This window comes from Bradyrhizobium sp. UFLA05-112 (genome assembly GCF_053572325.1).
Genome location: NZ_JBANBK010000024.1, coordinates 57,672 through 101,626, shown reverse-complemented (window position 1 = coordinate 101,626; position 43,955 = coordinate 57,672). Strand labels below are relative to the sequence as shown.

Sequence of the window (43,955 nt, the reverse complement as noted above, 5' to 3'; positions counted from 1 at the left end):
TGGTCGGCTTCACCGATGGCGCCCGCGAGAGCGCGCACGACTGGCGCGATCTGCTGCTCGATCTGAAGCGGCGCGGGTTCGACGTACCTCCGCAGCTCGTGATCGCCGATGGCGCACTCGGGTTCTGGAAGGCCGCCGGTGAGGTCTGGCCGAAAACGCGCGAGCAGCGCTGCTGGGTGCACAAGGCCGCCAACGTTCTCGCCAAGCTGCCGAAGAGCCAGCACCCGAAGGCCAAACGCGCGTTGCAGGAGATCTGGATCGCCGAAACGAAGGCCGCCGCCGAGCTGGCGTTCGACGCCTTCATCGAGAGCTACACGCCCAAATACGAGAAGGCGGCCGACTGCCTCAGTAAGGATCGATACGCGCTGCTGGCCTTCTACGACTTCCCGGCCGAGCATTGGAAGCACCTGCGGACCACTCCAATCCACTCGAACGCGTCAACGGCGAGATCAAGCGACGAACCGAAGTGGTCGGCATCTTCCCCAATGAGGACGCCATCACCCGTCTGGTCGGCGCCATCCTGCTCGAACAGAATGACGAGTGGGCGGTCCAGCGCGGCCGCTACATGACACTGGAAACGATCGCCCCGTTGGGCGATGATCCCCCCGTCAGCTTCCCGGCAATCGCCAGCTGATCGATCCGGCTCATGCCGGCGAACGTGGTGGCCTAAGCTCAGCTACACCACGCCACGGGACACGATCCATGCCAGCGCGGGGAGACGTTTGAAATCATTATTTATCTGAGGCGCTACGTCCTACTTGGATGGCTTGACGAAGAACGAGATGCAGCCCTGGTGATTGTTGTAGAACCACTGAAAGCTCTGCGGCACCGGCAGAGCTGCTTCATTGACATAGAAGATGAGCTCTCCCGGCACCTTCGGAGATACGTACTCGGAAATCTTTCTGAAAGCCGGATTCGGGTCGGGCTCGAGGAAATCGACCTGATCACCGAATTGGCCGTAGCGTGCGATCGGCTGGAACCACGGCTCGCCATAGTAGCGTCGTAGCGGCAGCTTGAGCACGTGTAGAGCCATTTGATACCAACTAAGCCGTGTCGCATCCGCCGGATCGCCGAAGGTGCTGTAGCCACGGCCATCCGTCGTGACGCCTGCACCGCCCAGCGGGACACCCGGCTGCGTACAGGCCGCGTGATCATCCTTGTAGTTCGGGTGTTGCTTTTTGAGCTCGCCAGGGTCTGGTGTGGTCCAGATGAAATACCGGTCCAGCCGTCCGATCTTGTAGCCGGTCGCATGACATACTTTGCTGGCATCGAACGAGATCAGGACGCCACCGTCAGGAATGTCTGTGGGCGCTGCAGATTTTTCGCAAATGAGGCCGGCCTGATCGACTGCCGTCAAGAGAAACTTCGCGGCGACCGTGACTGTCAGATAGGCTAAGATCGCCGCGGAAATTGCTGGGCCAACGTAGTATTTCCAGATCGATTGCACAAACAGCAGGCCGCTCTTCGGATTGCGCTCCGGCTTGATCGACACGGGAGTCAGTTTCTCGTCAAAAGCCTTCTTCCAGAGCCCCTGCATCTCTCCGGTAACGCTGGAAGCAACACGACTGCTTCCATACAGCAGGGCGGTCAGCACGAGGGCCAACACGCAGAATGTGAAGGGGTAATCCGCGTATGAGCTAAGCCAGCCGGAGGCCCAGCCTGGAACGAAGCCGCTGGCCGTCCGAATGATGTCCGAAACGATGCCAAGCGGGTTCGCATCTGCATTGATCGAATTGCCGCGTCCAGCCAGTGGAAAAATGATCGCAAAGGCGGTCGCCGCGAGAGTTGAGAAGTACAGGGCAGCGCGTAAGTACACTCTCGGCCAAACCCCTTTTCGCTCGGCGCTGACGCGCGCAGCGGCCTGGCTAGCGGTCTCGTAGAGGCCGTTTCCCGGCTTGGTTGGAAGTCTCTTGACTTCGAAGGTGCAGTAGTCGGCATTCTCTGGATGCGGGACCGGCTTTGCCATCACGATATCGTATTCGTGCGGAATCCCGATCGGCGCATAGACATGCGCGTTATTCTTGATACGACGTAGCGCGGTCTCGTGGATCTTGGGTCTTTCGATGTAAACCTCGTCCCCCGTAGTTCTGGAAAACCGCTGGTCGCACAACCGTGAAAGCCGACGAGGGCCATAACGATAGTAGGCGCCAAAGCCCGAGCGTGGATCGTAGAGCCTGCCGTCCTTGTCCTGCGCCTGTCTCACCTCGGCCAACGCAGCCGGGTTCTCGGTCTTGAATTTGAGGCCACACGCTCGAGCCTCCTCCATGATCCAGCAAAGAGGGATTTGGGCCAGCGAGTCGTCGGGATAACCTCCGCCCACATTCGCATGGACGCCGCAGAACCAGACCTGCACGATCCGCTCGCTGGCGGTAAAGCCCGGTTTTTCCGTCTCTGCCGGCGCCATCCATTCCGGATCGCGCTCGTTCCAGAGAATGGGATGAAAGGTCGTCCGCTCATCATCGAGTGAAAGTGCGTGGCAGGCGCGTTTCACCTCGTTGCCAAGCGTGTGATTGGGGAGCTCGAGCGGCCAGATCCATTGGCTCACTCCACGCGTCATCTCGTCGATCGGCAACCCGTAAGCCGCCACCGTGTCCCAGAGGCCGAGGAAACGGATCTCAACGGCATGTCGGCGAGCTGGGACCTCTGAATCCCATGCGAGGATAGGCCGACCGATGAGCTTTCGGAATCCCTGATAGAGCAAATACCAGTTGGTATGAAAGTGCTTGCGCTGGTAGTCGCGATAGGCCTGACGGGCCTGCCGATCGAGCTCCTCTTCCGAGATGCTACTCGCATCGATCAGCCCCTGGTCCAGGATCAGCCCCGTCAAGACCCTGATCGTGAAGGCGCCGCGCGAAAAGCCGAAACCAAAGATTTGGTCATCCTTGCCGCGGTGATTGCGGCAAGCAAACTTGTAGAGCTCGCGCACGTTGCGGCGAAGTCCGATGCCGAATGCGCCGCCTAACAGCGCAAGCGGCTTGAACGAAGAGGTGCCGACACCATCATCGTAGAAGGCGACTTGATCGTCGTTCGAGAGGTCAAGTGCGCAGAATAAGCGCCAGACATTCGTGCGCCAGACCTGGGCGGCCGAATTGCCCGTGCCGTCGGAAAGGAGGACGATTCGTCTCGGCATGTCGGCTTTCCTCACCGCAGGAGCAAATCCAGATTGAAGAATTGAATTTTGTTTGAACTCTCGCCTACAGCCCGGCTGCTCATTGACGATGCGACGGGGGCGTACTCCAACAGTTGCGCGCCCCCGCCGCGAGTACAGCTACTCCGCCCACTGGGCCTTCAGATCATCGACGCTACCTGCAAACTGGTCGCAGTCGAGGCGTTTGCGCCGGTCTCCGGGAATTCCCGGTACAGTCTTGCGCCCGGGCCCCTTCTCGCCGTCGGTGTACTGCCACAGCCAATACGTCTGCCAGCTCCGCTGCACGGTTAGATGGTTGCCATATTGTGCCAGCCAAAGCCTGTGCGAGCCGAAAAACGGTTCGCTCCTGTTGCCAAGTGCGGTCTTTAGCGTGTCTCCGCTGTAGAGCACCGCTTTCCGTCCGAGCTCGTTGTTGACAAGCTCCAGGAACTCACGTGCTCCCTCGAGTGTCATCTGGTTTCCATCATCGCGCTCAAAATCAAGGGCAACGAGCGTGTCCTTGTCGGGATCAGCCCAGTCAAGGAAGTTGCTCACCTGATCGCTTATCGGTGCATGGGCCGTACCCCAATGCGTTGCACCCCAAAGCAGCCCTGCACGATTTGCAAGATCACGCCGACGCTTGTACGCATCGTCCCTGCCGGACGCGCCAGTTGTCGCCTTGTGAATGACCCCACGCAGCCCCGCGGCGAATGCCTGATCGAAGCTGACGACACTGTCTCCGTGAAAGATGTCGACCACCAGCGGAACGCGGTCCAGCCCTGTATCCACAGCCGCTTTGCCAGGAGAGAGGGACGGCGACAGCTCGATCCGCTGGATGGAAGAGAAAGCGCCGGCCCACGCATAGGCACTGTCCGCCGTCCGGTACCAATGCGCGTTGCCCTGGACGGCATCGCCGATGACAAGGCCTTCGATCGAAATTGTTGTCCCGGCATTCAGCTTTCGCAGAACCGGAGATTGAAGGCTTGGCGAGCCCTGTCTCAGATTGACCCTGACATTTGCGGTGGCTTGGCCGTTAATAGGCAATTCAACAGCTGATCCCATGGCATTTATCCTACGGCGTCATCGGAAGAATTAGTGGCAACATGCTTCACTGCGGGAGCATCCGGCTGGTTGCCTGAAATCCGCGTTATGAAACCTTCGATGAAATCGGCACCGGTGTAGCCGGCTGCCGCGATCGTAAACAGCTGCTCGGGAGAAATAGTCTTGCTGGTATCCGTGATGAGAGTGATTGCGGCAAAGGCGCCGGCCACGCCCGAGCCGGTAGACAGCAGGCGAGATACGCCCGTGACGGCAAGTCAATCATCTCACACGCGCCCCCACGTGAAGGAATAAGCAAGCCAAATGCAATGCGTAAAGTATTTGAGGGTCGACCTCCTTCAGCAACTCCCAAACGGGGGGGCCCGAACATATCCACAGCCGAAAGTTGATCGACAAGATTGTAAAGCGCGCGGTAGCGCTCTCTCAACACCCTCGAAGCAAGTCTTTTGCTCGCGATACAACCCAAGCATTGGCTACGAAAGCGCAAACGAAAGATATGAAATAGGTCTAGTTAACGACCTCCTCTCAAAAGATGTTCGCGGCCGTCTTTAGCCAGGCATTCGGTGCGGGCAAGATGACATCATAGGCTTGCCGGGCCTCCCGCGGATCATGCGTAGCAGCGATGGGCAGGACGATCCGGCACCCGGAGCGGTATTGTTCGCTCGCCGCGAGAGTACTTCGCGAAAGCCAGCTAATTCGCTAAGAATCAGCAATAGTTGAAAATCAGATCGAATTGCGTGTCTCGCGCATCCTATCGCTACGTGACCACCGTAGCTGTCTCGCTGTCGTGGCTTTCGCCTATTCAACGATGCTCACTAGGCTGCTCGAAAAGCGGCGGAGCCAGCCAGCGCCAGTAGTATTGCGTAGTCCAATTGGCCGAAAGAGTGCCCACGGATTCCAATGCAAGCCTTACAGCAGTTGAATCCGGCTAGAGCGGGATAGTGCGCGTTGCCGCCGAGAGTCTAATCGCGATCGCCCCTTAGGAGCGCCTTGCGTACGCGGGGTACTGAGGCATTGCAGTGGCAGCTTTAGACGTGGGCCGATCTCTGCAAAACCAGCCTTGAAGTACAATGCCAAGCTGGAATTGCGGCTCCACATCGGCTGCCTGGGCGCCGCCAATTCAAGCTGGCCCCAGCCTTTTGCCGCCCCCAAGCGTACGGCAGCCTCAATGAGGCGCATCGCGACCCCAGACGATCGCTGGTCCGGCACCACGTAGAGTTCGGTGATAGTGGCGTAGGTCCCGCGCGCGAAAAGGGCTGCACTTTCCGACAACATAATGACGCCGACCGGGCGGTCCTCCGCGAAAGCTAGAAACCCATAGATACGTTCCTTCATGGCAAGAAGTTCAGCCACAAGCTGGGTATCTGGTTCGGCCAGTACCTGGCCGGCGCCGAGTTCGGCGACTAGGGCAGCAACCATGTGGGTCACCGTTGGGGCGTCATCGACAGACACTTCGCGCGTGGTCACCATATGTGATCCTCCTCCAAGCTCAAGCAACATGCACCTGGTGCATCGGCGGGCATCGCAACCGGCGCGAACGCAAAGGACGTTCCACGCTCGACCAGACTGACGAAGATCCGCGCCGCGAACAGCAGCATCGCGCCTTAGCGAAGTTTAGGACGCCGGATGTCCTATAGATCAGCACAAAGCCGATGGCGACCAGCGAAAGCAGAGCAGCGCGATAGTCGTTCTGACATCGTCGTCCAATGACTAAATCCTCTCAGACAATCTTCGTATGCGCGAGTCCAAGACAAACTCTTTTTGACAGAGTGGAGATAATCAGCCTTTCGTATTTTTCGAGTAGACGCGTTGATATTTGCGCGCAGAAAAACGACCAACGCGCACCGGTTGGTGACGAAATCATGCAAGTCGCTGATAACCCAACGCTCGCACTTGCATTTGACACTCGTTGGCTTATGCGCTGCGCCCAACCCGTCGTAAACTTCGCTCATCTCGCCCGTTGTAACCCGGTGCATCTCACCGTTCTCGGGTAAAAATGTCACCGACCAAGTGAAATGCGCCGATCTGGCGCTGACCATCGGAGAGTAGCTTGTAGCTCCGCACTGCACCTCGCTTACGAGATAGACGTACTCGGCAGGCTCCTTTTCGCCGTAGAGTTGCTTCCCCGTTTTGTACGTGAATTCGCTTGACGATGGGTTGAGTTGCTCGCCAAGCGGAAGTGTTTGAGCGAATTTGGGCGAGGCGCGTGGTCTGTGGTGATGCGAACAAACATCAGCCGGCTCCTGAATCAAAAATCAACCCGGACAAAAACTCTCAAAACAGAATTCAGTGTCGCTGGCACGTCTAGCAGCGTTCAGGGACTCTCAGTATGACGGTTGTAGCATTTACACGAATCGTAAGACCGTCAATCTCGCGGTTTTTGATCTAGATCCGAAGCAGTCTAGGGATAATTGGTTCAATGGCTGGCAGTCCATGGCCTGGCATTCTGCCCAGGTTCACGAACCGAGCGAGGCAAAGTCAACGATTTCCGGCGCGCTGAAGTCCCTTGAGAGAGAAATGCGTCGCCGGTCTGCAGTATGCCGCCGTATCTCGACTTCAACTGGAGTTCCGGTCGCGAGTGAGCGCGACGGGGTTCTTTGAGGTGCGTGAACAAAGGTTCAGGTCGGCGGTTGAGATCGCCTTCACATTGTGGAGACAGAAATGCATTTTCGTACACCACCAATTGCCGCGGTGGCCGTTCTTGGCTTGATACCGATCTCTGCGGAGGCCGGTTCAGAGTGTCCGGTTACGTTTCCAGTCGAGTTGGGGAGTAAACTCTAGCGGCTACTTCAATGTTTTCGGCCGGCGGTACATTTATTGCCGCTCAAGCTGGACGGGTGATTGCCGCTTCGACCAATCTCTCAAAAGCCCGCACATGGGACTCTGAAGAAGCTGAACATATCTACTTACACCTACACCGCCAAAGTGGGCAAGGGCAACGACGCGTTTGCCGTCAGCTTCACGGGAAAGGGCCCTTCGGGTTCGGGAACGTCGGTAATCACCATGAACGCGACAGTTCAGTGAGACGTGGCCGAGGCCGGTTTAATAGGACATACGGGCCAAGACTAGCGTCGGGAGTGACCTACTCCCGGCTCCGCAGGGCAAAAGCCGAAGCGCCGGCGGCCATCCCGAAGGGGCCGGCTAGCCAGGTGAGTCTTAATCACGGCGTTCGAGCATGCGAGCCTCCATCGCCAACGCCCGCATCAAAGACTCGCACAGCAGGCGGACGCGGACGAATCTGATCGAGTTCGAGTGCTATTCGTTCTGATACGACGCGCTTCTCGCTGCACGTATTGACGAACATTAGGTACTTTTGTCGATTGTCATGAAATCGAAGGTTCTTCTCGGGCTCGACATCTTTGATCACTTGAACCGCAGCGTGCGAAAACTCAGTCCGTGCAACGGATGACACGTCAGTCTCTTTCTCAATGATGGTAGCAATTCTTTCGTGAGGTCACCGAGCCGTCGACAATGCAAAGAGCAGAGAGCCGCCGCACAAGGCCATATCGAAGATCGTGTCCCGTGGCGTGGTGTAGCTGAGTGGGTGTCACCACGTTCGCCGGCATGGGCCGGATCGGTCAGCTGGCGATAGCCGGGAAGCTGACTGCGGGATCATCGCCCAAAGGCGCGATCGTTTCCAGCGTCATGTAGCGGCCGCGCTGGACGGCCCACTCGTCGTTCTGTTCGAGCAGGATGGCGCCGATCAGGCGAATGATGGCGTCCTCGTTGGGGAAGATGCCGACCACTTCGGTCCGCCGCTTGATCTCGCCGTTGACGCGTTCGAGCGGATTGGTAACCGGTATGAGATTTCTCGGTGCCGATGTTCCGCTGCGATATTCAAGATCGTAGCGTATGGTGCGACCATCGGGACAGAGGCACCGGGAGCACGAAGGTGCGGGCCGGCCGATGCATACGATGAGCCGCGAGCTCGAGTTAGTAGCTGGCCGCCTCTGCGACTCGCCCGGTTGCGCTGAGAGCGCGAATCCGTAGTTGTCGTGTCGCCCGTAGCTCCCGTCATGTGTTCTGATTGGTAGGAGGTGCGAATGCGTCCCAGCTCTTGGTTACGCCGCGCTCGACGTGCCAGGTGTCAGAACCATCCTGCCGTAAGATCTCATAAAGTTCCCGAACAGAAGGCTTATACTTCATGGTTGCAATATACGAGGCGACGTTGTCTGCGGAATTGCCGCTCAAATACTGAACGGCTGTGGCCGTTGCGTGCAGCCGGCCGGATTCGTTGGAGATGAGGCCCCACGATTCGAAGAGTCGAACCATGGTGCGCGTTGGCCGCTCGCGGAGAGAGAAATGAAGTCATAGCTCCTCCTCCGTTACCGGATGACCATCGAGATAAGTAAAGAGATCAAGCCATGAGACTGCGGCGATATAGAGATCAGCGGCATAGGAGCTATCGCGCCACTTGATGATTTGTGCAATATCGGGAGAATAGACAGGGGCGGCTTCAGCGATATCGCCGCGTGACGTCAGTGCAGACGATTGCATTGCCGCAAGGCCTTCTCAGAACGATTTTTATTAATGGCTATTGCTGAAGCTCGGCGAGCTCTGGTGCGATGTTCAGCCACCAATCAGTGACACATGCATGTCATCTAGATCAATTGCTAGTGTTGGTAGTTGACCTCTTCCAAATGTTGCATGCCGCACGATATTGTAGGAGTAGCGGCCGCGACAATCACGAGCCGCGCGATTATTGGTGAGGGGCGTTGCCCAAGACGCGGCAATGCGGAGTACTTCTTCACATGCTTAGCGCTGATACGAGCGCGACGCTTACTCTCTGGTACGATACTTGCTGTTCTCCTCGCTGGGGCCTCAAAGGCACACAGGAGGAGAAATGACCCAGCCCACGATTAGGGCCAATGATGGTAATGGCGCGCATGCGACAGCGAAATTCGACGCTGTTGTCATCGGAGCGGGCATTGCGGGCCTTTATCAACTCTACCGTCTGCGAGAGCTCGGGCTGAGCGTCAGGGCGATCGACGCGGCCTCCGGCGTCGGCGGCACTTGGTATTGGAACCGATATCCCGGTGCGCGCGTCGATTCAGAAGGCTACATCTATCAATACCTTTTCTCGGAAAATCTCTATAAAGGATGGAGCTGGAGCGAAAAGTTTCCGAGCCAGCCGGAAATCGAACGCTGGCTGAATTACGTGGCGGACGGGCTTGATCTGCGTCGAGACATTCAGTTCAACACGACGGTCAAGAGCGCTCATTTCAATGAAACGGTGGAACGATGGGTGGTCACGACCGACAATGGTGATGTGATAGACGCCCAGTTTCTCGTCACTTGTTGTGGCATGCTCTCGGCGCCCCATGTATCCTTCCCGGGGCAGGAGACCTTCAAGGGCCAGGTGTTTCATACGGCGCGATGGCCGCATCAGCTGGTCGATCTCGCTGGCAAGTGTGTGGGCGTGGTTGGTATCGGAGCGACGGGAATCCAAGTTATCCAGACGATCGCGGAAGAGGTTGGCCATCTCAAGGTGTTCGTCCGCACCCCACAATACATCATCCCTATGAAGAACCTCAAGTACGCGGCCGCGGACGTCGATGTCTACAAGTCAAAGTTCAAAGTCCTTGCGGAGCGGCTGCCGCATACCTTCACGGGCTTCGAGTATGACTTCGAATACGCCTGGGCCGATCTACCCCCTCAACAGCGTCGCAAGGTGATAGAGGATTGCTGGAACGACGGTTCTGTAAAGTTGTGGATTTCATCCTTCGTTGAGCTGTTTTTCGATGAAACGATTAACGGGGAGATATCCGAATTCGTGCGCGCGAAAATGCGCGAGCGCCTTAGGGATCCCAAGCTGTGCGACCTGCTGATCCCAAGCGAATACGGTTTCGGCACCCACCGGGTACCTTTGGAGCAGAATTTCCTCGAGGCGTTCAAGCGACCCAATGTGGAGATTGTCAGTGTCAAGACCAACCCAATCGAGCGCATCACGGCCGAAGGCATTCAGACGGCGGATGGCACGGTTCACCCGCTTGACGTTATCATCCTGGCGACCGGATTCGACGCAGGAACTGGCGCTTTGACTCGTATCGACATCCGCGGTCGCGACGGACGATCACTGAAGGAAGAATGGAGCAGAGACATTCGGACCACTATGGGGTTGCAGGTGCACGGCTATCCCAATCTCTTCACGACCGCCGTGCCGCTTGCTCCCTCGGCAGCGCTTTGCAACATGACCACCTGCCTGCAGCAGCAGGTTGAGTGGATAACCGGATGCATCAGCTATCTCCGTGACAAGAACCTGAACGTAATCGAGCCCACCAAAGAGGCGGAAGAAAAGTGGGTGGCGCATCATGATGAGACTGCCAATGAGATGTTAGTCGCCAAGACCAATTCTTGGTACTTGGGATCGAACGTCGAAGGGAAACCGCGCCGGGTGCTCTCCTACACCGGCGGGGTAGGCAGCTATCGACAAAAATGCGACGAGGTCGCCGCAAGCGGCTATCAGGGCTTTGCTATGCACTAGCTCCATACTTAAGAACGATTCGGATGCGAGCAATTGCGAGAGTTCCCGACTGATGGACTCTTATCTGGGAAAATGGAGCCGTGATGGGAGTGCTGTCAGCTCTTCGGGTCGTCGAGATTGGCAGTTCGGCGGCAACTAGCTATTGCGCGCGATTGTTGGCCGACTTCGGCGCGGATGTTCAGAAGGTCGAACCGCCGGCGGGCGATCCACTTCGCGACTGTGCGCCGCTCACTCCGATGGGGCAGAGCGTTTGGTTCGCGTTCCTGAACTTCAACAAATCAAGCACGATCATCGACCCCGCTGCCCCGAATGCGATCGCGCGGCTGACTGCGATGATCGAAAACTGCGATATACTGATTGACGGCAGGGACGTTGATGCAGCGGATTGCCCGCCCATTGACATCGCCGCGATCCGCCAGCGGCGATCCAGATTGATCTGCCTCGAAGCGAGCTGGTTCGGCCGCGAGGGTCCTTATGCAGGATTTGCCGCAACCGATGCCACCATCCGCGCGCTCGCCGGCCTCGTCAAGCTGGTCGGACCGGTCGAGGGGCCGCCGTTGCACGCACCAGATTTCCAGACCGGTATCCTCGGCGGTTTGTGGGGGTTCTCGCCGCGGCCTCTTCGGCGGTTGCACGAACGAAGGGTGAAGCAGGGGCGTCGTGGTCGGTCAGCATCTTCGAATCGAGCCTGGCTATCAGCGAATATCTCATGTTCGAGGCATCGGCGCGCGCCGAGGTCATGCGCCGGATTGGCGTTAATCGCTTCTGGCCGGTTTTTCCGGGCGGCATTTACGAGACCAGGAAAGGATGGCTCGGTGTGACGACGTTCACACCGGCACAATGGCGCGCATTCTGCGATATGCTCGGCCTGTCCGAACTGCGCGACAATCCGGCTCTGGTCCTCGGCGAAGAGCGATTGAAGCACATTGAGAGGATCGAACAACAGTTCGTGCCGAGGCTGAAAGCGCGGACAGCGCAGGAGTGGTTTGCGGAGGGACGCAAGCGGAAGATCCCGATCGTCTCCGATCTGCTGCGCGATACCAAAAAAAAGGTGCGCGGCGCAATCGTGCCTGTCGTGCTTGGCCAAGAAGAAGGCATGACCGCCGGATCGATGCAGCGGCTCACCATGACGCCGCCGCGACGAGGCGGCAAGGTTCCGGAACCGGGCGAGCAGCAAACTTTTGCGGACATCCAAAAGCAGCGATCCTTGGCTATGTCGCAGGCGTCCAGGTGCGTTGATGCCGGACGGCAGCCCTTGCGTGGGATCCGCGTCATTGACTTCACGATGGGCTGGGCAGGTCCGTTGTGCACGCGCACTCTGGCTGATCTTGGTGCAGACGTCATCGCGGTGTTGACCGACGGCCCGCTTATGTCGACGCTCAGATGTACGAAAAGACACCGGCTTTCTGCGTCATGAACCGCAACAAGCGAGGCATCACGCTCGATCTCACGCAGCCCCAAGGACTCGCTCTTGCCAAGAGTCTGCTGGCGGGAGCCGACGTCGTCGTAGACAATTATTCGGTTGACGTGCTGCCAAAGCTCGGGCTTGGCTACGAGGTGCTTCGAACGCTCAATCCTCGGCTTGTCATGTTGTCGATGTCAGCTTTTGGAGCAAACAGCCTCAATCGCGATTGTCGGGCCTACGGCTCGACCCTCGAGCAGGGCTCTGGGCTGCCGATGGTAGTCGGAAATCCGGACGGCCCTCCCGTGATGAGCCACGTGCCTTTGGGGATGCCGTCGGTGGGTTGAACGGCTGCGCAGCGGTTCTGGTCGCGCTGATTCACGCCCGCGATACCGGGCTAGGACAGTTCATTGACCTGTCGCAAATCGAATGCATGATGCCGTTTGCGGCGCCTTGGATCACCGTTCAATCGATCGGCGGCGTGCCGCCACCCAGGTATGGTACTCGACATCCGCAGTTCGTGCCGCATGGCTGCTTCCGGTGCGCAGGTGAGGACAGCTGGGTCATGGTAGCGGTGAGCGACGAGACCATGTGGCAGAGGCTTGCCATTATCATTGGACGGGCAGACTGGTCGAAAGACGCATCGCTGCAATCTGCGGAAGCGCGCCGCGGCATCGAGGATGAGATAGAGAAGGTCATCGAGGCCTGGACGCTCACCCGCGATGCCGAGCAGGCGATGTTGATGTTGCAGGCGGAAGGAATTGCGGCTGGAGTAGCCCGGCAGCCAACTGACCTGCTTACGGACCCGCATCTCCGGTCGCGTGCATTTCTGCAGAAAGTGGAACGTGCGTTCACTGGCGTGCATCCACAGCCGTCAATGCCGATTCGGGATGGTTCTCGGCCTCTTGCGATCCGCATGGCAGCGCCAACTCTGGGAGAGCACAACAGCGAGATCCTAACAGGACTTCTAGGGCTCTCCGGCACCGAGATCGCGCAATTGGCATCGAAGGGCATCATCGGGACGTCGATGGTCGCCGTGCGGCAAAAAAGCTAACAAGCGTCCTGAACATAACAGTCGACCGCAACGACGCACATTTGCCAACGTCCGCTTTTTTCGTTCGTGGTGGAGGTGCCGATCGGTGAGGGTACCCGCCGGCTTTCTCTAGCTCGCGGAGGACGAGTCGTCCGGTGTCAGATCCGCGACAAATTCGACATTGAGCTCTTCCTAGCGTCGAAGGTCTTGGTCTTCGGCTTTGGAGTTCTTGGGTCATTTGCACTCCTGGTTCGATGTGCCGCAAGCGGCAGGACGGCCGGGAGACAAGATAGTTGGATTTCGGTCGTTGCCGACATGCGATTGGTCCGAAGAATATCGGCGCAGAGCGCGCCCGTAATGCGACCACGGGGCTTTGGCTTACCCCGGTAATGCGCACTCGCCCCCTCGGACGGTTATAGCCGAGCCAAACGGATGCTGATGGCCTTTCTTGGTTTGGAGGAAGGAAAAATCGGCACGCACAATATTTGCCAGCGTCACGGCCAGCCTTACGCTGCTTCGAGCGAAGAAGCTCTGCATCCCCACGGCCTATTGGTCGGGAAATCCAATCTTCATCGTTCCGGTCGACCTCCTTCAATCCGCAGGGTCGGCAGCTGCCAGGAACCACAATGAAAGCTAATGCCAGCGCCCGCTGGCAAGTTGAGCGTCGTCAAGAGAGGGAAGAGGATTGCAGGCTTGAACAGCTCAGAGCCGACGAAGAGTGGAAGTTCAATATTCGCGAGAAGTTTTGCGGTTTCAATGGAATAGATCACGTCCTGCGAGGCCCGCTGCGTGGCGCCTTTCATCCAGACCTGAAGAAAACGGATCTGATCGGTTGCGGAGTTCGTGGAAGTGACTTTCCCGAAGAGCTCCATCGCCTGTGTTGATTCGGTTTGAATTCGTTCCTGCCAATGACAATAGATATCGAAAGCTCTTTTCGAGAACTCCGTCTGCGTCTCAATGGCTCGCTTGGCAAAGTCCTGAAATGCGCCTGTAGCAATGCCTATGTCATCGTTGAGTCCATCTTCCTTCGTCATCACCATCTCCTGTTGTTGTGATTGCTAGCGCCGGCGCTCGAATCGTCCAGGATGAGAAAGGGGGGCGATGGGATGCCCTCGTCGAAACGTGCAGCATGAGCCGCGCGGTGCGCTCTCAGGCCCGTTGCACAGCAGCATGATCGCTCAGCTCGGCGCCGCGCCAAGCACTTCTGCCGATCTGACAGAGGACACCAGAATAGCTTTCGTTGATCAATCGGGCTGGCCTCATCTGGACCCTTGGGAAGACCGTAGGAGCGCACCGGCGCCGTCACCTCTAATCCATCCCAGCAATCGCCGTGCCACTAACGAGGTTGCGCGCGTCCCTCTGTGAAGAAAAAACCTCGTGTTTTGCAGCCGGCGCTGCTGGAGACCTTCGTCAGGCTGGACATCCGTGTCTTCAACCGGACAGAGATGACGATCCTAAAATGAGGCGACCGCCTGGACCGCGATATTCGTACCGATGGGGTACTGCCCAGCTCCCGACCTTTCGGTTCTGCGAACGCCCTTGTGCGGCGCCTGTCTAGGGCAGAACTTCGCCCCCGGGCTTATCGACCTACTCATGAAGTTGCGGGGCTGTTGCGGCAGATTTGATATTGCCTGCGATGCAGTCAACTACCAACCTTGTCAATTGATGGAGAGGACGAACACATGGCTATCGTGACCGATAGACGATCAAGCGAACCACGGAACGGAGCCAAAAAGAATGAAAGAAATGCTGCTGGGCATAGTTGCCCTGATTGCGATGGCCGCTTCAGTCTCCGCCGCTGATCTGACGGTGCGGCCCCACGTCAAAGCGCTCGCAACGGTCACTCGGATCTACGATTGGACCGGCTTCTACGCCGGCATTGATGGAGGTGGAGGCTCCGCGCATCAGTGCTGGGACGTCGTCAATGCTGGCGGCTTGGTCGTCGCTCCGCCGCTCATCATGGGATGCCATAGTGCGACAGGAGGCACCGCCGGCGGTCAAATCGGCTATCGATGGCAGGCGGCGAACTGGGTGTTCGGCCTTGAGGCGCAGGGCAACTGGGCCGATTTCAAGGGCTCCAACACCAACCTCGCCTTCGCAGGCGTCAAAGATGAATCAAAAATTAATGCATTTGGCCTGTTCACGGGTCAGGTCGGCTATGCCTGGAATAACGTGCTGCTCTATATGAAGGGTGGCGCTGCAGCCGTCCGCGACAAATACCGGGTCTTCGATCTTGCGAGCGAGCTGACAATCGACAATGGCAGCGAAATTCGTTGGGGCGGTGCGGTTGGCGCGGGTGTTGAATTCGGCTTCGCTCCGAATTGGTCTATCGGCGTTGAGTACGACCACTTGTTCATGGGCCGTCGGGATGTGGACTTCTTTTTCTCAAGCGGTTTCACAGGCGCTCCAGCGAGCGCTCGTGCAGGGACCGCCCGCATCGGTCAAGACGTTGACATCGGGTTGGTTCGCGTGAACTACCACTGGAGTGACGGGGCTCGCAATATTGACCTTCGCAAGTAAGGATCGCGCAGCAGCGCCGATGCCACGTGGCGTGTCGTGGAAGCGTCAAACGACCATCTGCCGCAAGAATGGTTTGGCAGTTGCTCGGCCCTTGCTCCACTGCTTACCGTGCAGATCTTCCTGATTGGTCCGCAGTAGTGCGTGCACGCGAGATGCTTCGGCGTATCAACACTAACTATCGAGAGCGCGTACCCTATCCGTTGCCAGCACAAGTCAGATTCGGATCGGCAATCGCTGTTGCGGCTTGGAAGACAATCATAAGCTAAGCATATGCGATACCTCAGCCGTGAGGGAGAATACCATGACCGACGCTAATGCGGTCAAATCGCAACTCTCGTCCGACCGGCCGATCGCAGGTCGTCGGTTATTCTTCCTCGAGGTGAGCACCAACCGTATTCAAGCGATGAATCCAGATGGTTCCGATCGAAAAGTTATTGTTACGGATTGTCAGCTTCCTGACGGAATCGCCATCGATGTCGGCGCGGGTCACATCTATTGGACCAATATGGGCTCCGGTGTTGCCGTGAACGATGGTTCGATCGAGCGCGCCGATGTCGATGGAAGTGCTCGCAAAGTCGTCGTTCCGCGCGGCGCCACATTCACGCCGAAGCAGATTCAACTCGATCAAAAAGGTGGCAAGCTGTACTGGTCTGACCGTGAAGGTATGCGGGTTATGCGATGTAATCTCGATGGCTCTGCAATAGAGACGCTCATCGAGGCGGGCCGCGGTGACGTGGACCGGCGCGCTCCGACCAGATGGTGCATTGGCGTCACCATCGACACCGCGCGTCGCCAGATTTACTGGACGCAAAAGGGTCCGGACAATGGCGGCCTGGGCCGAATCTTCCGCGCCAACATCGACATACCGGAGGGTGAGAGCCCAGCAAACCGCTCCGATATCGAGCTATTGTTCGATGGCTTGCCGGGAACCAATTCACCTTGAATTCGATCTTGCACACCGCGTCCTCTACTGGACGGACCGCGGCGACCCTCCGCGAGGCAACACAGCCAATCGCGCAAGCGTCGACACGAAGACGGAGCCGGAAATTCTGATCACTCATCTGATGGAGGGAATCGGCATCGCACTCGACGTTCCCGGCAACCAGATGTTCATCACCGACCTCGCCGGCTCGATCTATTCCGCCGATCATGATGGAGGGAATAAACGCAATGTCCTTTGGTCCCAGGGCAATTTCACGGGCATCGCGTATGCCGAAATCGAACCCAATACGGAAACGGATTGACCAGAACAATGCCGATTTCGACCAAACGCCGTGGTTGCCGCTCACCTATCGACGCGAGCTGGACGGCACCCACCTATGACTTAAGCCCTCGAAAGGAGACGCAGTATGAAATTTGAGAGCAAGGTCATCGTCACGATCGCCCCGACGGGAGGTGTGGTGAAAAAATCGCAAAACCCACACCTGCCGACGCAGCCTAACGAAATCGCCGAGGATGTGTACCGGTGCTACGATGCGGGTGCATCTATCGTGGCGCTGCATGCGCGCAGGCCGGACGATGGCGCGACCTGTAATCCGGAAATATACCAGGACATCAATTCCCGGATCCTCGCAAAGTGCGGCATCATCATCAACAACAGCACGGGCGGGGGCATCGATGGAGACATGGTGCGATCCATAGAGCCCGGTCTCGATGAGATTATATTCGAACAGCGTCTGAAGGGCCTCGAGGCCGGTGCTGACATGGCGACATTTGACGCCCACACCGTTCTAGCCTGCTTTGGCGACCGCGAGATTGTCGTTAACACCTCGCCCAGCCGCTGCGACATCATGGCAAAACGATTCCAAAAGAAGGGCATCAAACCTGAGTGGGAATGTTTCTCACTTTCCCATCTTCTCCAAGATCCGATACGCTTGATCAATAAGGGCTTCGACAAACCTCCCTATTGGATCAACTTCGTTCTTGGTGCCGATCGCGGAATTCAGGGCGGATTGCCGTACACGCCGCAGATCCTCAATATGCTCATCGGGAATCTTCCCAAAGGAGCTATGTTTTGCGTTAGCGGCGTCGGTCGAGCACAGGTGCACGCAACAACTCACGCGGTGCTCGCAGGCGGCCACGTTCGTGTCGGCCTGGAGGACAACCTTTATCTCGAACAAGGCATACTTGCCACGAACGTGCGGCTGGTCGAGAAGACGGTTAGGATTATCCGAGAACTTGGGTACGAGCCCGCCACCGCAGTGGAAGCTCGGGCAATGCTTGGGCTCGTGCCACGCAAATAGCGCGGATAGCCGATCCGATGCTCTCGATTGCGGCAGTGATTCCCAAAGTTTTGGGCTGATTTCGCCGTGCAGCTCAAGCACCTAAGCAAGAATCGGCGTCTGGTCAGTGACCAATTGCAGGAGCAGAACGAATTGTTGGACGCCGCTGCCCCCCAGTGTCATGACGAGGCAAGGTCTGGTTTGGTCGCGAGCGCTGTCAGCAAGAACACGCGGCGGCTCGTGCCACTTTTGGGCCTGGGTTATTTCGTCAACGACCTCGACCGGACCAGCGTCGGCATCGCTGCGCTGCAGATGAACGAAGCCATCGGCTTAAGTGCCGCCCAGTTCGGCTGGGGTGCCGGGATGCTCTTCTTTAGTTACTGCCTGCTGGAAGTTCCCAGCAACATGATGATGTACCGCTTCGGTGCGCGCCGTTGGCTCGCCCGCATCATGATAACCTGGGGTCTTGCAGCCGCGGCGACGGCATTCGCCGTCGGACCATACAGCTTCTACGGGATCCGTTTCCTACTAGGAGTGTTCGAATCAGGCTTTTTCCCCGGTGTCATCTGGTACATTTCCATCTGGTTTCCAGAGCGATCGCGGACAGGCGTCCTCGCCTGGTTCATGGCAGCAACACCGCTGTCTTCGTTGATCGGCAATCCACTATCGGCTTCGCTATTGGGAATGGATGGAGTGTGGGGATTGGCCGGCTGGCAGTGGATGTTCCTGATCGAAGGTCTTCCGGCCTGTCTGCTCGGAGTCCTATGTCTCGTTCTGCTAGCCGACACGCCTGACAGGGCCTCGTGGCTGACGCCCCGAGAGCGGGACGCGCTGCTGGATGAACTCGCAAGGGAGAAGTACAGCAAGGTCAAAAAGGATCTGTTGGCGGCGATGAAGGACGTCCGCGTGCTGATGTTGACGGGCATTACCTTCGCTTTCACGATCGGCACTTATGGGATCGGTATGTGGCTCCCTCTGATCCTAAAGAGCCGCAACTTGAGCAATATGCAGGTCGGTTGGCTCTCGGCAGTGCCCTATTTATTTGTGACAATAGGCATGTTGCTCTGGGCGCGCCTTGTCGATCGTAAGGGGCAAAAAATCTATAATCTGATCGCCGCATTGATGCTCGGCGCCACCGGACTCGTCTTTTCGGTCGTACTCACCTCGCTCGTGCCGGCGCTCATATGCATGACGCTCGCTCTGATCGGAACGATCTCGGCACGAACAATCCTCTACACGATCCCGCAGAGTTTCCTTACTGGCGCCGCTGCCGCCGGAGGCATCGCATTCATCAATTCCATTGGTGCTTTTGGAGCCTTCGTTGGCCCATACATGGTCGGCTTCCTTAAGGATAGGACGGGATCCTTTGACATTGGCTTGGTCGCAATGGCAATCGTGCTAATTGTTGCAACGGGCATCGCCGGCAGCCTTAGACTGGTGGTCCTGTACCATACTGACGTTGCTCGCTGACCGAGCGCCTATAGAGGACTTTCCCGTTAAAGTGTACCGAAATGCGGTGTCTGCGGTGAAGGACCCGCTGAATGAGATCGCACGCGAATCCTGGATCGCCTACGTTGATGGGAGTGGTAAACTGATCGAGGACATATCGGTGGCAAAGAATGGCGTGCCGGCAACGAACCGCTAGGCACATGAATTCATTCTATTTGGTGGAACGCTCTTGCTATGACCGTCTGGGCTTGACCGGCTTTTGGACCGAGCGTCCTCTGACGCAACTCGATCCTGGCGACTCGCGAATTTGAAGGCGATCTCGATGCCCGCTCCCGATGCAAGCGAACGTATTGCAATCTGGAAACTTTAGATTGGGACGGAAATTCAGATGCGGCCAGCTCCTGCGTCTTGCTAATTGGTGGCGGTTTGAGCTGCAACCAATGATCCATTTCTCGCAGACTAGTTCGCACATTGGATCTACGATACGCTCAGTCGGCGCGTATCTCCAATGAATAAAGCCGAGCCTGAACAGTTCAGGCATTCAGGCTCGGCAAGACTTCGATCTCGAGATCCATACCAAATGCGTGGTTGAGCCAGAGCGAACGTCGGCGCAGAGGAGGGCGGGAAAGATCAGGGTTTTGGCATTCCTTCCTTCGCCACGTGGCAGATCAGGTCATTTGCGATTCTTTGTATTCGAGAGCTTCTCGCCTGAACCGCTCTTGGCCGTCTCTCCGACGGCGGACAGCAATTTCGATTTGTCGCCGCTTGCGAAGGTGAAAGTGTCCGCGCCTGCGCTGATGCCATTCCAGATCACCGGTTCGGCGAGTGAAAGTAGCCAGAGCCCCTGAAATCCCGATGCAGTGTTCAGCTGGCCCGTCCATACGGTTGTCGACCCGCAGCCCGCAAAATTCACCGAAAAGCTGATCGCCGTGCCACTATTAGACCGCGCAAGCCAGCCCGTCATCGCCTGAGGGGCACCTTCATCGCAGCTATTGCTCGCATTGTTGGTGTAAGTGCCGGAAATCGCACCTGTGTTGGCATTATAATTGTCAACCGCCAGAGTCGAGCCGTATTGGTTGGTCCAGGTCCAGATCGGCTGCGCCGATGCAGGCGCCGCCAGGAACAGGCCTAGGCAGGCCGCGGCCATCCAGTTCGTCAATTTCCACTTTGCTTGAGACATTTCCGACTCCATATCGCTCCAGTAGCGGAGCGGCTCAATCATAAAACTTTACGTAGGCAATTTAAACGGGTAGTAGATTGTGATAGCGCTAACAGGTTGAGTTGTGATCAACGTCTGGAATTTTAGTTCTGTGAGGCAGAATGATGGGGTTCTTCAGTTGCGAGCGGCTGACACGTAACCGGCCGGCTTTGGTTGAGCTGTCCGCAGCTCTGGGCCATCATGTACGGCAACGAGGCGGGTCGGCTCACTCTCAGTCGCCCACTAACAATCCCTAGCGCAGGCCCTTTGGGGCGGGCGTTGTGGCCACAGCGGGAGTGGGAGCTCGTCCAAGCGCGGCTCGATGGGCTTTGATAGGTGAGGTGGAACTGAAAGTCGAGGCGCTTCGATGTACATGGTCATTCTCAAGTACCTCAAAGTTCGTTCGGTTGCGGATGCTGCTCGCCGCGCCAAAAGCGGTATCGGTCAGATCCTAAGGGAAGCGCATGGTTTCAGATCTTACTACGTGTTGGATGCAGGCGAAGGTATCTGTGTCGCTGTTATGATCTTCGAGGATCGCGAAAGCGCCATTGCGGCCAATCACAAGGTGTTGGAGTTTGTTCAAGCGAGCCTGCATGACCTTGAGCTTGGAGACCCCGAAATCGTGGCCGGCGACGTTTTAGCGAATATACAATCTGATCTATAATTGTTCGTGCGCGCGGAGTGGCAACTAATTTCCGTTGAGCGCCGTCTAGCAAGAAAAGGCCCGTCTTCGTCGATGTCCATGGAAGTAGTCAGGCTTACCCGTCGAGACAGTAAAAGCTGGGCGAGGGCAACGTGATCATCCGCTGCAAGCAACCCGGACGATGGTGAACGAGCCGCGTTCGGCGCTTGAGCGCGAGTGTGTCGCGCTCTATTCGGTCGATTGGACCGCCGTCAATCCCGCCGGAGAAGCTGCTGCAGGAGCTGTTGCAGGCGCAAGGTCACGCTGGCGTCAGCCCGCCTTGCGTAGTTCGCGGGCCGCTGCAACCATGTTGATGAGCGCCGGACGGACTTCCTCCCATTGACGAGTCTTCAGACCGCAATCCGGATTGATCCAGAGCTGTGAGTCCGACAGCCGTTGGCGGGCCAGCGCGATGAGATCCTTCATCTCAGTGGCTTCGGGCACGCGCGGCGAGTGGATGTCATAGACGCCGGGGCCGATGTCGTTCGGGTATTTGAAGGCGGTGAATGCATCGAGCAGTTCCATCTTAGAACGGGAGGTTTCGATCGAGATGACATCAGCGTCCATCGCGGCGATTCCATCAATGATGGCATTGAACTCCGAATAGCACATATGGGTATGGATCTGCGTTGCGTCGGCAACACCAGAGGAGCAGATGCGGAAGCTCTCCACGGCCCAGTCGAGATAGGCCTTCCAGTCGGATCGACGGAGCGGCAAACCTTCGCGTAGCGCTGCCTCATCGATTTGGATCATGGTCGCGCCCGCCTTTTCGAGGTCGGCGACCTCGTCCCGGATCGCGAGCGCGATCTGACGGCAGGCCTCGCTGCGCGGAATGTCGTCACGGACGAACGACCAATTCAGGATCGTCACCGGCCCCGTAAGCATGGCCTTCATAGGCTTCCTGGTCAGCGATTGCGCGTAGCTCCACCATTCGACGGTCATCGCCTTCGGCCGGGAGACATCGCCGAATAAGATCGGAGGGCGAACGTAACGGGAGCCATAAGATTGCACCCAGCCGTGCTTAGTAAATAGGAACCCGGAGAGCTGCTCAGCGAAATACTGGACCATATCGTTGCGCTCGAACTCGCCGTGTACGAGCACGTCGAGTCCGATGTCTTCCTGCCATCGGACGGCGCGAGCCGTTTCATCCTTCAGGAATTGTTCATATTGCGCGTCCGTTAACTTTCCCTTGGCACGCGCGGCGCGAGCAGTGCGGACTTCTGCCGTCTGCGGGAACGACCCGATCGTGGTCGTTGGGAAAAGCGGCAGGCCGAAACGCTTGCGCTGAACCTCGGCGCGGCTCTCAAAAGCGCTATTGCGGCGGCGCATAACCGCATCAATCGCCGCCGTACGCTGGGCAACGGTCGTGTCATGGATCTTTGGCGAAGCTCGGCGGGCCGTCGCCGCAAAGTCCGATTCGGCAAACGCGGCGGCAACGACCTTTCCGTCGACCGCGAGCGCTTTTGCCAAGGTCGCGAGCTCGCCGATCTTCTGAACCGAGAAGGCAAGCCAGCTCTTTACGTCAGAATCGAGATCGGTCTCCAGCTCAAGGTCGATTGGGACATGAAGGAGTGAGCAGGACGGCGCCAGCTGCACGCGATCCTTGCCGAACGTTGCAATGACGGGCCTGAACCGCTCCACGAGTGCCGACAGGTCGGCGCGCCACACGTTGCGGCCATCGATGATGCCGAGTGAAATCACGAGGTCCGCGCGGGCGCCGGGTTCAATCTGGCTCAATTGTTGAGGAGCGCGGACCAGATCGACGTGCAATCCGGCGACTGGCAGCCCCAGAGCTGTCGCCAGATTGTCGCCAATTGCACCGAAATAAGTGGCAAGCATGATCTTGATGCCGGGCACCTCCTTGGCGAAACGCCGATAGACACGCTGCAGCGCGCTTCGTGTGGTCTCGTCCAGATCGAGCACCAAGCAGGGCTCGTCAAGCTGGACCCACTCGGCTCCACGTTTCGCCAGTTCTTGGAGGACCTCGACATAGACCGGAACGAGACTATCGAGCAGCGAAATCGGATCAAACGCCAAGTCGGCGCTCTTGCCGAGCTTAAGGAAGGTGACTGGTCCGATCAGGACAGGCCGTGTTTGATAGCCAAGGGCTTTCGCCTCCTCATATTCCTCGATCGGCTTACGGGAGGAAAGCCTGAAGGTCTGACCTTTATGGAATTCGGGCACCATGTAGTGGTAATTGGTATCGAACCACTTGGTCATTTCCTGCGCAGCGGCGCCATGGCCATGATGGGCTTGACCGTCGTGCTCCTGGTCTTGCGAGCCCCGTGCCATGGCGAAATAGGTTGTCAGCGAGACCGGACCGTCCTCCCAGCCGTACGCTTTAGGAATCGCGCCAACCATGACGCTCGTGTCGAGAACCTGGTCATAGAGTGAGAAATCATTCGATGGGATGACGGTGACGCCAAGCGAATTCTGCCGTGCCCAGTTAGCGACACGAAGGCCGGCCGCAGCTTCAAGAAGCTGCCGGTCGTTGATCTTGCCCTCCCAGTAGCCTTCGAGCGCCAGTTTGAGTTCGCGGCGTGGCCCGATACGTGGCATGCCGAGGGTTGCGACAGGAAGTGAGGGAAGAGACATAGCTTTAACCCCATTGTGGTTGGAGCAAAGGCTATGGCGGAGACGCAGGCAGGAGGGCCGCGAAAACGCCCTGCTGCTTGGCGTACCACCGGACACCCCGCCCGTGGTCGATTATGTTGTCGGGGCAGGTCTCCTGGCTCGCGAGTCATCGCCTGCATCCGGCCTTCCCGAAGCGCCTGCTTCAGTGACACGTATGGATGCGGGCTCGCCGCTTACAGTTGCGGGGGCAGCGCCGGCATTGATTCAATCCTGAACGGATCGAGGACGCACCGGCTTCCCTCTTAGCACCAGATCAAGAGAGATCTGGAGAACCTCGACAACTTCGATTATCTGCACCAGAGGGGTAACGTCAACCTCTGCGGATTACCTTTGCTGCGGCTTCTGGCCGGGCAGGTCTGTCTTAACGAAGAAAGCATCGAGCCCTTCGCATCTGTCCGGAGCAATCGTCGCGCAAAGCTTCACGCGGCAGGATCTGCTCGACGAGCTCGCGCCTAACACGTGCGAGTGCGTCGTAAAGTGCGTCTTATACCTTCATGGCGTCGACCTCCGCCGCCGTCAAGATCGCCATCGATCGAACAGTACGAAGGAAGCAAAATAGATCTCGGCCAACGAGACCTTGAGGAGCGTCGTTGTCGATTCCAACGCGGACGGTTTTCTTGTTCGTCGGCACCGAACTGCAACATCTGCATCAACGTCCCAGCGAAGTGCAAGGCATTTTGGATCGGTCAACTACCAATACTAGGAATTGATCGAACTGACAGACCCGGTCAATTTTACGAGGTCGCCTCAAGAGCACAAGAAGAGCTCGTCGCTGTTGCTGCAAATTGGAGAGTGTCACCATGGATGCAGCCGTATCGTCGGATAGCATCATTCCTCGTGCCGACATCGTCAAACGCGCAGCGCGCATCGGCGCAGAGATCCGAAACGTCAAGCTGTCGGGAGACTTGCCGGACCAGACGATCGCCGCGATCAATGAGCTGCTGCTGGAGCACAAGGTTATTTTCTTCCGCGACCAGGGTCATCTCGACGATGCTGAGCAGGAGCGCTTTACACTTCGTTTTGGAAGTCTGGCACCTCATCCAACGCTCGGTGCCATAATGGGAACGAGGTCGATCATCGAGCTTGACTCTGCCCGCGCCGGTAGCCGGGCCGACTTGTGGCACACCGATGGAACCTTCGTCGATGCCTACCCCAAAATTGCGGTGCTACGAGGCGTTGTAATACCACCCTTCGGTGGCGACACAGCCTGGTCAAACACCGTTGCGGCCTACCTCGACCTAGCACCGCCGTTGCAGCGGCTTGCAGACAAGCTTTGGGCCGTTCACAGCAACTCCTTTGACTACGCAATACTGGACCGTGTCAGCGAGCTCGACAAAAAGCACTTGGACGAAGTCTTCACTAGGACGATCTATCAGACTGAGCATCCTGTGGTGCGCGTGCACCCCGAGACCGGCGAACGCGCGCTGGTGCTCGGCGCTCTGGTGCAAAATTTCGTTGGTATCCCAAAATACGACGGCCAAAAGCTGTTTGATGTCTTTCAGTCTCATATTACGGCTCTCGAAAATACCGTCCGCTGGAGCTGGAGGGAAGGCGATATAGCGATCTGGGACAATCGGGCTACGCAGCATTACGCGGTGAACGATTACGGCGATCAGCATCGCCTCGTTCGTCGCGCCACCGTCGCCGGTGAAGTACCCGTCAGCATCGATGGTCAGAGCAGCGTAACACGCATCAAGGCAGCCAAGGAACCGAAGGTCGCCTAGCGCCTTCACAAGATTGGCCGCGATCCGGTCGATGCACACCCTACCTTTGTTCGCCAATTTGCTGCATGCAGCATTCGGATTGCTTCGTTATCGCATTTTCACGATGTCTTCGATCGGCGCGCCGCGCGTTCTCAAATAAAAAGCAGGGCCGGTTCTTGTGAGGCCATATCGGCTTTCTCGCAAGATGCCGTCGTCCCCATCAGCAATGGCGGCTTGCCGCTTTGAAAGTGCCTCCCGACAGCCGCGTCTAACCTTGAGAAGCGTGGGCGAGCGCGGTCGTTATACCCGTCCAGTAGATGGTCCACTCCAGTCTTCTTGACCTCGTGGCGACGGTGTCGGATGGGCTTTGCGCGTGCCTTTGTCGGTAGACGAGCCCAGGACCTGAACCGGCTTTTCATCCACGCGCGAGATCCCAGCGAAACGAGTAACGATTGGTCGCGGCGACAGCTTCGAGCGTTAAGGAGCGGAATCGCGCAGCAATGGCTTGCGAGCCCGGTGTCACCTACCAACCCTAGCAATTGATGCAAACGTCAAACACATGGCAATCGTGGCTCAGCAACAAGTCGTTCTTCACGCGTTAAGGAAGTCGGGATGCATTATAGATCTGGCTGCGCCGTCGGGCCTGAGGGATCTACTATCTCGTCATCTGCATCTAGAAGGTCTACTCCCAATGCGATCTCCGCCGTCTCGAGTATTCAGGCTTCAAAGATCTCAAGGCTTCGGGCCGGTCAATTGCATCGTCTTGCGGCTAGCGCGCTACAAACGACGCTTCATGAAGCCAATGCGCAGAGGTGGCTTGCTGTCGCGCTGTCCCTCGCGGCGAGTCCCATCGGCGGCTTGGCGCCGGCGCACGCTGCCAACGTGCCTAACCCCAAAAACGGCACTCCGAATCAGATTGCTCAGGGAGGACTTCAAAAGAAGGACTATCGTGCTATCAAGCCCCGAGGCTACCGGTCCGAAGGAGTGCATCCCGTCGGTAGCTCTGCACGCGTACAGAAAGTGATCGCTCTTGCGTCAAAGTCTGACAGCGCGGTTGTCCTTGCAAAGAACGCAGCAACTCAATCGAGAGCCGATCCATTTGCAAGGTTCGAGAACCTGCGCGAAAAAGGCATGTGGCTCAACATTCCTGGCCCTGCCGATACGATCGACCAAGATTACGGCGGCGTCAGATCTGCGTTGGCCGAAGTCGGGATCGGTTATGTCGGCGGGACAGTAAACACATTCGTGGCCAATCACCTGCCGAATGCAGCCAGAAGCACCATTCGCGATCAGCTATATATTGGCCAGAATCCGACATTTAATACCCTAAACTTCATGATCGTGACCTATGATCTCAGCCGCTTTGGGATTCCCGATGGCCAGATTATCGTGGGTGCCCAGCAGCAATATTGGACCTGGAAGCCTGGGGGTCCAGATAGATTTGGGATTAATACGCTTGCCTATTATCAGACGTTTTTCGACGGCAAGCTTGAACTCAAGATGGGTTATCTCAGAAACATAAATGAGTTCGTGGGAACTGTGGTCGGAGGAAACGCAGCAGTAAACGTTTTTGGGGCCTCATCGAATATCCTATACCAAGCAGGCATGAGCAACAATGCCGCGCCAACGCCAGCTATCAATCTGAAGTACAATTTTGGTGATCGCTTCTACAATAAGATCTCGTTGCAGCGTTCACTCAGTCCAGACGGCCAATCTGCCCAGATCGCCGAAAATCCGACCGGCCTAAATTGGGACACGACCAACGCGGGCGTTCTTCTACTTGACGAAACCGGTTACAAGAACCGAGCCGTGCCGGATTCGCCCGAGACTTGGTTGCGGGCAGGTGCCGGTTTCAACAATAGCAGCTACAAAGACTTGCAGTATCCGACGCAACCGAGAGCTAACGCAAATAGCGTTTATTACGTCGCGGCGGACAGGCAACTCTGGCAGTCTGATGCCCAAGGCTCGGCTGCTCGCGGGATCTATGGCGGATTTTCTGTGATGTACGCGCCGCCTGACTTAAACAAGGTCAGTCAGTACTACGAGCTCCGTCTTTATGCGAAAGGACTGTTTGACAGCCGGCCACGCGATCAGATTGCTGTGGTTGCCACAAACACCGCGTGGAGCAACTTTGCAGTGGATGCAGCCTTGGCCAAGGGACACCTTGTGCATCGCGACAGTACGGCGATTTCTGGAACATATACCGCGCATTTGGCACCCGGCATATATTCAAGCATAGGACTGACCTATATCAATAACCCGACAAGCATCACATACACCCCCCGAACGGGACATGCGTTGAATCTGTTGGTCTCCACGTCGATATTCTTCTAACCGCGAAGAGAGCGTGGACGCTCGTAGATCAATCTATGAAGAACCATCGCAAAATTGCGGAGTCCGCTATACTCGCGACGCTAAGGCGGACAAGGATCCGCAGGCTGTCAGACGGCATGCGCCATTTGTCCGGAGTTGTTCGATGTTGCTGGTCCCCTGTCGTCAGGCAAGGGAAGACGGCAAGGCTTGCATTTTGTCTGGACGAGCACAATGGCCGGTTTCGATGAAGCATCATCAATGCGGTGCTCACCGGAGCCGCTCTACGAATTGACCTTTGTCCGATCGCTGCCGTGGCGCAAATTGCTTGGGCGATGAACATTATTGATATCGATAGCCACTCGAAGAAAACGAAAGCGTTGTCGTCATGGGGCAGATACGCATCGAAGAAGACCTTCTCGGTGAGAGAGAGCTGCCCGCGGACGCACTCTACGGCATCAATACACTTCGGGCTGTGGAAAATTTTCCGCTAACGGGCCGTACCATCGCGACGCTGCCTGAGTTCGTCCCAGCAATGGCGATGATTAAGGAAGCTGCGGCGCGAGCCAATCAAGAGATCGGCGCGCTTTCAGCGGAGCGAGCCGAAGCCATCATCAAAGCGTGCCAGGAGATCCTCTTGGGAAAGCACGATGCTCACTTGATTGTCGATGTGCTCGAAGGCTCCGGTGGTACATCCTCCAACATGAATGTTAATGAAGTGGTCGCAAACGTGGCCACGCGGCTGAGCGGAAAACCAGCTGGCGACTACTCCTTCATCCATCCAAACGATCACGTCAATCTCGGTCAATCCACCAACGACGTGCTTCCGACGGCCATAAGGCTCGCGATCTTTCGTGTGTCGCAAGGTACTTCGCTTGCCTTGATGCAATTGGCCGCTGCCTTCTCGGAAAAGAAGAAGGAGTATTCCGAAATCTTGCGCCTTGGCCGCACATGTTTGCAGGATGCTGTTCCGATGTTGTTCGGTCAGACATTCGGGGCATATGAGGCGGTCCTACAGCGTCATGCGAAGCAAGTGGAGGAGTTGAGGCGCCAACTCCTGGTCCTTCCACTCGGTGGTACCGCAGTTGGCACCGGACTTAACTCTAAACCTGGCTACAAACAGGCGGTGTTCCGACACTTGTCGACCTTGATTGGTAACGAAATCAAGCCAGCTACCGATACATTCGATGCGATGCAGAATTTAGACGCGTGTGCGCGGTTATCGGCCGAACTTCGAAATTCAGCGAATTCCCTCTGGAAGATTGCAAATGACCTCATTGTGCTCTCGTCGGGTCCCGGCGGCGCTATCGGAGAAATTGCCTTGCCCGCGATCCAGGCTGGATCTTCGGTTATGCCCGGCAAGGTAAACCCAGTTATTCCTATAGCGGTTTGCCAAGCAGCATTTGCGATCTTGGGGAACGATGCTGCCATCGCGATGGCCTGCCAGCACGGCCTGCTGGAGATCAATTGCTACGACATGCTGGTTTGCGATCGCCTGATCGAGTCCATCATCCTCCTTCAACGTTCGGCGACGATCTTCCTCGAGCGGTGTGTGTGCTCGCTTACGGTAAATGAAGAGCGGTCCCGGCAGAATTTGCTGGCGTCGAGTGCGCTAGCGACAGCACTGGTACCTGAGTTCGGGTACGCCAGTGTCGCCGCGGCTGTAAGAGCGGCGATCAATGAACATCGACCTTTTCTTGAGATCGCCATCGAACGTGGACTAGTGAGGCGCGAAGACGTGGAGTCGCTCATGTACTGCGCTGCGATTGAAGCGACTAAGACGAAGAGGACTCATGAAGGCGCAGCCATAGCCTGATCGACGCGAGTCGAACGAAGGCAAGGTAGTTGGCGGCAAGTCTGTCGTAGCGCGTCGCTACCCGCCGATATTGTTTGATCCTGTTGAGGAACAACTCGACCTGGTTGCGAGCTCGGTAGAGATAAGGGCTGAAGCAGATCGGGTTGCTGCGATTGATTTTCGGCGGGATATTAGCCCATGTCCCTTTTCTCGTGGCGAGTTCTTTGATGCAGTCGGCGTCGTAGCCACGGTCGGCAAGCAAGAGTGAACCGGATTTAAGACGAGACAGAAGCTTTCCGGCAAGTCGGATGTCATGGACCTTGCCGGGTTAACCACCGCATGATGCCGTGAGAGAATATCCGTCCTTGATCTTCGTGTCTTTCACTGAGCAATATTTCGTCGCGCGGTCGAACCTGATGTGCGCGCAGATCGTTTGGCCATCGGCGCCCCGCCACGAAATGCACTGACCTCCAATGCTTGGCGACTTTCGAACGAACGCGTCGCTCTCCAGACATCCGTGCCGCGATTCCGACGAGCCGAGATCATCGCCGCTAGCCAAATTGACGATGTTTCTCGATCTTATCTGATCGGATGGCTCGAACAGAGTCTGTTGAGCTCTGGTACGAGGCTTGCTTAAAGAAGTCAAAACCATGTCCCCATATAGCGTTAGCTCAATACTCGCGCTTCCTGAGGACATGGAGTGTTTAGCGAGAGTGTTCGTATGTCCGGTGTTGCTGCCGCTTTTCTCCCGCCTTTAAGCAGTTCACAGGTCACGGTTTACGATCGTCTCAAGGATATGGTTCCGAAGCTTGCACTTCGCGGACAAGCGGGTTTCGGTGTTGCAGCTTTCATGCACGAGAAAGGTCTTCGATTTGCAAGATCCTTGCAATCAACCGCCAAATTGGCACCGACTGAGTGCAATGAGCGGGATCAGAATTTCAGACCCCATGTTGCAATCGCGCATATTCGTAGTCTCCGCCGCAGCAGCAACGGTGATGGCGACTTTCAGCCGGTTCACAAGGATGGGCCCAGCGCCCGTCACCTGACGATTTCTTTGGACGGTGCGTTGGTCAATGCCCGTGAACTTAAGGAAGAGTTGCTTGCGGAGGGGCATACCTCAGGCATCACCACAGATGCTGAGCTCTTGCTCAAATTGATAGAACGATCCTGCGAGCGCAACTATTGGCGGCACGATCTGCCCGTCGATTACGAAAACATCTTTCGTGAGATTGATGAGCGCGTCGATGGCGCCATCAGTGCGCTATGTCTGGACGGAGGGGGCAATCTCATTGCCTTCCGTAATCGATGTGGTGTGCGACCTTTGGAGGCTATGCACACGAATGATGGGTTCGTGCTCTTTGCATCCGAAAATTGCGCTTTTGCCGGGCTACAAGGCAAGACGGATGAAGTCTTGCCAGGCCACATCAAGTATGTGGATGGGAAGATGGGGCGTTGCTTTGATCGGTTAGTGAGCACTAGGCGGCATAACGCCAAGCTCTGCGCTTACGAAACGCTGTACTTGGGAAGTCCGAACACGTCGATCGAGGGCCAATCTCATTTCGAAACTCGTTACAATATCGGGGGCGCCCTCGGTGGACTTATTGCCGAGCGTGTCTCAACAGGACCAGGCTCCGCGCCAATCATCGTGTCCTCCATGCCAAATACCGGGGGGCCATACGCTGACGGTCTGTTTGCAGCTCTCGCCGCGCGAGGTGTCGTCGCCCAGCGTCGGGAGATCATCGAAACTCAGTTTTCTCAGCGAACTCTGATCGGCGTGCTTAGCGAGCGGAAGTCCAGTATTGCCCGAAAGTACCGCGCCTCGGCAAAGAACCTGGCCGAAAGCACGGTAATAATTGCCGATGAAGCCCTCATTCGCGGTGACACTAGTCGGACTGTCACAAATTTGCTCCTTGCCGCTGGCGCTAGACGTGTGCATTGGGCGATCGGCTCGCCGCCGATAGTGGCTCCAAATTACTACGGCATGGGTATCGAGACTCTAGATGAATTGGCATTCTGGCAAATATGGAAGGGATTATCGCCCGAACAGAAGAAGAAAAGCCTTAAGTTTCACAATATCGAGCCGCAAGTTCTCAAAGTCATCGAGAGCAAAATTGCGGTATCGATCAACGCAACAGATATAACCTATCTGCCCTTCTCACTTCTCGTATCCTTGTTACCGTGCGGGTATGACGGCATCGATCTTTCACCTTTTACGTTCGAGATGCCAACGCCAGCTGGGCAGAAGCGCGCAGATACAAACTTGCGCAATTTGATGGCCGATCTCCCCTATTCGGAATCGATCCCTGCTTGAGGTCAGATCATGAAACCTGCTCTCGTCTTTGACTGGAATGGCACCCTGCTCGACGATGCCGACGCGTTATTGCAAACGACTAATGCCATATTAGAACGCTTTGGCCGCGCAACGATCGATATGAACACGTTTCGGGAGCATTGCGACGTTCCACTTTCGATTCTTTATCGAAATTTGGGAATGTCGGAATCGGAAGTGGCGGCCACGGATCGCGACGGGAGTGCAATTTTTCACGACGCCTACGAACCGCTTGCGAGTAACGCCAATTTGCGCGAGGGCGCGCGCAGAATGTTGGAAATAGCACGCGAGCAAGCGGCTTCGTCTATCATAGTGAGCAACCATATCGTCGACCCGCTTCGTTCGCAAATGCAAAGGCTTGGTATCAATGAATACATTGACGAGGTGCTCGCCTTCGAAAGCCGCGCCACGCAGTACAAATCGATGACCAAAGGGGAGCGACTGCGTCTGTACATGCAGGAGAACGATTTGAAACCGCCGGCAACCTTCATCATTGGCGATATGCCCGTCGAAGCGAATATTGCACGTGATCTTGGGCTCATAAGCATAGCCATTACCGGCGGATTTGTTTCCGAGTCGCGCTTGCGGGCAGCGGAGCCGGACTACATCGTTCACAACCATCACGAGCTGTTGCCGATCTTGCAGGGGCATGGTTTTTTTCGCGATGTACAAATCAAGGTCGCCGAAAACTAATGGCGAGCCACCCCAGAGCGGAGCGAGGGAAGGGCTGCCTCTCGAAGCTGGACGCCTGTAGACCTGTGTCGCTATCAACCTCGGGAGTTTCTGGTTTATTGATAGCGGTCACGAATGGGTAACGATTTGGCCTGTCAAACTCTGCCGGCCGAACGGCGGGGGGAGTTGAGTTTGCGTCCTTAGACCATTCGGGCCGAAGACAATCCCTCTGCTCTACCGCAGGCCTTTCGCTACGGACACCCGCTCGTTGGGAAGGCGTAATTCACAAGTCGCTCCCAGATTACCCAACCTTACCCAACCTCCGTTTTGAAAAGCCGCTTGCGGCGAAAGAATGGTGGCTAGCTTTCGCGATGCTGCGGCCTTTCGGAAGAGGAGGGGCGCGTGGTTTGCGGGCCAAAGAGTCCATCGGAGGGAAACATGCCAAGGAAGCTTGCCGCTTTGCGCGGCCGTTCGGCCAATTTTGCCAAGAAAGCTCTCATCTGCACCACGCTCTTGGCCGGAGCGGCCATTGCGTTGACCCAAGCCAAGGCAGACGACATCAACTGGCGCCAGTTCGAAGGTACGTCGATCGTCTGGGCGTACGACATCCATCCGTATGCCGACGCGGTCGCGGCCCAGTTGCCGGAATTCGAGAAGCTCACGGGCATCAAAGTGACGCCGGAGCTTTATCCGGACGATGCCTATTGGAATAAGCTGACCATCCAACTCAGCACAAAATCGCCAAGCTGGGACGTCGTGGGTACCGGGATTCAACCCGCCTGGGATCTCGCGCCGGGCGAGTTGCTCGAGCCGCTCGATCGTTATCTGAACGATCCGAAACTCACCGCGGCAACCTATGACTACAAGGATTTCTTCCCTGCACTGCGGGATGCGCTGACCTGGAAAGTGAAGGAAGGTCAGATCGAGCCGGGAAGCGGCCAGGTGTGGGCCATCCCGCATGGCTTTGAGAATATTCAGCTGTTCTACCGTAAGGACGTCCTCGACAAGTACGGCATCAAGATTCCGACGACTCCGCCACAGATGTCCGCCGCTTGCGAGAAGCTGAAGGCTGCGGACCCCGCGATTATACCGTTAGGCGTTCGTGGTGTGCGGTTTTGGAGCAGTATCCATACGGCCGCCATCTCGATTGCCAGGTCCTACGGCGTGCATGATTTTACGGTCAAGGACGGCAAGCTAGACACCGGCCTAGACTCGCCCGAGTCGGTCGAGTTCCACAAGGACTACGTGGACATGATCAAGAAGTGCGCTGCTCCGTCCTTTGCCAACGACAACTGGTACCAGGTGGTCGATGGGATCAATTCCGGACGAACGGCGATGGCGATCGATTCCAATATGTTCGGCTTCTGGAACGACGTGGCCGGCAAGCCCGCCTCGGGCAAAATCGCATTCGCGCCCCCGCTGCATGCTCCGAACAGCAAGAACTTCGAATCCAACATCTGGATCTGGTCTCTTGCAATGAACGCCGCTTCCCAGAAGAAGGGTGCAGCCTGGCTGTTCATCCAGTGGGCAACGTCAAAACAGGTCGAGCTGAACGGCGCTGTTGCCGGCAAGCTCGTCAACTCTCCGCGCGCTTCCACTTGGACCGACAAGGCCTGGCTCGAATATGCGGCAAAGCCTGAGTTCAACAACTTCGTCGACACGTTCAAGAGCGTGCAAGACAGGGCGCAACTCGCCTTTACAGCCCGCGTCGGCTTTGCCGAAGCAATGAATGCTTGGGCTGTGGCCATGCAGAAGATGGTCAATGGAGCTGACGTGAAGGCAACGCTGGCCGACCTTGCTTCCGAGATCCGCTCGTCCATGTGAAGGCGCCAAAGCGGGCGGCAGGCGCAATTGTCGCCCCTTTACATGTTAGAGATTCGTGAAATGGACATTCGAGGATTCGACGGAATCGTGACGTTGCAGACTTCGGCCAGTCAACTTGCCTCGTCAAAGGACAAGCAGGTCAAGAGTGCCGAGGAGCCGCGTGTTGATTGGTGGAGCTTTGCCGCAATTGCTCCAGCCATCATTATACTTCTCGGCTTTTTGTTCCTGTTCTTCTACGGGGTCTTTCAGTCGCTAACGGACCTCAAGTTCGGTCGGCCGCTGGTCCACTTCGTCGGGCTCAACAATTACGCAGCGTTGATCAAGACGGAGGATTTCTGGAACAGTGTTCGTACGACAATTGTTTACGCCGGATCGGCGGTACTTGTGGAGGCGGCTTTCGGTCTCGCACTTGCCAAGCTGTTCGCAACTGAAGTCTTCCTTGCGCGGGTGATGCGGCCCGTCATCCTACTTCCGCTCGTCCTGCCGCCGATGAGCGTAGCGCTCATGTGGACGACAATGATGGACCCGCAAAACGGGATCATGAACTATTTGCTGTCGCTCGTCGGCATTGGCCGGTTTGCATGGATTTCAGATCCCGGCACAGCGATGTCCTCCCTGATCCTGATCGACGTATGGACTTATACGCCGTTCTTCGCGTTGATCATCTTTGCTGGCCTTCAAGGGATCAACGAGGAGGTGAGGGAGGCCGCTCGCGTCAATGGTGCGAAGGGTTGGGCAACCTTCCTGCATATCGAGCTGCCGCTGATTGCTCCATACATGCTGATCGCGGCAGTGTTTCGGCTGATCGAGTCCCTCAATCAGTTCGACATCATATTCGGGACAACCCAAGGCGGGCCCGGCAACAGCACCTCGGTACTTTCGGTGCGCGCCTACATTACCGCATTCCAAAATCTCGCCTTTGGGCGTGGTGCCGCCCTTATGGTCGTCAACTGGATGATCGTTCTGTTCGGAACTTTCGCCATGGTCAAGCTGTGGCGCTTTGTTCGGCAGCGCGTAAGCTGAGGAAGCAGCGCATGCGGTTCAATCGCTCGACGCCCACAAACCTGGTATTGAACATCCTCGTCGGCATTTGCGCATTGATCCTGGCCTTTCCACTTATTTGGATCGTAATGATGTCGTTGAAGCAGCAGGCCGAGGTCATGACCTGGCCGCCAAGCTTCCTGTTCTCGCCCACATTGGAAAACTTTCGCGTCCTATTTGATGTCGCGCAGGCAGGAGCGACCAGCTACGGCACTATCAAGGTCGATTTCCTCACGCCGATTACGAACAGCGTCATCATTGCGCTTGGCTCCGTCTTCATCTCTCTGCTCGTGGGAGTGCCTGCCGGCTACGTCCTGGCGAGGCGGGACATACCGCTCAAGGAAGACATTGCGTTCTTCATTCTCGGATTCCGTTTCGCCCCTGTCCTCCTGGTCGTCATCCCTCTCTTCAGCGTCTTCCAGACGATCGGATTGTATGACACCTATATCGGTATGATCTGGGTCTATCAGGTCGTCACATTACCAATGATCGTCTGGCTGAGCCGCTCTTATATCGAAGATATCCCAAAGGACATCGAGGAAGCGGCTGCCATGGATGGTGCCAAGCCCTTCCGGATCGTGCTGCACATCGTGCTGCCGCTCTTGAAACCGGGCCTGATCGGTGCCTCGCTGCTCATTTTCCTACTCGCCTGGCACAACTTTGCCCTTGGTCTGATCCTCTCCTCGACCAAGGCGCCCGTGACGGTCGCTCTTCTCAAATTGCTCAATCCGGGCGTGCAATTCTACCCTGTTATGGCGGCAGGCCTGGTCGTGACGATGATCATTCCCGTCATTCTGATCGTGATCGGCCAACGCCACCTCGAACGTGGCCTTACCTTCGGTGCTGTAAAATGAGTGCCAGGCCATTGATGTTCTTCGGAACGACCAATCTGGATCTCAGCTTCAACGTCGAACGCCTTCCAACGCCGGGCGAAAGCCTGATGGGTACGCTCACCCGCAACCCCGGAGGGAAGGGCGCCAACCAGGCTGTCGCTGCCGCTCGACTTGGCCTTCGGCCACATTTCTACACACGTCTCGGTGATGATGATGCCGGTCATTCCCTCTTGCAGTCATTGGGTGAGGCTGGCGTTCGCCCGGACGCGATCAAGATCTGTCCTGGAGAAGTCTCCGGTTCGGCCCTCGTTCTGGTCGGTGATGACGGCTCCAACATGATCGTCATAGACCCTGGCGCCAATCTGAACGTGGGGCCGGAGATGGTGGAGAGCGCGGCCGAATTCATCGAGCTCGATGCGATTGTTGTTGCCGAAATGGGTATGCCGATCGCGGCGCTCAACCGGCTCTTCGAGCTGAAGCGCGATAAAGGCTTCGAGCTCATCTTTAACCCGGCGCCAGTAAGGCCAGGGCTTTCATCGGCGGCGTGGAGAAGCGTCGATTTCGTCACACCAAACCAGACGGAGGCTTTTGAACTGACGGGCATCGAGGTCGACGACTTCGACAGTGCCGCATACGCGGCTTTGCGGCTTCTTGATCTCGGGCCAAGCGCCGCGCTGATCACTCTGGGGGCGCAGGGCGCCTATTATGCCGACGCGACGCGCTCTTTTGCTCTGCAGGCTTTTCCCGTCAAGGTCGTCGACACAACGGCGGCCGGAGACGCCTTTAACGGAGCATTCGCCGCATCACTGGCCCAGCGGTTGCCTCTAAGGGAAGCCGTAAGGAAGGCGCTGGCTGTCGCCGCCCTGTGTGTGACACGGCGCGGCGCTCAAAACTCCATGCCCAATGCAGAGGCGGTTGACGAGTTTCTGAAATCCCAAACGATCTTGGAGTTGGAATGACCACACGGTTCTCAGTTTCCGATAGAACGGTCCTCGTCACCGGGGCCGGGGGCGGCATCGGCTCGGCCATTGTAAATGCATTTAGGGCGGGAGGGGCGAACGTCCTTGCCGCCGATGCTAACCTGGACAATCTCGAAGACATTTTGGCAAGCTTGCCCTATGGCAACGGCGCATTGCCGATGGCCATGGATGTCTCGCGTGAGGACGATATCGCCAGGGTTCTCGATGAGGTTGCCAGACGCTTTGGCCGACTCGATGTGCTGGTGAACAATGCCGGTATCAAATCTGCCCAGCCGCTCCTGAACGGCAATGCAGAGAAAATCGAGCGAACTATCCAGGTCAACTCGGTCGCTGTTTTGCGCTGCTCAAAACTGGCGATCGACCGCTTCATGAAAGCCAGGGGCGGCCGCATCATCAACGTCGGCTCCTCACTGTCCTCGCAGGGGGCAGTGTTCAACTACCAGGCCGGCGGCGCAGATTATTGCTTGTCGAAGGCGATCGTCCACGACGTGACCAAACTACTCGCCTATGAATGCGCGCCCCTTAAAATCAATGTGAACGCAATTGCGCCGGGAATTATCGATACGCCAATGCATGGGCGTCCGCGAGAGGAAACCGAAGCGCGCCACAGTGGCCGGATCCCCTTGGGACGGCTGGGGGTCCCGGAGGATATTGCTGGACTTGCCGTCTTCCTTGCGAGTCCGGCGGCCTCCTACATGACCGGGCAGATCGTTCACGTGAACGGCGGGATGCTGATGAATGGCTAGCAGTAGCTCTAAGATCGACTGGCCGCCAGTCGAAGCGATCATTTCGGATCTCGATGGGGTCGTTTATCGCGGGAACGCTGCGATAGCCGATGCTATCCAGGCATTTGGACAGTGGCAGGCGGCCGGATTGCCATTCTGCTTTGTCACGAACAATTCGACCCACACGCCGGAAGATGTCGTCCGCAAACTGGCCGGCTTCGGGCTTGTTATTGCACCCAAGGACGTCGTTACCAGCGCCATCACTGCGGCCGAGCTCGTCCGCGCGAAATACCGGGACCTCAACCGGGTATTCGTCATCGGCGCGCCATCGCTCGTCAAGGCTGTCAGAGATGTGGGGCTCGAGGTCACCGATCGAGCGGCGGAAGCGGTGGTCATGGGGCTGGACCGCCAGATCACACATGAGAAGCTGCGGATTGCGGTGGAGGCGATCCTGAACGGAGCGGAGTTCATTGGAACAAATCCCGATCTGCTCTTGCCGACCTCAGACGGATTCGAGCCGGGGGCAGGAGCTATGATCACCGCGGTGGCCGCAGTTACGAAAGTTGAGCCTGTCATCGTCGGCAAGCCCGAGCCGCATATGATCGAGACAGCACTTTCGCGTCTTGGAACCCCGCGCAATACCACATTGATGATCGGTGACCAGATTCCGACCGATATTCAGGCAGGCAGGCGCGCGGGCCTTCCGACCGTGCTGGTCACGACCGGGGTGCCGCCCCGGGAGGATGCGTTCCTGGCGCCGCCCGATTTCATCGTTTCTTGCCTTGCGGAGATTGAGGTGAGGCCGGCGCCGGCAGGAAGCCCGCGACAGAGGAGAGCCTGATGGCTGACGTCCGTTTGGAAGGGGTCAATAAAGCCTACGGGACCATCCAGATATTGCAAAATATCGACCTGACCATCGATCATGGCGAATTCGTCGTGTTTGTCGGACCATCGGGGTCGGGCAAGTCGACGCTGCTGCGGATGATCGGAGGGCTGGAGCGCATCAGCGGCGGGCGGCTCTTGATTGATAACGAGGTCGTCAACGACGTTGATGCGGCCGACCGTAACCTCGGCATGGTGTTTCAGAGCTATGCGCTTTATCCGCACATGACCGTGCGTGAGAATCTGGCCTTCCCTCTGCGTATGGCCAAAGTGGCGAGAGCCGGGATCGATAGCAGGGTCGCTGAGACGGCATCGCTGTTGCAAATCGATCATCTGTTGGATCGCAAGCCTCGGCAGCTCTCTGGCGGACAGCGGCAGCGCGTGGCGATTGGGCGCGCCATTGTGCGCGAACCCAAGGTGTTCCTGTTCGATGAACCTCTTTCAAACCTGGATACGGAATTGCGGGTGCAGATGCGGGTCCAGATCGCCAAGCTCCACAAGCAGCTTGGAAACACCATGATCTATGTGACGCACGACCAGGTCGAGGCCATGACCATGGCCGACAAGATCGTGGTGCTCAAGGATGGCAATATCGAGCAAGTAGGCACCCCGCACGATGTCTATCACAACCCGGCATCCCGGTTTGTGGCCGGATTTATTGGCTCGCCCAAGATGAATTTTCTCGACGGCCACATCGAGGCAGCTCACAAGGCGGGCATGGACGTCAAGCTCGATGCAGGCGCCACGGTCTCCGTCCCCGTCCAACCGGATCAGTTGCTCGTCGGAAAACCGATCACGCTCGGAATTCGTCCGGACGATTTCTCTCCATTCGCGGCGGAGGAGAGGGAGGTCGCAATTGAGCTCGACGTCGATCTCGTAGAGCATCTTGGAAGTGTCACCTACATCTACGGAAGTGCTGGCAAGGCAGCCGTGGTTGCAAAGGCGCCGAAGCCCGAGCCGCCGAATGGGGTTGGCAAGGTTCGTCTTGCGGCTTCGCCAGCGGACTGCCATCTCTTCATGACGAACGGAAAAGCACTCCGACGCTTGCATGCGCCGGCAAATTGGAGCTAGTTTTCGAAAGCCTGCCGTGCAGGAGGCGGGGCCGGTATGCACATGCGGACGGACTACGTAAAAAGCGGCGGGATCAGGCAGTTCTTCCGAAACTCCCGTTCGTTTGTGCTTGGCGCGGCAATCGGATCGGGCATGACTGCGCGCGCTGCCGAACGCGCGGGCGCGGATTTCGTGCTTGCTCTTAATGCTGGCCGTTTTCGCGCTATGGGTGGCTCTTCGCCTGCATCAATTCTTCCAATTCGCGATACCAATGAATTCGTGGCTGGCTTCGGCCGTACCGAAATCCTGCCCTCGACAAAATTGCCGGTCTTTTTCGGGGCCTGTACCTTCAACCCGCAGCTCGATATCGACCGCTTTCTCGATCGCATCATCAGGTGGGGCTTTTCCGGAGTCACCAACTTCCCTTCCATCATCCACATTGATGACTACAGAAGGTCACTGCTTGAAAAATCCGGTCTTGGCTATGCGCGAGAAATTGCGTTCCTGGTGAAGGCCTCAGAACGCGGCCTGATGACGATTGGCTATACGCGGACCCAATCCGAAGTAAAACGAATGGTTGACGCCGGCACTGGAGCTATCTGCATCAACTTCAATCTCAACCGCGGCGTGGAAAGCGGGTCCGAGCCCCTGATCAGTCTGTCGGAGCTTGCCGCGCGAACGAGCGCTGTTGCGCGTGCGGCTCAGTCCATCGACAGAAACGTGATTTGCCTGCTTGGTGGTGGGCCAATAACCAAGCCCGACGAACTTTTGGATATCTGCCGCGAAACGGGCGTCCAAGGCTTCATCGGCGGCTCGTCGCTCGACCGCGTCCCGCTTGAAATGTCGGTCCTTGAGGTGACGTCGGGCTTTAAGACCATTCACTTACTACGGGAAAAGGTCGATCTCCTTGAGCGCCAGCTTCAATTGAGCGGATTCAGGCACGGCGTCATCGCGCAGTCCTCAATCATGAAACGCGTGCTCGAGACTGCAAGGCGCTTGGCCAGCAATCCCAATCCCGTGCTCGTTTGGGGCGAGGCGGGGTCAGGCAAACGACGAATAGCCAGCCTCGTTCATGCCTTTAGCGATCGGAAGCACACGAAGCCGGCGCTGTTTCATTGCCGCCCCGGTCCGGCCATCGATATGGTCGGCACGCTCTTCGGCGCCGAGGGCGACGAGAACAGGAGACGCCAACTATCGCTCCTGGAAGCCGCAAGCGATTCTTCGCTCTTGCTGATGCATGTCGATCAGCTCCCGAAGGATGGGCAAGAGCGGCTCGCCGACTATCTCGAGACGGGAAGCTTCACGCCGCTGAACGGCGTATCCGCTGCAAGGTCAAACGCCCGGATCATCGCAACCGCCACAGTGGCTCGGGCAGCCGGTTTGGAAAGTGTTCTATGTCCCCGCCTCCTTGCCTTCTTTGTTGGGCTCGATATAGGGCTACCCGCGCTATCAAACCGGCTGGAGGACCTTCCGCAACTCATTCAGCATTTCACGGTTGAGGCCAAGGGAGACGCGAACGCGCAAACGCTGGCAATAGAAAAGTCTGCATTCTTGGCGCTAGCGGACCATCATTGGCCCGGAAACTTGAGGGAATTGCGCCAGATCGTCAACCAACTTGTCGCTCTGAAAGACACGCATATAATCGCAGAGGTGCTCAAACCCTTGTTGAACGCAGCGTCCCCCGCTAAGCCCACATCGGCATTCTCTGAGCGCGAATGGATCATCGAAGGGTTGAAACGAAACAAGCTTCACCGCGGAAAGACAGCCAGGTCTCTCGGGCTTTCAAGAAAAACCCTGTACAATAAGATGAAGAAGCTGCGGATCCTGGAATAACCTCGTGGCGCTTAGGTTTTTTGCACTTTGCGCTTCGAGCTCGACCCGTCGACGAGCGCGAACGTGGGGACTGTCGATTTCCGCGGACTAAGGCTTGCCAGCTCCATCTCTTCGTCAATCGTCAGGTTGAGAGCTTCCTCCGGTAAATAGATGATGCCGTCGAGATGCGAGCCAAGTTGCCTCTCTGCCGTTGTGATCTGAGAATCGTTGCCGGCGGCGAACAAGATCTTGAATCCCAGGCTCGCAAACCATTCCATTCGCCGAAGTTCGAGCTCCTGTCCGGTGTCAACCGGCACGCCGTCGGTCGACCGCTCAAGAAGGGATGCAGGTGGGAAGTTTATCACCCCCGTCATCCCGGCTTCGTTCAACAACTCGGCAACATCCTCCCAGCACGCGAAGGGATCGATCATGATGATTGCCGCATAGACAGGAGCGTATGTCCTCCGCAGTGCGCGCAAGTCTCGAAAAAGGCAGTCATTCCAGTCAATGACGGGCAAGGTGGCCATGACGAGCATGGAGCCTTGCGGAAGGCTTCGCAAAGACGGTGCATAGATTTCCACGGTCGCGCGTTTTGGTGCGGCCGACAGGCGGGTCGCAACTTTGCCAATAGGGGGCGCTTTCACGGCTTCTACCCAATATTACCCGTTTGGACGTTGCACCGATCTTATACGCGGTTTCAGCCCGGTCTAGATCACCTGGTATTCAGAGCGTTCTGCGGAGAAGGATTCTATTGACTGGGTGCACTGGGGCAGAGGTCCAGGATGAGAAGCTTGTTGAAGCCGTTGCTAACTTTGAATAGCTCAATTGTGTATTGCGATGCCACTGAGGGCTCGGGGCTAAGCGCGGGGCAGGGGATCGCGCACAGCATGTTTCAGTCCGATAGCTCGTGACAGGCAATCCGCCGGAACGAAGCCTTTTCCTCATCTGCCCCAGGCCGAGATACCGCTTTCCGGCGCTGTTCTGGGAAGAGCCCAACGTAGACAAACCGGGTCAAAGGCCTGCGGCGCGCTTCGCAGCGCCAAACGTGCCCGCTGGCAGACCGGTTGTCTGCCTCCTCCCTTGACTTGAGCCGCTGTTGGAGAAGCTCCGGCAGCGGCATCTTTTTAGCCGTCCGGGAGCTTCGTTGGCAGCGCGACCGCGCGCGAGCGTTACAAGGACGTCGCAGGCATCTTACGCCCTTGCGTTTGTGGCTTTCGCCGTGCATCCCTCCGCAGACGCCCGGACTCGATCGCCGGTGCCGCTCGAGATTTCTCAAGGGGGGGCAGGGCGCGACGAAGGCTTCGACTAGCTGTCGCCACGGCACGAGGGGGCAACGACGACCCGTCTCATCTATCGCAGCTTGTCGAAACTCGGCACCCACAAGGAACGAGGTGCTCTCCACGCGGCTCGCTTCTGGTCCTGCTCGTCGCAAGGCCAGAATCACGCAAAGGATCTTATCTGCCTTGGTACTTTGGTGGCCGCTTCTCAAAGAAGGCGTTCATTCCCTCCTGCTGATCAGAGGTGGTGAAAGCAACCCGGATCGCTTGACGTTCGAATTCGACGCCGGCATCGAGGGGCATTTGAAAGGCGGCTAAAACTGCAGCCTTGGCAAGCTCCGCCGAACGAGGCGGCTTGTGAGCGATCATGTCCGCGATTTCGAGGGCTCGCGCCTGTGCATGACCGGTTTCGACGACTTCGGCGATTAACCCCGCCTGCAACGCTGTACGAGCCGAAATAGACTGGCCGCTAAGGATCATCAGCATCGCCAGGGACTTGCCCGCCACACGCGTCAACCGTTGGGTCCCGCCGTCACCGGGCAGAACTCCAATGTTGATTTCAGGTTGCCCAAAGAGCGCGCCTTCGCCTGCGACGACGATATCGGCGAGCATCGCAAGTTCGTGACCACCTCCAAAGCACACCCCTTCTACGGCAGCAACAATCGGCTTCTGACAGTTCGTGATGTCGCGCCAATCGTTGCGCCGGACAGGATTGTTAATGGCCTCGAAGCCACGCAGCTGCATTTCCTTGATATCCGCGCCGGCAGAAAAGTACGCGTCGGTCCCGCAAAGGACGATGCAGCGGACGTCCTCATCTGAAATGGCTTCCCGCAAGGCCGACGCGAGCGCCGCGATCAGCTCATTGCTGAGTGCGTTTCGCTTCGCCCGCCTGTTCATCGCCAAGAGACGGAC

General features: G+C 57.2%; 32 protein-coding genes, 9 pseudogenes and 1 riboswitch (1 of these 42 only partly in view). Of the genes and pseudogenes, 26 read left to right on the top strand and 15 right to left on the bottom strand.

All coding sequences use genetic code 11. The features are described 5' to 3' along the window. A pseudogene (locus SO180_RS16545) lies at window positions 1-449 on the top strand (transposase); the annotation flags it as partial. A gap of 17 nt (window positions 450-466) precedes the next feature. Then, on the top strand, window positions 467-634 hold the full coding sequence (locus SO180_RS16540; protein WP_449379890.1) for a transposase: 168 nt from the start codon (window positions 467-469) through the stop codon (window positions 632-634). Between the two features lie 120 nt (window positions 635-754). Here SO180_RS16540 and SO180_RS16535 read toward each other — a convergent pair whose 3' ends face one another. The 9 genes and pseudogenes from SO180_RS16535 to SO180_RS16495 all read right to left on the bottom strand — a co-directional run bounded on the left by SO180_RS16535 (window position 755) and on the right by SO180_RS16495 (window position 8,683). Further along, the gene (locus SO180_RS16535; RefSeq protein ID WP_449379889.1) at window positions 755-3,130 is read right to left on the bottom strand and encodes a DUF2235 domain-containing protein; all 2,376 of its coding nucleotides are present in this window, start codon (window positions 3,128-3,130) and stop codon (window positions 755-757) included. Window positions 3,131-3,268: 138 nt separating this feature from the next. Further along, the gene (locus SO180_RS16530) at window positions 3,269-4,189 is read right to left on the bottom strand and encodes a GH25 family lysozyme (protein ID WP_449379888.1); all 921 of its coding nucleotides are present in this window, start codon (window positions 4,187-4,189) and stop codon (window positions 3,269-3,271) included. A gap of 5 nt (window positions 4,190-4,194) precedes the next feature. Then, on the bottom strand, window positions 4,195-4,398 hold the full coding sequence (locus tag SO180_RS16525; RefSeq protein WP_449379887.1) for a hypothetical protein: 204 nt from the start codon (window positions 4,396-4,398) through the stop codon (window positions 4,195-4,197). A gap of 697 nt (window positions 4,399-5,095) precedes the next feature. Then, on the bottom strand, window positions 5,096-5,656 hold the full coding sequence (locus SO180_RS16520; protein ID WP_449379886.1) for a GNAT family N-acetyltransferase: 561 nt from the start codon (window positions 5,654-5,656) through the stop codon (window positions 5,096-5,098). Window positions 5,657-5,712: 56 nt separating this feature from the next. Further along, window positions 5,713-5,894: pseudogene (locus tag SO180_RS16515) on the bottom strand (hypothetical protein); the annotation flags it as partial. 275 nt (window positions 5,895-6,169) lie between these two features. Then, a pseudogene (locus tag SO180_RS16510) lies at window positions 6,170-6,336 on the bottom strand (cyclic nucleotide-binding domain-containing protein); the annotation flags it as partial. A 1,019-nt stretch (window positions 6,337-7,355) separates the two neighbouring features. Beyond that, window positions 7,356-7,538 (bottom strand): annotated as a pseudogene (locus tag SO180_RS16505) (hypothetical protein); the annotation flags it as partial. A gap of 226 nt (window positions 7,539-7,764) precedes the next feature. Then, window positions 7,765-7,983 (bottom strand): annotated as a pseudogene (locus tag SO180_RS16500) (transposase); the annotation flags it as partial. 511 nt (window positions 7,984-8,494) lie between these two features. Further along, entirely contained in the window at window positions 8,495-8,683 is a 189-nt protein-coding gene (locus SO180_RS16495; RefSeq protein WP_449379885.1) for a hypothetical protein, read from the bottom strand. A 346-nt stretch (window positions 8,684-9,029) separates the two neighbouring features. On the opposite strand from SO180_RS16495, the gene SO180_RS16490 reads away from it, so the two are divergent. The 4 genes and pseudogenes from SO180_RS16490 (at window position 9,030) to SO180_RS16475 (ending at window position 13,126) form a co-directional block, all read left to right on the top strand. Further along, on the top strand, window positions 9,030-10,670 hold the full coding sequence (locus SO180_RS16490) for a flavin-containing monooxygenase (RefSeq protein ID WP_449379884.1): 1,641 nt from the start codon (window positions 9,030-9,032) through the stop codon (window positions 10,668-10,670). A gap of 83 nt (window positions 10,671-10,753) precedes the next feature. Beyond that, window positions 10,754-11,182: pseudogene (locus SO180_RS16485) on the top strand (CoA transferase); the annotation flags it as partial. Window positions 11,183-11,268: 86 nt separating this feature from the next. Next, window positions 11,269-12,087, top strand: a complete 819-nt coding sequence (locus SO180_RS16480; RefSeq protein ID WP_449379883.1) for a CoA transferase — start codon at window positions 11,269-11,271, stop codon at window positions 12,085-12,087. After that, window positions 12,054-13,126, top strand: a pseudogene (locus SO180_RS16475) (CaiB/BaiF CoA transferase family protein). Before SO180_RS16480 ends, SO180_RS16475 begins: the two are co-directional and overlap by 34 nt. 548 nt (window positions 13,127-13,674) lie before the next feature. Here the strand turns inward: SO180_RS16475 and SO180_RS16470 are convergent. Continuing rightward, window positions 13,675-14,139, bottom strand: a complete 465-nt coding sequence (locus SO180_RS16470) for a hypothetical protein (RefSeq protein WP_449379882.1) — start codon at window positions 14,137-14,139, stop codon at window positions 13,675-13,677. Between the two features lie 703 nt (window positions 14,140-14,842). Between SO180_RS16470 and SO180_RS16465 the strand changes: the two genes are divergently transcribed. The 5 genes from SO180_RS16465 to SO180_RS16445 all read left to right on the top strand — a co-directional run bounded on the left by SO180_RS16465 (window position 14,843) and on the right by SO180_RS16445 (window position 19,317). Beyond that, on the top strand, window positions 14,843-15,625 hold the full coding sequence (locus SO180_RS16465) for an outer membrane protein (RefSeq protein WP_449379881.1): 783 nt from the start codon (window positions 14,843-14,845) through the stop codon (window positions 15,623-15,625). Window positions 15,626-15,926: 301 nt separating this feature from the next. Further along, entirely contained in the window at window positions 15,927-16,568 is a 642-nt protein-coding gene (locus SO180_RS16460) for a hypothetical protein (RefSeq protein ID WP_449379880.1), read from the top strand. Next, window positions 16,540-16,869, top strand: a complete 330-nt coding sequence (locus tag SO180_RS16455; protein ID WP_449379879.1) for a hypothetical protein — start codon at window positions 16,540-16,542, stop codon at window positions 16,867-16,869. The genes SO180_RS16460 and SO180_RS16455 overlap by 29 nt, the downstream gene beginning before the upstream one ends. Before the next feature lie 105 nt (window positions 16,870-16,974). Then, the gene (locus tag SO180_RS16450) at window positions 16,975-17,868 is read left to right on the top strand and encodes a beta-keto acid cleavage family enzyme (RefSeq protein WP_449379878.1); all 894 of its coding nucleotides are present in this window, start codon (window positions 16,975-16,977) and stop codon (window positions 17,866-17,868) included. Between the two features lie 66 nt (window positions 17,869-17,934). Beyond that, window positions 17,935-19,317 carry an MFS transporter gene (locus tag SO180_RS16445; protein ID WP_449379877.1) on the top strand — a complete coding sequence of 461 codons (1,383 nt, stop codon included), beginning with the start codon at window positions 17,935-17,937 and terminating at the stop codon, window positions 19,315-19,317. A gap of 652 nt (window positions 19,318-19,969) precedes the next feature. On the opposite strand, the gene SO180_RS16440 is transcribed toward SO180_RS16445, so the two are convergent. Continuing rightward, the gene (locus SO180_RS16440; protein WP_449379876.1) at window positions 19,970-20,518 is read right to left on the bottom strand and encodes an avidin/streptavidin family protein; all 549 of its coding nucleotides are present in this window, start codon (window positions 20,516-20,518) and stop codon (window positions 19,970-19,972) included. 343 nt (window positions 20,519-20,861) lie between these two features. Between SO180_RS16440 and SO180_RS16435 the strand changes: the two genes are divergently transcribed. Continuing rightward, the gene (locus SO180_RS16435) at window positions 20,862-21,158 is read left to right on the top strand and encodes a hypothetical protein (RefSeq protein WP_449379875.1); all 297 of its coding nucleotides are present in this window, start codon (window positions 20,862-20,864) and stop codon (window positions 21,156-21,158) included. A 121-nt stretch (window positions 21,159-21,279) separates the two neighbouring features. Continuing rightward, window positions 21,280-21,424: pseudogene (locus tag SO180_RS16430) on the top strand (IS5/IS1182 family transposase); the annotation flags it as partial. A 22-nt stretch (window positions 21,425-21,446) separates the two neighbouring features. On the opposite strand, the gene metE reads toward SO180_RS16430, so the two are convergent. Then, entirely contained in the window at window positions 21,447-23,771 is a 2,325-nt protein-coding gene (gene metE, locus SO180_RS16425; protein WP_449379874.1) for a 5-methyltetrahydropteroyltriglutamate--homocysteine S-methyltransferase, read from the bottom strand. Between the two features lie 106 nt (window positions 23,772-23,877). Continuing rightward, window positions 23,878-24,102: riboswitch (cobalamin riboswitch) on the bottom strand. Between the two features lie 508 nt (window positions 24,103-24,610). Here metE and SO180_RS16420 point away from each other — a divergent pair. The 3 genes from SO180_RS16420 to SO180_RS16410 all read left to right on the top strand — a co-directional run bounded on the left by SO180_RS16420 (window position 24,611) and on the right by SO180_RS16410 (window position 29,639). Next, a complete protein-coding gene (locus tag SO180_RS16420; RefSeq protein WP_449379873.1) occupies window positions 24,611-25,534 on the top strand; it encodes a TauD/TfdA dioxygenase family protein in 924 nt (307 codons plus the stop codon). A 732-nt stretch (window positions 25,535-26,266) separates the two neighbouring features. Then, on the top strand, window positions 26,267-27,847 hold the full coding sequence (locus SO180_RS16415; RefSeq protein WP_449379872.1) for a carbohydrate porin: 1,581 nt from the start codon (window positions 26,267-26,269) through the stop codon (window positions 27,845-27,847). 364 nt (window positions 27,848-28,211) lie between these two features. Next, complete coding sequence (locus SO180_RS16410) at window positions 28,212-29,639, top strand: aspartate ammonia-lyase (RefSeq protein ID WP_449379871.1); 1,428 nt, start codon at window positions 28,212-28,214, stop codon at window positions 29,637-29,639. Here SO180_RS16410 and SO180_RS16405 read toward each other — a convergent pair. After that, window positions 29,599-29,946: pseudogene (locus SO180_RS16405) on the bottom strand (transposase); the annotation flags it as partial. The gene SO180_RS16410 and the pseudogene SO180_RS16405 overlap by 41 nt on opposite strands. 393 nt (window positions 29,947-30,339) lie before the next feature. Between SO180_RS16405 and SO180_RS16400 the strand changes: the two are divergent. From SO180_RS16400 to SO180_RS16355, 10 genes are all read left to right on the top strand, one after another. Beyond that, the gene (locus SO180_RS16400; RefSeq protein ID WP_449379870.1) at window positions 30,340-31,929 is read left to right on the top strand and encodes an amidophosphoribosyltransferase; all 1,590 of its coding nucleotides are present in this window, start codon (window positions 30,340-30,342) and stop codon (window positions 31,927-31,929) included. Window positions 31,930-31,938: 9 nt separating this feature from the next. Continuing rightward, window positions 31,939-32,640 carry an HAD family hydrolase gene (locus SO180_RS16395; RefSeq protein WP_449379869.1) on the top strand — a complete coding sequence of 234 codons (702 nt, stop codon included), beginning with the start codon at window positions 31,939-31,941 and terminating at the stop codon, window positions 32,638-32,640. Window positions 32,641-33,078: 438 nt separating this feature from the next. After that, window positions 33,079-34,443, top strand: a complete 1,365-nt coding sequence (locus SO180_RS16390) for an ABC transporter substrate-binding protein (RefSeq protein ID WP_449379868.1) — start codon at window positions 33,079-33,081, stop codon at window positions 34,441-34,443. 60 nt (window positions 34,444-34,503) lie between these two features. Further along, window positions 34,504-35,466 (top strand): carbohydrate ABC transporter permease, encoded by a 963-nt coding sequence (locus SO180_RS16385; RefSeq protein ID WP_449379867.1) that lies wholly within the window; start codon window positions 34,504-34,506, stop codon window positions 35,464-35,466. 11 nt (window positions 35,467-35,477) lie between these two features. Beyond that, window positions 35,478-36,338, top strand: a complete 861-nt coding sequence (locus SO180_RS16380) for a carbohydrate ABC transporter permease (RefSeq protein WP_449379866.1) — start codon at window positions 35,478-35,480, stop codon at window positions 36,336-36,338. Then, the gene (locus SO180_RS16375; protein WP_449379865.1) at window positions 36,335-37,276 is read left to right on the top strand and encodes a ribokinase; all 942 of its coding nucleotides are present in this window, start codon (window positions 36,335-36,337) and stop codon (window positions 37,274-37,276) included. The genes SO180_RS16380 and SO180_RS16375 overlap by 4 nt, the downstream gene beginning before the upstream one ends. Next, window positions 37,273-38,043 carry an SDR family NAD(P)-dependent oxidoreductase gene (locus SO180_RS16370; RefSeq protein ID WP_449379864.1) on the top strand — a complete coding sequence of 257 codons (771 nt, stop codon included), beginning with the start codon at window positions 37,273-37,275 and terminating at the stop codon, window positions 38,041-38,043. The genes SO180_RS16375 and SO180_RS16370 overlap by 4 nt, the downstream gene beginning before the upstream one ends. Then, a complete protein-coding gene (locus SO180_RS16365; protein WP_449379863.1) occupies window positions 38,036-38,863 on the top strand; it encodes an HAD-IIA family hydrolase in 828 nt (275 codons plus the stop codon). The genes SO180_RS16370 and SO180_RS16365 overlap by 8 nt, the downstream gene beginning before the upstream one ends. Next, window positions 38,863-39,975 (top strand): ABC transporter ATP-binding protein, encoded by a 1,113-nt coding sequence (locus tag SO180_RS16360; protein WP_449379862.1) that lies wholly within the window; start codon window positions 38,863-38,865, stop codon window positions 39,973-39,975. The genes SO180_RS16365 and SO180_RS16360 overlap by 1 nt, the downstream gene beginning before the upstream one ends. A 36-nt stretch (window positions 39,976-40,011) precedes the next feature. Next, a complete protein-coding gene (locus tag SO180_RS16355; RefSeq protein ID WP_449379861.1) occupies window positions 40,012-41,787 on the top strand; it encodes a phosphoenolpyruvate hydrolase family protein in 1,776 nt (591 codons plus the stop codon). Window positions 41,788-41,798: 11 nt separating this feature from the next. Here SO180_RS16355 and SO180_RS16350 read toward each other — a convergent pair whose 3' ends face one another. Together SO180_RS16350 and SO180_RS16345 are read right to left on the bottom strand one after the other, a co-directional pair. Next, entirely contained in the window at window positions 41,799-42,410 is a 612-nt protein-coding gene (locus tag SO180_RS16350; protein ID WP_449379860.1) for a hypothetical protein, read from the bottom strand. An 810-nt stretch (window positions 42,411-43,220) separates the two neighbouring features. Continuing rightward, window positions 43,221-43,955, bottom strand: partial view of an enoyl-CoA hydratase-related protein gene (locus tag SO180_RS16345; RefSeq protein ID WP_449379859.1) — the 3' portion only. It continues 48 nt past the right edge of the window; only the last 735 of its 783 coding nucleotides appear in the window; its start codon lies off the right edge, out of view — the gene reads right to left on this strand; the stop codon is at window positions 43,221-43,223.

Excerpts from the sequence above, each read along its gene's own strand:
- SO180_RS16535 (WP_449379889.1), bottom strand. The coding sequence starts at position 3,130 with ATGCCGAGACGAATCGTCCTCCTTTCCGACGGCACGGGCAATTCGGCC.
- SO180_RS16530 (WP_449379888.1), bottom strand. The coding sequence starts at position 4,189 with ATGGGATCAGCTGTTGAATTGCCTATTAACGGCCAAGCCACCGCAAAT.
- SO180_RS16520 (WP_449379886.1), bottom strand. The coding sequence starts at position 5,656 with ATGGTGACCACGCGCGAAGTGTCTGTCGATGACGCCCCAACGGTGACC.
- SO180_RS16495 (WP_449379885.1), bottom strand. The coding sequence starts at position 8,683 with ATGCAATCGTCTGCACTGACGTCACGCGGCGATATCGCTGAAGCCGCC.
- SO180_RS16490 (WP_449379884.1), top strand. The coding sequence starts at position 9,030 with ATGACCCAGCCCACGATTAGGGCCAATGATGGTAATGGCGCGCATGCG.
- SO180_RS16470 (WP_449379882.1), bottom strand. The coding sequence starts at position 14,139 with ATGACGAAGGAAGATGGACTCAACGATGACATAGGCATTGCTACAGGC.
- SO180_RS16465 (WP_449379881.1), top strand. The coding sequence starts at position 14,843 with ATGAAAGAAATGCTGCTGGGCATAGTTGCCCTGATTGCGATGGCCGCT.
- SO180_RS16460 (WP_449379880.1), top strand. The coding sequence starts at position 15,927 with ATGACCGACGCTAATGCGGTCAAATCGCAACTCTCGTCCGACCGGCCG.
- SO180_RS16455 (WP_449379879.1), top strand. The coding sequence starts at position 16,540 with ATGGCTTGCCGGGAACCAATTCACCTTGAATTCGATCTTGCACACCGC.
- SO180_RS16450 (WP_449379878.1), top strand. The coding sequence starts at position 16,975 with ATGAAATTTGAGAGCAAGGTCATCGTCACGATCGCCCCGACGGGAGGT.
- SO180_RS16440 (WP_449379876.1), bottom strand. The coding sequence starts at position 20,518 with ATGATTGAGCCGCTCCGCTACTGGAGCGATATGGAGTCGGAAATGTCT.
- SO180_RS16435 (WP_449379875.1), top strand. The coding sequence starts at position 20,862 with ATGTACATGGTCATTCTCAAGTACCTCAAAGTTCGTTCGGTTGCGGAT.
- metE (WP_449379874.1), bottom strand. The coding sequence starts at position 23,771 with ATGTCTCTTCCCTCACTTCCTGTCGCAACCCTCGGCATGCCACGTATC.
- SO180_RS16420 (WP_449379873.1), top strand. The coding sequence starts at position 24,611 with ATGGATGCAGCCGTATCGTCGGATAGCATCATTCCTCGTGCCGACATC.
- SO180_RS16410 (WP_449379871.1), top strand. The coding sequence starts at position 28,212 with ATGGGGCAGATACGCATCGAAGAAGACCTTCTCGGTGAGAGAGAGCTG.
- SO180_RS16400 (WP_449379870.1), top strand. The coding sequence starts at position 30,340 with ATGTCCGGTGTTGCTGCCGCTTTTCTCCCGCCTTTAAGCAGTTCACAG.
- SO180_RS16395 (WP_449379869.1), top strand. The coding sequence starts at position 31,939 with ATGAAACCTGCTCTCGTCTTTGACTGGAATGGCACCCTGCTCGACGAT.
- SO180_RS16385 (WP_449379867.1), top strand. The coding sequence starts at position 34,504 with ATGGACATTCGAGGATTCGACGGAATCGTGACGTTGCAGACTTCGGCC.
- SO180_RS16380 (WP_449379866.1), top strand. The coding sequence starts at position 35,478 with ATGCGGTTCAATCGCTCGACGCCCACAAACCTGGTATTGAACATCCTC.
- SO180_RS16375 (WP_449379865.1), top strand. The coding sequence starts at position 36,335 with ATGAGTGCCAGGCCATTGATGTTCTTCGGAACGACCAATCTGGATCTC.
- SO180_RS16370 (WP_449379864.1), top strand. The coding sequence starts at position 37,273 with ATGACCACACGGTTCTCAGTTTCCGATAGAACGGTCCTCGTCACCGGG.
- SO180_RS16365 (WP_449379863.1), top strand. The coding sequence starts at position 38,036 with ATGGCTAGCAGTAGCTCTAAGATCGACTGGCCGCCAGTCGAAGCGATC.
- SO180_RS16360 (WP_449379862.1), top strand. The coding sequence starts at position 38,863 with ATGGCTGACGTCCGTTTGGAAGGGGTCAATAAAGCCTACGGGACCATC.
- SO180_RS16355 (WP_449379861.1), top strand. The coding sequence starts at position 40,012 with ATGCACATGCGGACGGACTACGTAAAAAGCGGCGGGATCAGGCAGTTC.